Here is a 57,671-nt window from a genome sequence, read left to right as displayed (position 1 = left end):
AAAAAAACCTAACTGCTTTAGTTGAGCATGACCACACAATTTATCAATCCGGGTTCGTAAACAAAAAACTAGCAGAGGCTATGGAGCCTTATTATGACGAACAATATCAGTACAAATTCACAGACATCGAAAGCATTGATTCCATGTTACCCAACGAACATCAGGTGAATATAACGGTAATCGGACAACGCTTGGATATAGCAGAAGAGACAGTTGAAAATGTAAAAATGCTATACGCGATTCGGCCAAACGATCAAGGGAAATGGGTCATTTATATCATTGATTGATGGATTGATTGATTGATTAATTAGCTTATGAAAATCGCCGTCCGATTCCCGACAGGGAATTCGAACGGCGATTTTTTTGTGAAAAAAACCAATTTCTCACCTTGCTAGCTCAGTTACACATTAATCGTTCGGAAGAGCACCGTGAAATGCCTTCCCATTATGCGAAGGATACCCTGCTACTAGCTACAGACAGCAAAAGTAATCTTCATCCTTTGCGAGATGCGGAGAATGGAATCATGTTTGTGGTAACCTTCTAGCTACCTACCCGATCTAATATTTAAGTAACGTTACGAACATCCTAAGACTTCTAGTCAAGAAAGCAGGTAAATCTTTGCATATAGATCCTATTGTCGTCAAAGCCAAAGCTGGGGACCCTGAAGCATTCGTGAAGTTGATGCAGGAGATAGAGTTACCTTTATACAGAACTGCAAGGTCCATCGTCAACAAAGAAGAAGATTGTGCAGATGCCCTGCAGGAGACGATGCTAAAAGCCTTTAAGAACATCCATACACTCAGAGAGCCCGCTTTTTTCAAAACGTGGATCTTCCGGATTCTGATTAATGAATGCAATAAAATGCTCAAAAACAACGCAAGAGCCCTCCCTTATGGAGAGCTTCCCGAAGTCCCTTCCACTTCCAAGGATTATGAGAAAATCGAATTATGGGATGCCGTTCAACATCTTGAGGAGAACCTCCGGATTGTCATTCACCTTCATTACCTACAGGACATGCCGATCCGTCAAATTTCCGACATTCTCGAAATTTCTACGGTTGCCGTGAAGACCCGGCTGCATCGCGCCCGCAAAAAGCTAAAGCATTCATCTCAATTCAATCAAGAAATGGAGTTGCGACATGGTAAACACTAAGTTAGAAGAACAATTAAAAAACTGCCAAAGCCTACTTCCCGATCAGTTATCGGATATTGCCCGCTCCAAGCTGAATGAGACTTACCAAATCATCAGGGAGACCGATAATTCTTTTTCCCCCATTCAGAGAAAGATAGATGTATCAAGAACTTTTAATAAATGGTGGGTTTCCACTGCAGCCGCTGCAATCCTGGGAGTTACACTCCTTGTTTCCGGCTTTGTATCGCCCGCAATAGCTGATGCACTCAAGCAAATTCCGGTTCTGGGACAAATCTATTCATTATGGGGCGAAAAAAACTTAGATCCCGGTGTTCAACAAGCCGAGGATTTCATCACAAACGTAAACCAAAGCGTGACCCATAGCGAGGTGACCATGAATATCCCAACGTTGTTATTTGACGGAACCCGAATTCTTATGAACATAACCACTCCTGGAAACCGTCTGGCTTCGGAGCCCAATTCGCCGCCTTCCGATGCCAATAAAGGGGCGGTGGATAAGTTTGAGGTTCTCTATAAAGGCCAACCTCTGCTCTGGAGTTACGAACACATGGATGGTGAGACTGCTTCCAGCATAATGGTTCAGGTTTTGAACACTTATTATGAGCCGAGCACAACAACACAGACTGTCCAGTTCCCTGATCAGTTTGACTTGACTGTAAATGTAACGTTAAAGGGTTACGATGTCCCGTTCGAATTCGTTCTGCCTGTTACCACATCAACGCCTGTTACCGCCCTAACTTCAGAGGAGACCAAGCATCACGATAACATTAACTTGCAGATCAGTAAGGTAGAAATCACCCCAATCACAACGCAGGTATCCATTGAGTACAAAACCAAACCGGGCCAGAGCGTAGAAGAAATGCTCGCTTCTATCCCTTCGAAATATAAGGGTGCTAACGGGGGCGTCATCGCTCTTCAATTTGACATTGTGGATGAACGTGGCGTTCAACTGAAGCCTGTCGGTGCTCACCCCGTAAGCGAATCTTATAATGTCCATTTTGAACCCTTCAAGACTATACCGAGTACCGTAACCATCAAACCGTACTTAGTCGTTTCCGAAGGTCAAGCCCCAGCTGGGACTAAAGGACTGTGGGAAGACAACAATATGGTCAAGGAATATATCCCTGAGCTGGAGACTGTACTTTCGGTCCAATAGTTCATTTGTAACAGGGACCTTATTTTCTAGGATGAAAAGGGCATGCAAAACTACAAAAGACGAAGCCATAATAGGCTTCGTCTTTTTATTTAAATGACTTCAGGTAGGTTCAATCCAATAAGGTTATTTTGATGAAGCCAGCTTCGATAATTTGTCGGCAATATCTTCAGCTTGTAACAAGGAGGAGTATGAATCTGCTGCAAAATATTTTTCCATATCAATCTCAATAATTCGATTGTTTTTGACCGCATCCAACATCTTCCACGTTTTGTCAAATGATAGGTGGCTTGTCGAACACATTTGAATGGATCAAATCTGATGCCCCCGGAGAGTCTCCAACCAAGTCGATATAGCCAAGCCACCTCAGCTCTTATCTGCGGGATTTATCCCGTACATTTCACCGTCCCAGCCACTTCAGCTCTTTTCTACGGGATTTATACCGTACATTCCAGCATCTCAACCACCTCAACTCATTTGTACGGGATTTATACCGTACATTCCAGCATACTAGCTACTCCAGCTCTTTTCTACGGGATTTATACCGTACATTTCACTATTCCAGCCACCTCAGCTCTTTTCTACGGGATTTATACCGTACATTCCACTATTCCAGCCACCTCAGCTCTTTTCTACGGGATTTATACCGTACATTTCACTATTCCAGCCTCCTCAGCTCTTTTCTACGGGATTTATACCGTACATTTCACCGTCCCAGCCACCTCAACTCATTTGTACGGGATTTATACCGTACATTCCAGCATACTAGCTACTCCAGCTCTTTTCTACGGGATTTATACCGTACATTTCACTATTCCAGCCACCTCAACTCATTTGTACGGGATTTATACCGTACATTTCACTATTCCAGCTACCTCAGCTCTTTTCTACGGGATTTATACCGTACATTCCAGCATCTCAACCACCTCAACTCATTTGTACGGGATTTATACCGTACATTTCACTATTCCAGCTACCTCAGCTCTTTTCTACGGGATTTATACCGTACATTCCAGCATCTCAGCCACCTCAACTCATTTGTAAGGGATTTATCCTGTACATTTCACTATTCCAGCCACCTCAGCTCTTTTCTACGGGATTTATACCGTACATTTCAGCATCTCAGCTACTCATACAAAATAATTGTGAAGCACGCTGGCTACTCCAGTTTTCGTTGCTCTATATAATAAATTCGGCCTCTTGAATGTGAGTCATTCCCATAGATAACCTACGCAATTTATCTATACCGAAAAGATTTAGGGCCATCCTTTTATAGGATGGCCCTCTCATTGATTAAGTTGCAATTTTGCTTACCTTAATACTCTCCTTTAATTACAAAAAACGAACCCCGAATTGTTCCAGCTAGCTTGGACTTCTGCCTAGCAAACTTAAACTTCTCTTCTAGCTCCTTTGGGATCTCCATCCCCTCAGAAAGCTTAAAACCAACAGCACGCTTCTTAGGGTCATCAACCGTATACATAACGTTGACTGCAAGACCATCCTCATAAAAGACATAAGCAAATTTAATATTTTCCACTTCAAAACGCGACGTTTCTAAAGGATTGGCCGCAAACTCAATATCACGTTCTTCTTTTAAAATTCGGTTCACATAATCAAGGGTCTCCTGGCTTTCGCTGGCTTGTACAACCGTAAATTCATGCTTGTATTTGCTCATAAAGTAACGGGCCTCATTAGCACGCAAACCAGCAAGCGCATCTACTACAGGAGAAGACTCTAAACCAACCGTAGACACATTTTTAAAATCAACGATATAGGACATTTCCATCTTTCCTTTTCTCTCATTATTCCCAAAAAAACTTATCGTTACTTAGGATACAGTTCGCGTGCTGTCTGTAACTGCAAGTTTCTGTGTTAACTGCTGTGCTCTTTTTCTATTAAAGTGACCATCTCACGCTTCCACTTTTCTCGTTCCTGTGGCGGTATCGGCTCCCCTTTGTCATACAGAAATCTAATCATATAGAACCCATCCTTCGTAAGCAGGCTGGTAACAAGTTCATGCTCTAATACATTATTGTTCATCAACTGCGTCTCAACTACAGAGCTATTATCAGTCTGATGCAATACTTGAGCGGTCAATAAGGTCTCTTGGGAGATATAATCCGCTGTATGCTTCTCTACAGAAGATGCCTCTATCTTATCAAAATAATTAATCGTGAACGTATGCGAAGGTTCGTACCGATGGCATTCTCCTAGCGGATAATATCCGATAAATTGACTGTTACTGTAGACATGGAATGTTGCAGGTACATAGCTATTAAGCTGAAAATACGGGATGAATCGCGCAATGCCTGAATTGATCTCTTCTCCAGGAGGAATGACCGCATCCACACCACTAAGGAAATCACCCTTCTTATCTACAAAAATCGTGCTATAAGGGCTGTACCTCGTAATCCAAATTGAACCATTCTCCTTCACAGCCTCAACGTAATAACTGATAATTTGATTTCTTTTTTCCTCACGTTCATCGGCGGGGTTGATACAGGTATGAATATGCTTCCGAGTGTATGTAAAGACTGCTTTAGTAGCATCCATTGACAGCAATTCAAATTCGAGAATTTCAGATTTTATATTATAGATTTGAAATGTCATCATTAATTGAAAGTGATTTAAAAAGGACATTCCCCTCTTATCTGGATGAAATCTTTTGCTCAAACCTTCTTCATCCTTATCCATATAAGCCTGCTCCAAGCCTTCAACCAGGGCCTGCAGTTCCTCTTTTGTGATGCCTTTATTTTTCTTAAAGAAAAACATGTCTTCTCTCCCCTCATCATCAGTCTACTTCCAATTACTTACTCCTATTTATTATACGGGCACACCTGTGTACTTTTCTAGGTATTAAAAAAACCATACCTGACAAAGGAATGGTTTCTTTGAGTAGGTATACCTTACAGTCATCCCTACATTTTAAAATGTTCACGAACTAACCTAAATTGTTCTTCTACGCTCATATTTAGTGTTCTTTCTATGGTTTTGATGCCCAGCTTAGTGCAAGCGCTCTTTATTTCATTGGAGAACTTAATCATAGATTTATTACTGTGTTTAATTGTTTCTTCTGGATTTAACGTATAAGCGTTAATGCAGTCCAGAATCATCTTATGGTCTTCTCTAAAGTAATATAATCTCTCTATCTCCGCATCGGACGTATAAAAACATATCATTCTCTTTTCCGGGATAAACGGTATCTCTTCGACCACTTGAAATAACCATTGGCAATGTTCATCTACAGGTTTATTAAACCACTTATTCCAATCTAAACTAGGATTAGGGAATTGAAGGGCAGGATATTCCATAGGGCTAGAGAATGGTCTATATTTTAAGAGATCATCCCCTAATGTTTGAAAACCTAATTCCTCTACAAACTTCTTGGTCATAGTAGTCTTTCCAGCACAAGGTCCACCATTTAGCCAATATACATGTTTTAATTGTTCTTTCAAATAATTATTATTTATCTTCATCCAACACACCCCGTTTATATTTAAAAAGCTTACTCTGACACGTTGGTTGTGAGGGGTTGGCGGATTCTTATCTTTCTAGACAAAAAAAGCCTTCCCCACCCTAAAGGGTGAAGAAAGCTTAAATGTGTATCCCCAAATTATGGGCAGCTATATTAGGTTTTCGTACCCGAGGGTGCCTTAGCCAACTGCTCCTCCAGCCACCTTATCGCCTCAGCCTCTCCGGAGAAAGCACCTCCGGGGCAGCCGTAGGTTCTTTTAGTGGACAACGCTGTAACTGGCTTGTAGACAGCAAGCAACTTAGCATTCTGCATTACGACCGCGATGCCTGAACAATATTGGGCGATTTCCCGCTTGTTCATCTTGCACCAGTTCATATACAGCTGTGTGACCGCACGCTCTGGACGTGTGTTTTTCTCTGCGGAATGCACCATCAGCAGGCCGAAGGCAGATCGGCGCGCGAGCAGCTCTTCCCAATAAGCGATATATTCTTCTACTGTCTCCTGATCAAACGCCTCCCCCAAACTAAGGCTTATGATCGGCCAAGTGGATTCATCCTTTGTTATAGGCATACGTTTCCCTCCTAAAATGTGCTGAGCATTGCCTAAGATGTGATGCGGAATCCAACGGACTGCTGTTGCAGCTTCCAGAGCCGGTCGTACAATCCGCCGCGCAGCAGTAAGGCATCATGTCGTCCCTGCTCTACCAGCTGACCGTCTTCCAGTACGATAATGTTGTCCGCACCGCGTATGGTTTTCAGCCGGTGAGCGATAACAATGACGGTCCTGCCCGTAATCAACGCATCAATTCCTTTCTGGATTTCGGCCTCATTCTGCGGGTCAAGCGATGCAGTAGCTTCATCCAACAGCACAATTGGAGCGTTCTTGAGAATCGCACGGGCAATGGAGATCCGCTGCTTCTCCCCTCCGGAGAGCGTGCTTCCGCCTTCGCCTACCGGCGTATCATAACCAAGCGGTAATTTCATGATGAAACCATGGCAGTGAGCCATTTCCGCTGCCTGCTGAATATCCCGCTGCGACGCCCCCGGCCGCCCAAAAGCAATATTGTTCCCAATGGTATCTTGAAACAGGTACACATCCTGAAACACCACCGATACGGATCCTAGCAGATGTTCTGGATCAATCTCCTTGATGTTGCGCCCACCTAGCAGAACACTCCCTTTTTCAGGATCATAGAAACGTGAGATCAGGCGCAGCACTGTACTCTTGCCGCTGCCTGACGGACCCACAATTGCAGTCAGTGAACCTTGCGGCATTTCCAGACTTAAATTTTTGAGAACAGGCTCTCCTCCATAGCTGAAGGTTACATTGTCAAACCTAATGGTGCTGCTTTTAGGAAGAGGACTCGTAGCACCTGTCATTACCGGCTGGCGCAGCAGGTCTACTATACGTTCACCCGCTTGTTCGTTGTAGCGGAATTCGGCATAATTGGCTAGCGCCGTGGTCAATGGATCATAGATTCGTGTGCCGACAATAAGGAATACTGCCAACTGCAAAATACCGAGCTCCCCGCCTAATAATAGATGAACACCTACGTATATCATTAAGGTCAGCCCCGCACGGAGAAGAGCCATAGCGGTTAGAATAACCGGACCGAACATCCCTTCCAGCTTCACACTTTCCTTCATCAAAGTTTTAAAAGAGTTATCCAGACGGACAAATCGTTCTCCCGTCAGATTATAGGCCTTCATCACCCGTATGCCGTTCAAGTATTCTTGCAATCGGTTCGCAGCGTTCAGCTTGGCCTTCATATGATCCGCTCCGAGTCTCCGCCGCAGCTTGCCCGATATATACATGATCAGAAGAGCAACCGGCAGCGCTACGAACATGGAAATCGCCATCCGCCAGTCCAGAAACAGTAAACCAGCAAGTGCAAATATCGGCAGTACAAAAGCCCCCGCAAGCTGTGGCAGCAGATGTGAAATGCCCGTCTCAACGAGCGTGAAATCGCCCATCATCATATTGGCTAAATCACCTGGGTCCCGGCGAGTCAGGTAACCCAGCGGAAGCTTCCGCAGATGTTCTGCTAATTCCGCACGTCCCTGTGCAGCAACATTGTATGCCCCGCGGTAAGCGGTGCGATAGGCGGGAATCTCACTCAGGAACATCAGCACCATGACGGCGACAAGCCCTGCGCAGATCCACCAAAGGCGTTCTGTCTGAAGTTCTGCGCCCACAGTAATATAAGGAGCAAAAATCAACCGCACCGCCTCAATTACAAGCGCGAACGGAAGCACACTAACTAGATTAGCCAGCAAGGAAAAAAGTACAGGCTTCAGCAACTGCTGCGGTTTGCCGGCAGTAATATTATGCAATACCTTCATAGCTGATCCCCTCCTTTTTCCATATGCCAATCTCCGGCGTCACTGTAGGCATGCCACATTTTGGCGTAAAGCCCGTCCGCCTCAATCAAACCTGCGTGCTCTCCACGTTCCACGATTTCTCCATCCCTCAGCACCAGAATTTGTGCAGCTTCACGTATAGAGGAGAGTCGGTGAGCAATTACAATAACCGTCTTGCCGCGCATAAGCTCCGTAAGTGCTAACTGCATATGAAACTCATTTTCCGGGTCGGCAAAAGCAGTCGCTTCGTCGAGCACGAGCACTGGTGCATTTTTGAGAATAGCCCGAGCTACCGCAATGCGCTGCTCCTCACCACCCGAGAGATAGACACCGCCTTCACCAATTAACGTATCGTATCCCTGCGGCAGCCGAGTAATGAACTCGTCGCATTGTGCCGCTCTGGCTGCAGCCTGGACTTCCTCCAGAGTCGCTCCCGGTTTGCCGACAGCAATATTCTCATACAAAGTGTCATAGAACAGGAAGGTTTCCTGAAATACAAAAGCAACTGTATTCATTAATTCATGGATTGCCATATGGCGAATATCGACTCCACCGATACGGATCGCACCCACTTGCGGGTCCCAGAACCGCGGCACCAAGCTGGCCACCGTCGATTTTCCCGAACCTGACGGCCCTACCAGCGCTGTAACCTTCCCTTGTTCCGCACGGAATGAGACTTCGCTGAGCGCCGCTGCAGTCCCTGCATCTTCACTGTAGGAGAAGGTTACATCCACAAATTCAACGTCAAAAGTATGCGGGGATAGCGGTTCTGCTATTTCTGGTACAGGCTGCTGTGCCAAGAGACGGTCCATCCGCTCCACGCCTTCGCCAATATCCCGAGTGCTTGAAGCCAGCAGAAGTAGCTTGTAGAGCGGAGATGAAACGCCGGGCGCCATAATTAGAAAGAACAGCAGCACAAGCGCAAAAGACATGGAATCCGGTCGACCGCTTAGCATGAAGATGCCCACCGGCAAAATAAAGGTAAACGGTGACGCCAGCAATGTTTTGAATAAGATATAACCTGTTTGATAACGGTCCGTATACTCCAGACAATAATCGCAGTAGCTGGTCATATCACTGTAGAACTTTCTGAAAGAATGCACCGTCTGCCCGAACACCTTAACCGCCGGCATCCCCCGTACATACTGCACCGCCGAAGTATTGATCTGCTCCAACGAATCATGATACTGCTTCACACTGGCCTTGCCTCTGCTGCTCATCATAAGCGCTGACTGCACACCTAATCCTATAATTATCGGCAGCAGGCAAGCTACCGCCAACGGCGGACTAAGCCAAAACATCGCCACGATCATCAGCACCGTAGAAGCCAGCACGCTGACTAAATCGGGAAGCTGATGCGCTACGAAATTTTCCACCTTGTCGACATTCTGCTCTAGCGTTTTCTTGACCACGCCAGTTGATGTCCCATTCAGGAAACCGAGCGGCAATCTGCCCAAATGCTCGGTCATTCGCACACGCAAATTATATTGAATTCGAAAAGCCGCAATATGCGAGCACATAATACCACAATACGAAGTCACCAGCCCTCCGATTAACCCTCCAAGTGCAATCCACCCCCAGTGGATCATATACGCACCGTCGACCTGTCCAGGCGATGAAGCATGGCGCAGCAGCTCTGCCAAAATGAAATAAACAGACAAAAACGGAATCAGCATTAATACAGCGCTGACAGATGACAATATTCCGGACAAGAGCAGCAAACCTCGCTTCTCTCCGGCGATCTCCAGCAGCCTTGGCATGCCGGTTTTGGTTTTACTCACAGCTGTTCCCCCACTCTTGGTAATTACGCACAAAAAAAAGTGCACTGAGAATGATTCTCTGTGCACTAGTGTATAGGAACGTTGTTCACGATTGCTACCGTTTAAGGGATTATAATTAACCAAAACAGGAGCATCTGTGCAGGAGGATACGGACTTACAACTTAATACCGAAGAGACGCTGCCTGCCGCTGATCAGATATTCTCCTGGACGCACACCGAACTTTTTGCGGAAGGCTGCCGAGAAATGACTCACATTACCGTATCCAACCCTGGAGGCTGCTTCACTTACAGTCATACTCCCTTGTTCCAGCAGCTGCTGCGCTCTCTGCATCCGTTGTTCGATAACGTAAGCATGCACGGTATAACCAAACATTTCCTTAAAGCCCTTTTTCAGCTTAAACTCATTGAGGCATATAATGCGAGAAAGGCCTGCAAGCGTTGGCGGGTGCAAATAATCACGCTGCAAAATCTCCTTAGCGAGCCGCAGGCTCTCCATATCCTCTCTGGACAGCTTGACCGAGCACGGAATCCGCTCTGCTTCATATAAAGATTCATTGAGATAGACAGCCATTAGCTCCAGCATTTTGCCCTCCAGATAAAGTTCACGCATGCCATGGCTATAGGAACAATCCGCAATCTGCGACAGAATGAAGCGGATGGATGGTGTGATGTTATTTTTTCCAAAAAACAAACCCGCACCAGCTCCAATGCGAAGCCGTGTATCTTCGGTCAGACCACTGGTCATCCGCTCAAATTGTGCCGGGCTCATATCTATGCTGATGAATCGGTACCCCGCCCCACTCAGGTATGTGCAGTTTTCACTTCTTACCCCGCCATGAAACAGCGCAATTTCTCCCGTATCTATAATAAAATAGTCCGATTTCAGCGAAGTCCCCCACTCAATGCCATGCCCTATGCAGAAAGCCAGCTCCGTACGCGGAGTGCTAAAATTGCCCTTTGCTTCGATATCCCGATTAAACCGGAGATTAAAATCTGTCATCTGGATATACCCATGGCTAAGCAGGCTGCGGCAACTGCCTTCCCCTATTTCGACTGGGGGTTTAATCTCAAAATGAGCCCCATTAAAACGGTAATTATAATCTACCCCTTCACATGTAAGCGTCTTATGGGCATCAATCGTTTCTGCTTCTTTCAGTCCATTGCTTCGCTCCATGCTCATCCCTGCTTCCTCTTACTTTGGGTTAATTATATATGCAATGAGAATGATTATCAATTAAACATTACGATTTCCTCTTCGTTCAAACTGAGCAGTTGGGCAAATAAGCTGGAATATAAACAAAAAACCTTCCCCACCCCGAAGGGTGAAAAAGGCTTACACGCATCACTTCAAAGACATATCTAGCATTCCTAGCTATTCTCGTTTCTTGCCAACTGCACCAAGATAGATAACAAATTCTTCATCGCCGTCTAATTCTAAAATCTCATCTATCAACTTTTGATCATAGATTCCAATTGCGCAAGCACCTGCACCGATGGATTCGCTGGCTAAATAAAGGTTCTGGCAGACATGTCCAACATCGATGAGGATTTTTTTGTGAGCAGAAATATCGTACTTCCATTCGGAGCGGTAGGGTGTGGTACTCCAGGCAAACAATACAGAAGCCTTTTTGGCAAAGTTAGGGACAAAGGGCTGATCCAAAGTAATAGCATCAATCTTTTGTTCAAGTTGATCTAATTCAAACATAAATAAGAGCTTATGTTCCACAGGCAGATATCTGTAGATCCCTTGCCCAATACCCTCTACACGCATAATCATTAAATAGGTTTCAAAGGTGTGCGTCGCCCCGCTGCAGGGTACAGTCCGCAGCGTAAGTCCGTTCTTATTCATACCGCTAATCCCTTGGGTAGCCCATAATAAATAGGATAACTCCTCCAGACTCACAGTATCCTCAGAATAGAACCGTGTACTTCTTCTTTGATCTATACAATCAAAAATATTTTCTTTACTCACAACGTCTTTGCTGACCTTGGGCAAATCAATAATTAGTGCATCTGAATCAAATGGCTTAACAATTGGCGGTTGTGCAATTCCCTTGATCTTATCTGTTTTGATATGTTTGAATTCATGAAAATTGGATTTCAGAAAATTTCTTTGTTGTTCATATCTGGTCATAACAGATCCTCCTGAACTACCTTAATATCTCTAATTTATCATGTCATAAAAATCATACGGTGATCTAACTCACTCTTCAGTTGTTTTGGTGAGTAAACAAAAAACCTCCCTTTGCCCCGAAGGGCAAAAGAAGGCTTAAACGCGTCACTTCCGAAGACATGGCCAGCTATATTTTCAGCTCCCCAAGCTTGATCAGCTCGACAACCGCTTGTGAACGGCCTTTAACGTTTAGTTTTTGCATTACATTGGAAATGTGGTTTCGAACTGTTTTTTCGCTGATAAATAATAAGCCAGCGATATCACGAGTCGTTTTGTCCTGCACGAGAAGCTCAAAAACTTCGCGCTCACGATGAGTCAACAGAAATTTGCTGTGGTGTTCGTTCCCCTTCAATGGTGTCACCCCTCCTTGCCCTGGGTTTGTTTGGTATAACAAGGTAAAGGGATACAGTCAAAACATATTATGTATTGTTGATGTTAATGGTGCTGTAACAATTATAAAATGGGCTTAGTTCATTCAAATGCAAAAGCCTGAAATTTTCATGAATAAGAACATCTTTTTTCAGGGCAAACTACGGTTTGTTGTTCCTTATTAAAGGAGGTGTATGTATGAGCCATTCAAAAAACAATCAACCCACCAAAGCAGAAGTACAAACAACGAAATTAAACAAATTACCACTCGTAGGTAAATTCGAACCTGAATTTTCTGCAGAGGAAGCTGCAGAAGTGTTCGAAAACCAACCCTCTGCCGATCATGAATCCCATAATGAACGATAAAAAGCAGATGACCTTTGATCTTATTCTTAAGCAGATCAAACCTTCAAAGAATGGGACTGTCGCATTAACAGCTTAATTAACTATAAATGAGACGGTTCGCTTCATTTAAACATCGTAAACAATATAGAGCAGCGATTCGCCATTAATGGGAATCGCTGCTTTATGTTGTGGACCGTCGGCTGCCCGCTCCAATAGTGTATTCATCAGCCCCTACTGAGGCTTTCGGACCCAGATGGCGTTATTTGCAAATTTATCGCCTTTTGAGCGAAGTTTCGGACTCCAGTGACGCTATTCCTTAGAAACAGGCCCATATTCGGTACTTTTCAAGTCAATAGTGACTATGCGGTCCGATAGCGACTCAAATATCGAATAATGCTGCATTTAGTGTCATCTGAGTCCTTTAGTTACTGCGTATGCCCAAAGATCAACTTGTCGGTTACTGCTGACTACGCATAAAGGTTCGCTGGGGCCTTTACTGCTGCGTACGCGCAAAGGTTCGCTGGGGCTAGAGCTGAGTTCGTTGTTGCTGAATATGCGAAGAGAATAGTTGGGCCGATTACATAGTACTGTGTACGTTCGCTTGTTCGCTGGGGCGGTTACTATTCTGCTTTTTCAATTGTAATCGGATACATTACCACAAACCATACTCCCAACCCTGGGAGTTTTTTGTCGGGCAATTATTACAATGAGATACATCACATTTTTATATTGACAGTAATTGTATACGGACTTATGATAAGTCCAGCATAATTGATAACGATTATCATTTAGATATAAAAAAGGGGTGTTTTTTTAATGAAATTTACTTATGCGGTGCCTGCAGGTCTGCTTGCAGCCTCCATACTATTTACCGGATGTGCCAATAACAACAATTCTACAAATACTGCTACCAACAGCACTACAGCCACCAACACACCGACGACTGCTGCGGCTACCAACACACCGGAGACTGCCGCCGCTGACTTCACGTCAGCTATAGATCAATATCGCACATACGTCATCCAGCAATGTGGTGAATTTGTTAAGCAAACAGAGAGTTTCACCAACGCTGTAAAAGAGGACAAGATTGATGAGGCTAAGGCGCTCTATGCTCCTGCCCGCATGTATTATGAACGGATTGAGCCTATTGCAGAAGCACTTGGCGACTTGGACCCAAATATCGATGCCCGGGAAAATGATGTAGATGCGGCAGAGTGGCGCGGTTTCCACAAGCTTGAGAAAGCACTCTGGCAGGACAATACAACTAAAGATATGACAGAAGTTGCTGACCAATTGTTGAAGGATGCACAGCTGTTACGTGCGAAAGTTGAGACCGTTGAGATCGACGCGAATCTGCTCGTAACTGGTGCTGTTGAGCTTTTAAATGAAGTCTCCTCCTCCAAAGTAACCGGAGAGGAAGAACGTTACTCGCACACAGACCTGTATGATTTCGTCGCAAACGTTGAGGGCGCGCAAAAGATATACGAGCTGTTAAAACCAGAACTAGCTAAAAAGGATGCCGATCTTGAAAAAACCATTGGTGAACGATTCGCTGCCTTGCAAGCTGAGCTTGCCCCTTTCAAATCCGGAGATGGATATGTTTCCTATGAAGAGCTGAAAGAAGATGAAGTACGTAAACTGAGTCAGAATTTGGACGCCTTGGCTGAGCCATTGTCCAACATGGGAACTATTCTAGGAGTGTGACCCTCATGAATAAACATAACAAGTTCACTGGAGTACCAGGTAATCCTGAAAGTCCCCCTCTTAATGATCAATCGAAGAATCAGCCTATATTTGGTAAAAAATTAAGCCGCCGCGATATGCTGCGGCTTACTGGCGCCACTGGCCTTGGTCTTTTGTTAGGGGGCGGAGGTGTCGGTGGAATTATAGCTGCGCGTAATGCTGTAGCTGAGCCAACGAAAGCCGCAGAAGGTGATTCCAGTTCCATTCCTTTTTATGGGAGCCATCAGGCGGGAATTTTGACACCTGCACAAAACTTTATTTATTTTGCTGCCTTTGATTTCACCACAACCAAACTGGCCGATGTGAAAAAACTAATGCAAGCATGGACCACTGCCGCTGCCGCTCTTACTACTGGCGAGCTTATTGGTGACGTAAATGACAATCCCAATCTTCCGCCCTCAGACACCGGGGAAGCGGACGGGCTAAACCCTGCACGGTGTACGCTGACCTTTGGTGTTGGCCCTTCCTTTTTTGATGAAAGATTCGGCTTAGCTTCGAAACGCCCAGCCCTATTGGCCGATCTTCCGGCATTTGCGGGTGACAATCTTGATCCGAAATGGTGTGGCGGGGATATTTGTGTGCAAGCCTGTGCCGATGATCTGCAGGTTGCATTTCATGCGATCCGCAATCTGGCTCGTATTGCCCGGGGGACTGCTGTACTACGCTGGACACAGGAAGGTTTTCAACGCACTGGAGCAGCGGATCCCAAGGGGGCTACGCCACGCAATCTTTTGGGTTTCAAAGACGGCACGGGCAATCCCGATACAACTGATAACGCTGAAATGAACAAAGTGGTCTGGAACAGCAGCAGTGACGGTCCTTCTTGGATGAGCGGCGGCACTTATATGGCGGTACGCCGGGTGCGTCTGCGTATTGAAGTCTGGGATCGGTCTTCGCTAAGTGATCAGGAGGCTACCTTCGGGCGTTATCGTCACACCGGAGCTCCACTCGGAGCTAAGGATGAATTCGATGAGTTGGATCTTTCAGCGGCGGACGCTTTCGGGAAACCTGTCATTCCGGCGAATTCACACTCCGCATTGGCGCATGGTGACGGTACAGTCAAAATGCTGCGCCGCTCCTACTCTTTTTCCAGCGGTTTGGACGTCACCACGGGACAGCTTGATGCAGGTTTGTTATTCATTAGCTTTCAACGTGATTTAATGAAACAATTCGTTGCCATTCAGCAGCGCCTCTCTAAGACTGATCTCCTGAACGAATATATGACTCACACCGGCAGCGCGGTATTTGCCTGCTTCCCGGGTATCCGCAGTGGCGGCTTTATCGGGGAAACACTACTAAGCTAAATTTATGGCTGTCCATTATTGAAGGGGGATTATCCCGATGTTATCTCTTACGCATCCTAAACGGCAAATGCCAAAGGTTGCTTTGCTGATTCTTTTTGGCTTTTTGTGTATGCTTTTGCTCTCCAGCCCCGCGGGGGCGGAGGGCGATGGCACGGTCGACGAGCTCCTGCCGCCGGTCGGCAGCGCGCTCGTCGAAGCCGGCCAGAGCCGCTGGGACGCGGCCGCCGCCGATGTAGAAGTGTTCGCTGCGCTGTGGCGCACCGCGAACACAGGCACGCCGGACCCGGCACTCGCCGGTCCGGCTGCTGCCGTTGACGCCGCGCTTGCAGACGCGGCGAAAGCCCTTGCGGCGGGCGGCGGCGAGCCCGCCAAAACCGCACTGTCCACGCTCGCGAGAAGCGTGGACGCGTACGTCACCTCCGCCTCCGGCACGGTCGGCGGTGACACTGGAGCCGCCGGCCGCGAGACGGCGGCGAAGCTTTTGCCCGCGGCGGAACTCACGCGGGATGCGGCGCGCAGCGCCGACTGGAGCGCGGCAGCGGCAGCGTACCGCGACATCGTCAGCGGATGGAAGCCGGCGGAGCGCAACATCCGGGCGGACGATTCCGCCGTCTACAGCCTGCTGGAGACGCGAATAAGCCTGCTGCGGATTGCGCTGCAGGCTGAACCGCTCCGTGAGGCGTCGGCGAAATCGGAAGCAGAAGCACTATATCAGCTGCTGGCTGATTACAGTGAAGGCAAAACCATTGACGCTGGGGACACTTCCAGTGAACCAGCTTCTATAGAGGGATTAATCAACTACCTGAACAAAGCATCCTCCGCTGCCAAAGACAATAACAGCACAGAGGCCGCTAACATCATGGAGCAATTCATCGTAGCCTGGCCTTCTGCCGAAGGGCAAGTCCAGATCGCCTCACCAACAGTCTACAACAATATCGAAAACGAGAGTGCGGCTGTCACAGGTTACCTGCTCTCAAATCCACCTAAACTGGATCAAGCTTTAACCATCATGGACAATATGCTTAGTGAACTAACGCCTTTGGCTGGTGAGACCACTTATAATGCTTGGGATGCCGCTTTGATTCTGTTGCGCGAAGGACTTGAGGCTATTCTCGTCTTGTCAGCTCTTCTTGCTTACCTGAAACGTGATGGCAACGCCAAAGCGCAAAAATGGATCTGGTCCGGTGCAGCTGTCGGCCTCACCGCAAGTATCGGATTGGCTGTTGTGCTCACTTATACCATTTCTCGGGCAGCTTCCGGGGGAGCGCGGGAGATGATTGAAGGGATTACTGGTCTTGTCGCGGTAGTTATGATGCTCACCATCGGACGCTGGTTGCATAGCAAATCAAACACTGCGAACTGGAACAACTACGTGGGTAGGCAAGTTGATGGCGCGCTGGCCAAAGGAAACCTTTGGTCACTGTCCTCCGTTGCAGCGCTTGCGATTTTACGTGAAGGTGCAGAGACTACTATTTTTTATGTGGGCATGGCTCCATCCATCAAGCTGTCTCAATTACTGCTTGGGATTGGATGTGCTCTGATTATTCTTGGTATTGTAGGCTATGCAATGATTGCCTTGAGTGCAAAATTACCGATTGCCGCCTTCTTCCGTACAGCTACAATTCTTATTTATTACCTAGTATTCCGCTTTCTTGGGGAGAGCATTCACTCGCTTCAGGTCGCTGGCAAACTTCCTGCGCATGTACAAGAGGGCTTGCCTTCAATTAACTGGCTTGGCATGTATCCAACTTGGGAAACCTTGCTTCCACAGCTGCTTGTCCTGCTGTTTATTGTGTGGGAGCTGCTTCGGAACAGATCGCCAAAAGCTTCACGAACAGCTTAGTTTTATTAATACAATAGATCTACCGGTCCGTCACGCCCTTGTGGTTACGCCGGTTTAGTCCGGTAATCTCTTGCATTTACAGTCTAATTTATGAAATGGATTCCATAGCAAGCTTTTTATTTGGGAGGTTATTTGCGGACAATATGATAAAATAAAATGATTATACACAAGCACCAAAGGGAGGCTGTTGTACTCTAATGGCTAATATTAAAGAAATTGCCCGTATGGCTGGTGTTTCCGTGACAACAGTCTCGCGGGTGCTCAATAATCACCCTTATGTAAGTGAAGTCAAACGAACCGCAGTTCTAACTACAATTGAAAAATTAAACTACACACGTAATATGAACGCTGTGCATCTGATCACTGGGCGGACTCAAGCTATAGCTGTTATTATTCCGTATACCAACTTATTTTATTTCTCAGTCATTATAGCAGGCTTGGCTCAAGAAGCACTGCTGGCTCAATACCGGCTCGTTCTGTGCCAAACCGATTATCGTACTGAAGAAGAAATTAAGGTGCTTGAGATGCTGCGCAATAAAGAAATTGACGGTGTGGTTATGGTCTCTTCAACAATGAGCTCAGAAGCTATTGAAGAATATACAGCTTATGGCCCTATTGTGGTATGTCAGGATAGAGGAGAACGCCAATTTTCTTCTGTATATATTGAGCATTATTCTGCTTTTCGCAGCGGCCTTCAATATTTGAATGATAAAGGTTACCGCCATATTGGCTACTGTGAAGGAAGACCATACGGCAGCAGCAGCTCTATCCGACAAATTGCCTTTAGAGACTTTCTGGCGGCTACAGATCAGCCTTACATTGATGAATGGATGATCTATAACTGTGTGACCGAAGAGGACGGTGCCCGCGTACTACACCAACTGCTGCAGATGAAGAATCGTCCTGATGCCCTGATTATTTCAGCAGGCGATCATATAGCGGCCGGTTTAATCATCGAAGCTTGGAAAAAGGGTATCCGCATTCCTGAGGATCTGGCCGTCATCGGATTTGATGATCAGCCTATCGGCCGAACGTTAGGTCTGACCACTGTAGATAATCAGTTAACTGAAATGGGCATATCCGCTTTTCGGATTATCTATGATCAGATCCAGCGAAATGATGGACAACCCGTTCACCGCAAGCTTGAGTACCGTATTATAGAACGCAATACAGTATAGCATCCCTTTTATCTTATATCTCCGTAATTACATCATTTAACGGTCCACTTTGCAGCCTTCTGCGAGTAGGCCGTTTTTTATTTTTGCATATTCCCCTCAAGTATTCATTTTTATCCCTTGCTTCCGAATGGAATTTGTTTTATCCTAAGTATGAAAATAATTTTCTACATTTAGTTAATAATTATAAAAATAATTTCAATACCCCATTGAAACGAGGTGGATGAATGGATGTCCCCAATACTGCATGCACTCGAGCATGAGAAGGCCAAGCTCTCTCAAATGGAACGAAAGCTGGCTGAACGAATTCTCTCCTCACCAGGCGAAATCGTTCATATGGGCATTACAGAATTAGCAGAACAATGCGGAATAAGCCCGGCAACGATCACACGTTTCTGTAAGGTGCTTCATTTTAAAGGCTTCCCCGACTTCAAGGTGAAGCTGGCAGCAGAAATTGCTCATAGTGATGCCGCGCCGCAGGATGGTGGCTCTTCTTATCAAGATATTGTAGCAGGCAACCCACTCTCCGTGATTGTGGAAGCGATGCAGACGAACCATCTGACCTCCATCAGGGACACTACTTCCCTGTTAGATCTGGAGCGACTGCAGGCAGCAGTTAATTTATTGTGCCAAGCACGCCGCGTTGATCTATACGGGATGGCGACCTCTTCCATTGTTGCTCAGGATTTCTATCAGAAGCTGATCCGCATAGGCGTAAATTGCACTGCTTTTGCTGATTCCCATATGCAGATTACCTCTGCTTCATCACTCTCCGAAGGTGATGTCGTGTTCGCAGTATCCTATTCGGGAGAGACTCCCGAGACCATTGATGCCTTGATGTGTGCGAAGGCTAGCGGAGCAAGCACTATCGCACTAACCTCTTATGGCAGCAGCACCTTGGCTACTCTGGCGGATATCCCCCTATTCTCCTCATCTTTGGAGAAAGGTATGCGCCGGGGAGACATGGCCTCACGCATAGCTCAGCTTCACATCATTGATATTTTGTTCACTGGAATGGTCAGCACCCGTTTTGGGGATTTTATTCCTAGACTGGAGCAATCTTATCTCAATGTCCAACAATACCGAAACAAACGAGGAGGACAATCCTAATGAATATTCTAAAGTTCCATAGTGATGAAGATTTCGTACAAACGGGTGCGAATCTTATCGCCAGCCTACTGCAAAGCAATCCTAAAGCCGTGCTCGGTCTTGCGACCGGAAGCTCCCCAGTTGGTGTTTATGCCAAATTGGTTGAAATGCACCAAAAAGGACTTGTGAGTTTCTCTAAAGCAACTTCCTTTAATCTGGATGAGTATATCGGCTTGCCTGTCGACCATCCACAGAGCTATCGCAGTTTCATGAACGAGCAATTATTTAACCATATAGATATTGATCCAGGACAGACACATATCCCTAACGGAAACGCAGCGGATATGGAAGCAGAATGCCTTGCATACGATAAAATGCTGGAAGAAAACGGACCCGTTGACTTGCAGATTCTCGGTATTGGCAGCAACGGCCACATTGGATTCAACGAACCCGATGCTAACCTCAGCAGCAAAACCCATGTCGTTGACCTGCTTGATGATACCCGGGAAGCGAATGCCAGATTCTTCGACAGTTTGGACGAGGTACCTCGGCAAGCGATCACAATGGGCATTGGAGGCATCCTAAAAGCACGCCAAATCCTCTTATTAGTTCGTGGTGCCGGCAAAGCTGAAGCCATCCGCAATGCTGTTGAAGGCCCGATTACAACCCAATGCCCTGCATCCCTGCTGCAGAGCCATCCAAATGTAATCGTTCTCGTAGATGAAGGAGCAGGCAAATGGCTGAAATAAATAAAGAACTAGAACAGTTGCTGTTCGGTAAGGTACTGACTCCCCAAGGTTTAATTGAGCATGGTGTGATTGCCGTATCTGGAGAGCAGATCCACTATGCTGGCGATGCGGCTTGGCTCCCAGAGCGTTACGCTCATTGGCCTGCCAGTGGTCAAGCAACGGATCTTCTGATCCCCGGATTTGTAGATGTACATGTTCATGGTGGAGCTGGCCACGACTTTATGTACAGTGATACTGAATCGCTGAATGCCATCACTAAGTTCCATAGTTCCCAAGGAACAACAACAATGCTGGCTACAACCATGACCGCTTCCAAGTCTGCTATTGACCAAGTATTCTCCGAAGTCAGCGCTTATCGTGCTGCTGAAATGCCTTACACACAAATTGCAGGCATGCATCTGGAAGGACCCTTCATCAGCCCGAAATGGTCCGGCGCACAAAATCCAGAGCATATTGTTCCTGCCAATATTGAGTGGCTAGCACAATGGGAGAACGATTATCCAGGAATGATCCGGCAAGTCACGCTTGCTCCGGAACGTGAAGGTGCCCTCGAAGCTATTCTCTGGCTGCGCAAGCACGGTATAACTGCAGCGCTCGGGCATACGGATGCTTCCTTTGAAGAGGTTATTGCCGCAGCAGATGCTGGACTTAACCAAGCTGTGCATATGTTCAATGCGATGACACCCCTACATCACCGTAAACCTGGAGCGGCTGGCGCTATTTTGTTCGATAAACGCATTCGCGCAGAGATTATAGCCGACGGGATTCATGTTCATCCCGCAGCCATTTCTATATTGACCCGTCTCAAGAAAGAGAACAATTTATTACTGATTACTGATGCCATGTCTGCAACTGGACTTAGTGATGGTGAATATACAATTGGTGATTTACCTGTACTCGTTCAAGATGGCATCGCCACCCTTAAAGATAATCCTGCTGCTCTAGCTGGAAGCACACTAACGATGATTCGCGGCTTCCGTTATCTGATCCAAGAGGTAGGACTCAGCTTGGAAGAAGCCTCCCGTGCTGCAAGCCTTACGCCAGCGGCGTCCATTGGAATGGAGCGTAGCATTGGTTCCTTGGAGGCTGGAAAACGCGGCGATATCCTGCGCCTTGATGCTGAATTTAATATTTGCGGCGTATGGATCGGCGGACGTCCAATCACCACTTCATAAAATTAGCTCCAAACAAAAAAGCAACAATTCTCTCCAGATGGTGAGATTGTTGCTTTTTTATTTAGATCACAAAAATCATTAATAATTACGTGTTGGGAAAATTCGTTCAACCATGGTACGGAATTCATCCACAAATCCTTTTATCGGATGACCAGCACGAGCCTCTTCAGCATAAACATTAGCGCGTTCCACGAAGTCAGGATTTGCTGATACGTATACATCCTTAATTCTCGCATCATGTTTTTTAACTTCTGCAGCAATTTTATCTTTAATTGCTTTGGTAACTGTTTCTGTTTCTCTTGTATTTATGGTGTTATTTGTGTTATTTGAGTTATTCGTGCTATTGGTGTTGTACATATGCGTCGAATTACTTCTGTAATTCGTATCATGGGTACTAGGAGTGGTACTGCGCATGCCCATGCCCATTCCAGTTCCCATACCTTTTCCCATCCCCATATCTACATCATGTTTCGAGCCATCGCTGTTCAGCAGAGGACCATTATTATAAGTATGGTTTCTTGTCGTACCTGTTCCCATAGTACCTGTACCTGTACCCAACATACCCGCTCCCAAATTACCCATACCATTGATTCCATTTCTGGTTGCCGGTCCAGTACTTGTTGTACCAGGAACTGTATTTACAGTACCTCTTAAGGCTCCGTTCATACCATTTGTTACGGCTCCAGTATCATTCATTCCATCACGGCCAATTTTCACTCTTCCTGTACCAGACATTACGCCAGTCGGTCCATAATTGTGAGGAGTGGTTGAAGATTTTGCCCGATACGATGGAGTCCCTTTGGCACGCAGGCCAGCAGTTGCATCATTTAAAGTTACTGCTACATACGCGCTTTTACCTGCAAGCATTACATTCGCTGAACGGACTTCAGGCATAGCAGCAATCCGGTCTGCAAGCTCCTGACTAACTTCCATCTTAGTGATGTTATGCGTGCCACCGCGTACGGAATTTACACCAATACGCCCATCATTTACTCCCCGGACACTATTGGTTTGCACATTAGATTTTTCTGCCGTATTGGTTCCACACCCTGTAATACTCACCAAGCCGAGAAGCAATGCAGCTGAGACTGACATACTGATCTTGGATCGCAACATGAATTCATCCTCCATCTCTAATGTTGTATGTGTGCAGTGTACGATCGTTAGGATGACCTTCTGAAGAACAAGCTATCCTGAAAGGATTTGGAACTATGCCACTTTGACCGTCACCCGCGAGTGCAGATCGGCGTATCTTATAAACAGTAAGCCATATCTCAACAAGTCGGTATTGCTCCGCAAAAGTCAGGAGGCTTGTGCATGAAAGTTCTATTTACGTTTTATGTACCGAGTGGCGGGGTGGAGACATTAAATAAGCTGCGATGTGAAAGTCTCCAGCGAAGTGGGATCGAATGCCATGTTTTATATCTAATGCCGGGTTCAGGCCAGAATACGACCAATTTTCCGGTATTTGTCTCATCTTCAGATGAAGAAATTAAAAATTTGCTGGATACCCATAATTACGATGCTATTATTGTTACATCAGATTATTTATTACTGAAACGTCTGCGTGAACTCGGTTACCGCGGTATTATGATATACGAATCTCAAGGCCTTGGAAAACGCAGTCATGCGGAAACTCTGATCAGAGATGCTGTCCCTTATTTACGTTCTTATTGTAATGCGGTACTAATCCCGCCAACCGATCATTTGTTGGAGCTGTTTATTGAAATCTGTCCCTGGCTGCATCGTTATGTAATTCCGAATATTGTTGATGTCCAGTCCTTTCAGCATATCCCTGCTGAACCTCCGGCTAATCCGGTTATCGCTTGGGTAGGCCGGCTAGAGAGCAATAAAAATTGGCGGGAATACTTGAGAATCGCCCATGAAATTCGCCTTTATAAACCAGATCTTCATTTGTGGATGTTCCATGATCCTAATTTAGCCGCAGAGGATCAAAAACAATCCTTTCAGGAGGAGCTACACGCCTTAGGGCTGAATGATCGTCTAAGTACTTTTACCAATATTCCTAATCATGTAATGCCGATTTATTATTCCTCGATAGCCAATTCTGGTGGATTCCTGTTAGCCACCTCCATTACAGAAGGATTTGGATATGCTGTTGCCGAAGCGATTTGCTGCACTTGTCCAGTACTTAGTACAGATTCCGATGGTGTTAGATCCTTTATTGTTCATAATGTCACGGGTAAATTTTACCCGCTTGGCAATATTCCAACTGCCGTCAACGAAGGACTGGAGCTTATGAACAATATTCCTCTGCGAGAGGGTCTCCGCCAGCAAGGAAGAGGATATATGGTCTCACGCTTCGGAACCGAGAAGTATGCGCAGTCTTTTCGTGAAATGATGAATTCATATGCCATCTTCTAACCGAAATCAAGCAAAAAAACCTTCAAGCCACTTCTCAAGTGGTACTGAAGGTTTTTTATATTTTAAGGACATATTACTAAGAGTTCCTCGCTACGATCTCAAACAGTGCATTCTGAAACAATTGTGTGCTTTTTTCCCAAGTGAAATGCTGTGAATCCTGCTCCCCCTTACGAGCCAGCCGCTGGCGTAAATCCGGGTCTTTAATTAAGGTTATGATATCATCCGCGAGCCGATTCTCAAACCGGTAGGACATTAAGCAGTTGTGGCCATGCCTGCCATATTCCATATTCCCACCGGAGTAAACAGTAACGAGTGCTGCTCCACAACGCATAGCCTCGATGCCTGGTAGCGATCCCGTATCATACGTACTTGAGCTTACAAAAATATCACTCTCACTATAATGGTAACAAAGTTCAGTATCATTTGCAGGAGTCCTTATATGATATCTTTCATCCATTAATAAAGTTTGCAGTGTAGTCGACTCAGCAAATTCACCAGGAGGAATAATCAAATAAAGTTCAACTTCTGGATGAAGTCTTCTGACCCGATTTAACTGTTCAAGCAAATAATCTTGTTCACGATGACCTGAGAATCCTCCCTCCGGCTTTCGCATAACCGCGGAAACTACAAGCTTATTTTCAGGTTCACGAATGTTCAGGTTTCTAAAAACAGGATTCACACCAATGGGCACGATTGTCCCCTTAATGCCATGATTCATCTGGACGATTTCTTGCTGCCAGCGGGAAAGTACGAGCAGATTGCTGGTTAAACTATAAGATGCAAAAGAACGGCTATTGTCAGGTAAAAAAGTGGGCTCGTAGCAAAGTGCTAAGCGAATATGAATCCCTTTCCCCTCATTACTTGCCTGCTGCGATACCTCGACTGTGGTATAAAAGTTGGAGACAATCACGTCCCCCACTGGAAAATCGCTGGCCGACAAATCATCATCTGCCGCATAACGCAATTCACAATTTATCTCGTATTCAACGACACCATCGCTGGGCAAGAGGATCGTAATTTCATGACCGATCTCTGACAGACGATTAGCCAGTTCTGCCAGCATCCGTTGTGCTCCGCCCCTAGATAGAGTTAGAACAGGAAATATTAATTTCATTCCCCTCTCTCCTTTAGCAGCAGATGCGATAGAACCCCGTGATGTTTTGCTTGTACCAGTTCTATCTCTCTTTTCTGCGCCTCACTATGAATCACTGAGCCCATCTCTTGATGCACTCGATAATCAAGCTGCGGATGCTCAATATAAGACCAGCTAAAATGCGGTAAAATACGCAGCCATAAATCATAATCTTGAGTATATAACAACATTTCATCGAACGTTCCTACAGCACGAAATATATCCATATGAAGAAGAACTGTACTCCCATTCACCGGACAACCCAACATCATAGTCTCAATAAAATGGGCCCTGCTGCTAAAAAGCATACTTACCGTATCTGAGATCCGTTCTCCCTGCTCATTTATATAATAATAGGCTGTATAGTTAAACAAAGTGCCCGTACTTTTGAGCTTTTCTATTTGGTTTTTGATTTTATCCGGGTGAAATTGATCATCTGCACTGAGCCAGGCAAAATACGTTCCGGTAGCCACTTCTATCCCTTTGTTCAAAGCAGAGGCCGTCCCGCCATTATCCTTTTGTATATAAATGATCCTGTCACGGAAGGGAGTCAACTTCTCCAGCCATAGGGTAGAACCGTCGTCGACTACAATGAGTTCTATATTCGGATAGCTTTGATTCAAGACACTTTGGATGGCGAGATCCACATACGAACAGTTATAAAATGGGATGATCACCGATACTTTAGGTTCTTCACTCATACGCGCTCACCTCCTTCACCCGGAGCTCAACTTTTTATACTGTTTTACAAGCAAGCAAGGCATCTACTGGTGCATGGTCTTCACCGAACGCTTCTCGAAACGATGGGTTTTGGGCATGATGGAAGCCTTTCAGTACCGTTACCTCATACCCCAGTGCAATAAAATCCTCCGGCTCCCATCCGCTCCGGTGCTTTTGATAATGCTCCCCCTGCAAATGATAATGATCCATACCCTCCTGTGGAAAAAAGCCCCGAGGGGTAAATACAACTACTCGGTTATTGGCGATTCTTTCGGCCATCCCGAGCAGTGTCTTCGCTTCATTTTTATTAAAGTGCTCTATTGAATCAATAAAGGTAACCGCTGAAAATGTTTTGGGGAGGAACAATTTATCCATATGACTGGCATCTGCATGTACCGGAATAATATGAGGTGACTTATATTGACGATGCAGCAGGTACGGCCTGTGAATTTCTAATCCAAGCACTACTGCGGCTTCATATCGTTCAAGCAGGGTACCGGTGCCGCTGCCGATATCCAGAATACTCTCGCAGAATTTCAACTGTTCCAGTAAGACTGGCAGAAAGTCATTCACTTCAATTTCCCGGTACATTACCTTCAGCCCCCCATAGAAGAAATCAAGTGCTGCAGCGAATTCTTGTAGCGGGCATTGGTCGCAGCTGCCTCTGCCATAATTACATCAAAATATTTGATCGTTCCCATGCCATCATGAGTCCGGTAAGCTGTAAGTGATTGATTCAACATCACAGGTGGATATCCGTTCAGAATGGCGCGGAACCATAAGTCATAATCATGTGTGTAAGGAAGTGATTCATCAAAAAGCCCTATGGCTCCAAACACCTCTCGTTTAAACATCACCGTACAGCCATTAATAGGATTACCGTGTAAAAAACAACGTAAGTAATCCAGGTGACTAGGAAACAATGGCGCAGCATTCAGCTGAACCAGCTGCGATTGAGCGTTAATATAATTAAAGTTGGTATAGGAGATTAACAAGTGGTTCTGCTCCATGAACAGAACCTGATTGTTGATCTTATCCCGATAAAATAAATCGTCTGAACTAAGCCAGACCACATAGTCCCCTGTTGCATTCAAAATGCCGTGATTCAGTGCGGAGGCGGTTCCCCCGTTGCCTTTGCCCAAATAATGAATTCGGGAGAGATACGGTGTAATTAGATTGCTATGAGCGTGCGAGCCGTCATCGACAATAATGATCTCGTAAGGTTCCCAAGACTGGGAGAGCGCACTTTGCAGGGCGTGTTCAATATAAGGACAATTATAAAAAGGAATCACTACCGAAACCTTCGGTCTCATAACAACCTCCCCTCCCCGTTAACTCGGTAATAATTCAAAATATCCATTAACGATTGGCTAAGCCCAATCTCCGGACGCCAGCCCAGTGAAGACACATCAGCCTCAGGGGTTGATGCTTCTGAATGAACCTTCTTATCGGCTGTGGCTGCGATCTCTGAAATAGCCCGTTCAGCATCTGCAGGTCCCCAGTCCATTGGCACTGGTCCTACAGAATGACTGAGCAGCTGCTCCGCGATCTCCCCGAGTTCCCGCTGCTTCCCCGAATCGATGCGATAGATGGTTCCATTTGTACCTTTACGCAAAATGTAGTCATAAGCTCTAACGGCATCTCTAACATCTAAAAAATCACGCAGCGCATAACGAGAAGAGAGCTTAAATGGAGGTATTTCCTCATCTGGCTGGACTTCACTTCGAACAATGTGCTGTGCTAATAAAGAGCAGAAACCGGTGGAAGGACCGGGACCAATCAGATTACACGGCTCAGCCAGCAGAACCGGCTGTTTAAATAAGGTGCCCCAAGCGAGGGACACCAGCTCTTCTATTGTTTTGCTAAGGCTATACGGGTGTGGTGGCCCAGCCACCACACCCGGTTTGAACTTAAGTCTGGAGCCTGCCACTAGAATCCGACTGCTCGGCAAGCTTCGCATTGCCTCTAGTAAATATAAGGTGGCCATCACATTGGTCTCCATATAAAGCAAGGGATTAAGCCATGACTCGGGTACGGAGTTCTTCCCAGCCAAATGAAGGACAGCGTCCGGCGCAGTTTGCTTGATCATCTCAGCTACTGCTTTCCGGTCACTTAAATCACAAACATATATCTTTACTCCTTCTGGAAAAAGAGTGGAGGCAGCTGTCGATTGCGGCCGCAATACAGCGATAACCTCAGCCCCTCCTGCCGAAAATAATCGAACCGCATGTTGCCCGGTGAATCCACCGGCTCCGGTAATCAGAAGTCTTTGCCCTGTCATAAATACATCTCTGACTGTTTCATCCAGTCAGCCAGTTCCTGCAGCATTAAAGGATATGAAGGCAGCGGCAAGAGGAAATCCGCTCTTGTATTCACTAGTGTACGATCCTGAATATGTTCATCCTCAGGGATGATCTCCACATTTTCTTTATGAAAAGCCGCCTGAATATGCTGAAGCAGCTCATATTTACTTACTGGCTCTGGATGCGCTAAATGGATCAGCCCCGATACGGAGGAATCCAGCATTACATCCACTGCTTTGGCTAATTGGAGCGTTGTGACCCCGTTCCACATCACCCGCCGGTATCCTGAAACTTTACCACTCTGCGCCAGGAACCAATCCATCAGACCAATACCGCCTGAGCGGATTTCGGGGCCAATAATGGAAGTGCGAATCGTAAGATGCCCGGGTTTTTGCACCTCACCGAGGCTTTTCGAAATTGCATATACAGAGGTTCCATCAGGAGCATCCTCTTCGGTGTACCCTCCGCGTGTTCCTTCGAACACGCAGTCGGTACTGATATGGATGAGCCTTGCCTGAACATCCTCCGCCTTTCGCCACAAGTGATGAGGGAGAAAGCCATTCACGTGGTAAGCCCCAATTTTGTCACGCTCCGCGAATTGATTGAGAACCCCCATTGCATTGATAATGCAATGAGGGGAAACGATATCGACCAGCTTCTCAACTCCGGCTATATCGTTCGCATCTACATACAGCCCGCCAAGATCGCTCTTATCCCGGGTTGTATGGAAGACGTGATGCTTGCCCTGGCGGCGAAAATAATCCGCCAGCATATGCCCCGCCATACCGTTTCCACCTAGGATAAGCAGCTTCATTGCAGGAACCCTCCCCGGATCAAGATGCTTTTGATCTCTTCCCGATCCATCAGATTCGTCTCTGAACTGAAGCTATTGAAAGAGACATGAGGATAAGCGCTATAATGTGCCTTTAATTCCGGCATGTTCAGCGTAGGGAGAATTACTAGATACTGTTCATCGTAGACAACGGTAGTTAAGCTTTCGAAATCGCTCATCAGAATCTCGTGGATTTTCTCCCCCGGACGAATCCCGGTCTCGACAATACTCACATTGGACTCTCCGGAAGCTTCAATCAGCACCTCAGCAAGATCTATAATTCGGCAGGTAGGCATAGTCATGACGAAGATTTCTCCACCCAAGCTAACCTCAGAAGCTTTAAATAATAATGTAATAGCATCGCGTAGGGTAAAAAAGAAGCGGGTCATTTTCATATCCGTAATGCGTACCTGACCCTTATCCTTAATCTGCTTCATGAACAAATGCACGACGCTGCCGTTCGTTCCGAGCACATTACCTCCGCGTACAGTAACGAACCGGGTGTTTGAGCCAATCAGATTGGCATAAACGAACAATTTTTCCCCGATCGCTTTGGTCATTCCATAGAAGTTGGATGGGTTCGCAGCCTTATCGGTAGAGATGTAAATTGCTTTTTCAACGCCATTTACAATGGCAGCTTCGATCACATTTTGAGTTCCCACTACATTGGTTTTGAGTGCTTCATAAGGCTGATCTTCACAGACTGGAACATGTTTGAGCGCCGCCAGATGAAAGATGTAATCAACGCCACGGCAGGCTGCAATCAGCGCATCCTTGTCACGGATATCGCCAATGATAAAGCTGAGACGTTGATCTTCAAACTCCCGGCTCATCGCCACTTGAGCGGATTCACTGCGGGAGAATACGATGATTTCCTTAGGATTTTGTGGCAGAAGTTGCCTAATCAGTTCATGCCCCCAGGAACCAGTTCCGCCTGTGACCACAATCCTTTTATTATTGAACATGCAGGTTCCCTCCAAGCAAGAATTTAACTACCTTGACCGAAACATCCGGAGTCATGTATCCTTCCGGTGCCTCCCAATCCCGATTGAGCGCCGTCATCAGCTTGACGCTGCGCAGAATACTTTTCTGATCTACACCTGAGACTACATTGCTGCCACAATCCACTGTTTCTGGACGTTCCGTCGTTCTGCGAATCGTAACTGTTGGCACTTTCATCAAGCAGCATTCCTCCTGTACAGTCCCGCTGTCGGTGATGGCACATAAGGCGTGCTGTTCCAAATAGACAAAATCAAAAAATCCGAAAGGTTCATGAAATTCAACTAGTGGGTTCATTGGAAGGGAAAATTGCTCGGTAAGTTTGGAGCGAGTGCGAGGATGAATGCTGCATATTAAACGAATTCCAAAATGCTCAGCCACTGCGTTAAGACCCGACATAATTTGTACAAGGGACTCTGGATCGTCTACATTCTCAGCACGGTGGGCCGTGACTAGAAAATACTGTCCTGAGGTAAGCTTCAGCTGCTCCAGAATGTCGCTAGTTTGGATTTTGTGCTCAAAATGGGTCATGACCTCATGGATCGGATTTCCCGTTAACACGATACGCCTGCTGGGGAAACCTTCGCTGATTAGATGTCTTTTGCTCTGCTGCGTATAAGGCATATTAATGGTCGAAACGGCGTCGATGACACGGCGGTTTTTCTCTTCTGGTACTTGGAGGTCATAGCAACGGTTGCCCGCTTCCATATGCACCACCGGAATTCCCATACGTTCAGCCAAAATCGCGCATAACGCGCTGTTCGTATCGCCCAGAAGCAAGACACGATCTGGCTGTTCTTTTAGTAAAATGCTTTCTAACCCTCCGAACATGGCGGCAAGCTGACCGCCTAGTCCTGCTTGTTTATCCTGCAGCACATAATCCGGTGCCCGCAGTCCCAGCTCAGTAAAGAAAATGCCGCTGAGACTGGCGGTGAAGTTCTGGCCTGTATGCACCAGGATGTGCCGCTCAGCATGTTCGTCGAGAAGCGGAATGATTACACTGAGGCGAATGATTTCAGGCCTCGTGCCTAAAATCGTCATGATCTTCATGAGTTCACTCCCCTGCCTGTTTAATTATGGTCTGACTTGGCTCAGTCAGCGGACTGTGCTCTGTGGTTGCTGGATTGAGCTCTTTTTGCGGGAAATGTACCGTTCATTTGGCTCAGATTGCTGGATTGAGCTCATTTTGCGGGAAATGTACCGTTCATTTAGCTCAAGTTGCTGGATTGAGCTCATTTTGCGGGATTTTTACCGTTCATTTGGCTCAGGTTGCTGGATTGTGCTCATTTTGCGGGATTTTTACCGCTCATTGCACTCAGGTTGCTGGATTGTGCTCATTTTGCGGGATTTTTACCGTACATTTGGCTCAGGTTGCTGGATTGAGCTCTTTTTGCGGGACTTATACCGTTCATTGCGCTCAAGTTGCTGGATTGAGCTCATTTTGCGGGATTTATACCGCTCATTGCATTCAGATTGCTGGATTGAGCTCATTTTGCGGGATTTTTACCGTTCATTTGGCTCAGGTTGCTGGATTGAGCTCATTTAGCGGGAATTATACCGTTCATTGCGCTCTGGTTGCTGGATTGAGCTCATTTAGCGGGAATTATACCGTTCATTTGGCTCAGGTTGCTGGATTGAGCTCTTTTTGCGGGATTTTTACCGTTCATTTTGCTCTGGTTGCTGGATTGAGCTCATTTTGCGGGATTTTTACCGCTCATTGCGCTCAAGTTGCTGGATTGAGCTCATTTTGCGGGACTTATACCGTTCATTGCGCTCTGGTTGCTGGATTGAGCTCTTTTAGCGGGAAATGTACCGTTCATTTGGCTCAAGTTGCTGGATTGAGCTCAATGAAGAGCATTTTTATCTCTCTTTGTACTCAGCTTGCCACTTCGCTGCAATCGAGGCATTTACGCCGCGCGCCGCCGTCCACCGCGGCGGGCCCGGCGGCGCTTGCCCCCGGCGGTGCTGCGCCGCCGGGCAGAACCTTTACGCCGCTTGCGAGCAACGCGGCGCAAAACCAACGGGCGCCCGCTTCGCCGGCGCGTCCGGGCTTTGCCGCGCCGCTTGCGGGCGACGCGGCTCGGCAGGCCCTTGCTTCGCGGCGGCAAAGCCGGCGACGCTGCGGGTAAGTCAGGCTGGACAGCGGGTGGTTCCACCACCACCACGCTGTCAGCCTCGCGCACCGCGGGTGCGCTGCAATAGCGGAGGTTCCACATCTCCGCAAGACCCTGCAGGCGGCTCCGATAAGCCGCCGGACCATAGACGGCGTCGACGCGCTCCCGCGCTTGACTGCCTATAGTTAACGCCATTCCTGGCTGCGCCAGCATGACGTTGACTCTTTCTGCCAGCGCGGAAATGTCCGATGCTGGCACGAGATTTTCGCCACAGCCCGCTGCGTGCAGAATTTCTCGCAAGCCCCCAGAGTCGTAAGCGACCACGGGCTTTCCAAAAGCCATTCCTTCCAGAGCAGTCATGCCGAAGCCTTCGCGGATCAGACTAGGAACCACTAGCACATCCATGGCGCAATAGGCAGATGGAAGACATTCAGCATAACCAACAAATTTAAACCGGGTGTACAGTCCCTCAAGCTTCACCTTGCGGACACAGCGCTCATAATAGCTTTTATCGCCAGCTGACCCAATGACAACAAATTTCGAGGTTGGATGAACCGCGTGCACAAGCACAGCCATTTTCACAAAATGTTCTAGACCTTTTTCCTTGTTGATAAAAGAAGAAATATAGCCGATCAGCTGTTCATGCGGTTTAACCCGCAATTCCCGCCGCCGTTCGCTCCGAAGCTTACTCCAAGCCTCAATCATCATCTCTTTATCATTCCAAGAGGGAGGCAGCTGGATCACTTTTTCCGCTCTCACGTCCTCTGGAAAGCAAGCTGCAGCTGTTTGTGAAATAGCTAGTATCTCATCACTATTCCGATGAATCAGCCCTACACTAATAGGTGTATATTCATTGTCTGTTATCGTCTCTGATATTTTCCATATCACCGGAATGCCCAGTGACTTTGCAGCCATTGCTGGCAGAGCATGCACACAGGTACTTGTAATAACAAACGCCGGGCGCAGGGAATTCAGCCAGTCTGTTAATTCGTGATACTCCCTGCTTTCCTGGAATTTCCGAGCATCTGCCTCCAACCCTGCATAAGGAGTGTACATTCCATATAAAAGAGGAATCGAAAGCAACTGTACACTTATTCCACAGCTTCGAGCCTGAGAAGTCAGCTTGCCGTCCTGAGGCGCAACGAGAATACAATTAAAGTACGGAGAAAGCTCCTGAGCGAAAAACAACAATAGCTTCTCCGCTCCCGTAATACTGCGTGTATTGGATACATGTGAAAAGAGGACGATTGTAGCTTTGTCAGCCATGGCGTTTCGGCGCTCCCTAACGAGGGGCCTGGAGCAGCCATTCACCTCCTTAAAAAATTTACAAACTTTGCGCTAAGTTCTATCCTTCGCAGTAAAACTCTCTTTGAAAATGGTCGCTCCTGTGACTCGCAACATCGCTTCCGCTTAGCTCTAGAATCTCGTCAGTCAATTTCACTTCGCTCCCGAGCTTCGCCCCTTCACTTCCACTCTGCTCTCGAATCTAGCCAGTCGCTTCCGCTCCGCTATACAAGCCCGCTCCAGACGTTGCTTCTTTTCATCAGGCCACAGGCATAAGCTGAGGTTCGGTTCTACAGTATATCGAGGAAAAACAGATGCCGGCACGACACCTGTCCCCTGGTAAGCGCACATTTCCGTTCCATTTCCGGGCATATGACCTAGCCATAAATTACTGTTAACAGCTGGTGTATACGTTTGGTGTAGGTGTGATCTTTAAGCGTCCGTTCAAAAGCGCGCAGGGCAATCGCACGGCGTTCTTCCTCATGAGTCAGGTAAAAACGGATTTTATCCATCATTTCTTGAGGGCTTGCAAAAGTCTCAATTTCTTCGCCAGGTTTGTAGAAAGATCCCATATCATCTCTGGCATCTACTAATTGCAGCGTACCCGTAGCCGCGATTTCAAAAGTACGCGGATTAGGAGATACCGCCGGAATCGAAAGCGTATTGTTGTTCACTACTTCATCAATGTGCGAGCGGTGGAGGTTAATGACGATTTTGGATCCGCTGTAAGCTACCGCTGTTTCCTGTGGTGACATCCACTTACCAATCTCAATTCGATCTCCATAGAGTGCCGCCTCAGGCAGACGGTCCCACCAGATGCCGTTAATCACCGTGTTATAGTTCATCAAATCCGGAAGAATCTCACGGAAGAAATTAACCCGGTTCCAATAGGCAGAGCCAATAAAACTAACTTCGCGATTCAATGGTGAACGTGTTGTAGTTGGACGGTAATGCTCGCGGTGAGCGGCAAAAGGAAGATAATGAACTTCAGGGCAGCCAAGTCCCTTATAAAAATCAATACAATTACGCTCAAGCGTGAACACAAAATCGTAATGCGCCACAATTTTAACTGTAAAATCAGTGTAATAAGGATCATCTGTAAGCCAAATGGCTGTCTTAATCCCGCTAGCCCGAAGAACGGAGATCTGCTCAAGCGGTAAATCCATACCATCCAGCACAAGTACCAGATCCGGTCTTTGAGCGGCGGCTAACTCCACTAAGTTTTGACGCACATCTGTTATCGTGACTTGTGTGGTTAATTTTTGCAGCGCGTAGAGGACTGCATCGTCTAATGGAGAGTAGGGATATCCTTTACCAGAAGCCACATACATTACATGAATATTCCGTACAGGAAATACTTCTTCTGGCCGACCATCTAAAATCGCAAGCCGTCCCCGTAAATATCCCTCATCATATCCGCCCTTAAAACCACTCAGACGACCACGAAGCTTTTCTTCCTCTGGAGGTGTCAGTGGTAGCGGTGGTGCAGGCATAATAAATTCATTGTTGTTTATCATCATCCTCGCTCCTTTATCCCGTTATAGATTTCATACACTTGAAGCAATCACATTCAGCAAATGAGGCAAACGCGCAGTGAATGTATGGTTCCGCATGGTTGTCTGTAGTCCCCGTAAAGCGTAAATTCGGCGCTCTTTTTCATGCTTCAGATAGTACTCAATCTTCTCCTGCAATTCCTTAGCAGAGCCAAAAGTATCCAAGTCATAACCTGGCCGATAATAATTGCCCAGATCCTCACGAACATCCGTAAGCTGCATAGTACCGCAGGCACTGATCTCATAAGTACGTGGGTTGATAGAGCGTGATGGTAAACGGAAGCTATTCCGGTTATCCTGCCCCTCCTCCCACGGACGGTGAATATTAATGACTAGCTTTGCACCACTGTAATAGTTCGCAGTTTCCTCAGGTGGGATAAAGCCATTGCTAATAAAAGGGGCAAGCTGGTCATAAGTCGCAAGCCGTTCCCAGAAGCCGCCAGCGATCAGCACCTTCTTATCCTTTAAATAGGGGGCAAGTTCATCAAACAGCGCTGTCCGATTATGAAATGCATTGCCAATAAACACAATGTCGTACTTATACTGCGGTGCCGTACGGCGCGGATAGAACATCTTTGGATTGACGCAAAGCGGTAAATAATGAACGGATGGAACTCCAAAGGATTGATAAAACTCCACACAACCGAGCTCATGCGTAAAGACGTGATCATAATGCCGGCAAATCACTGAAGTATCCTCTGTAAAATAAGGATCATCCACAAACCAGATCGCAGTCCGAATGCCCAGCTTTCTGATTTCTGTAATCTGTTCTAAATGATTTTCCGGAAAAACATGCAGTCCATTCATAACCAGCACTGCCCCGGGCATCTCCCGAGCTGCGGTCTCCAGCATAGTTTCTGGAGTGCTTATCACAAGCTCACTTACAAGCTGCTGAAGCGCCTCAATTACCCCAGTATCGATTGCATGGAACCCTTGAGGAACATACATTAGCTTAAATGGCCGACAGGCTTCGACCTCTACAGTACTCCGACGCTGCACAGCCTCACACATGCCAAGACGATATCCTTCGTGATAACCGTCGCGATAATCTCGCGGACGCTTGTGTTTTCTCCTTTTCGCTTTCACGGCCTTCACCCTGCCCCGTTGTATTCTCAAGACAGTATAACTATATGCGGAGTCAGCACTCGCCTCATGGACATCTGTCATTACTAGAACTAAATTGGCAGATGTACCCTGTCTTTTGCCCGGCTTGCCCGAACCCCGTCAGATTTCATCCACTCGCTGGATGCTGTTATACTATAAAGGTCTAGCTAGAGGCACTAAACTTGTCATCTCTGTCCAATCTGTCCGAAGATGATTACTTTTTGAAATTCACAAGGGGGGAACTATGAATAACACCACGTTGTATTTGCGACACGCGGAGCTGCTGCGTGATCTGGTGCCATCCTTTCAAACCTATCCTTTTCATCTGCCTGCTGTTCGAACGCTGGATCGCCTGACTTTTCAAAAACCAGTGACCTTTCTTGTTGGAGAGAACGGCACGGGCAAATCAACCTTGTTAGAGGGAATTGCTGCTGCTTGGGGCTTTAACCCTGAGGGTGGAACGCTAAACTTTTCTTTTAACACTCGTTCCTCGCATTCGAATCTTTATGAGTATTTTAGAATTGCTAGAGGGGTTAGACGGCCGAAGGATGGCTTTTTTCTACGTGCGGAGAGTTACTATAATGTGGCTTCTTATATTGATGAGTTGGATGAACAACCCGGTGGCCCACCGATCAAAGACTCCTACGGAGGCAAATCTCTGCATGAGCAATCCCACGGAGAGTCTTTTTTAGCTACATTCGTTCACCGTTTCGGCGGCCGCGGTCTTTATATCCTCGACGAGCCTGAAGCAGCGCTTTCCCCCTTACGTCAAATGTCTCTGCTGGTGCGTATGCATGAGCTGGTCGGGCAGGATTCACAGTTCATTATCGCAACGCATTCCCCCATTCTGATGTCCTATCCCGGTGCTGAAATTTTTCTCTTGGAGGGAGAGGGAATACGATCCGTTGCCTTAGAGGAAACTGAACATTATACCGTGACCAAAGCGTTTATGAACGATCGTCAAGGGATGCTGCGTGAGTTATTTGAAGATGAACAAGCATAACCGCCTTCGACGTCCCTATAAGGACGGTAAGCGTTTAAGCGAGAAATATAAGGATATTTACAACATGGAACATATAAATTCTTATATTTTTGGCTATGTTTGATATTTGACCATAAGAAAACCGCCTTCGTTGAAAAGGCGGTTTATTGCTAGCTATCGTGTCCCGTTAGCGCAACGACTTACTCTGTTGAATTTCGTGTTCCTCAACATAAAGCGGCATCAGAGAAGGCGGATCGTACCTTATCGCGGCCTTTAAACGACAAAATGGTGCCGATAGCCATAGCCCCATAGCCGCAACGAAATAATAAGCCTAATCCGACAGTGCCCGCATGATGTTGGATTTCGCCTCTGCCGCAATTGCTTCATTCCCGTCATCGACCGCTTGCATTAAGATCAGTATGGGGATGTATACCGCGATTAGCCGCGCCAGCAGCTTCGTTTCCTCGTCCGCTCCTCCGTACGTTTCGAAAAACACGCCGCGAGCGTAAGGTGGTAAAAAGCTATAAGCAACGCTCAAATCGCAAGCCGGATGGCCTACGCTCAGATCGCCCCAATCAATGATGCCGGAAACGATCCCGTTCTCATTCACAAGCATATTTTTGAAATGAAGATCGCCATGTAGCAGTGCATTCACCGCCTCGACACGGTCCTTTTGCAGCCCGCTAATATACGCTTCGATCACACCGGACTCCTCCGGCGACAAGTGTTCAACCACCTTCGATAGAAAGCCCGCCAATTTCACTTTGCGCGATGCTATGTCCGTCAAGTTTCGATGATCTTGCTGAACTCCGCACTTCAGCGCCGCCTGCACCGGAAACTCATGCAATCTCCGCAAAAATTTCGCCAGCGTCTCTGCCGATAAAGCCCGGCGTTCTTCCGTCAAACCGATTGGGAAATCTCCTAGCACGTAGGCATAGCCAAGAAATGGTGCCGGGTATTCGTCACTTGCTTCGCCATAAAACAACGGTTTCGGATAGGGGATGGTTATATATGCCTCCAGCTTTGGCAGCAGCTTCCCTTCCATACGAATCGAGCCAACTGCAATCGTTCTTCTTGGAAACCGGAACACGTACTCGTCACCGATGAGAAAAACCGTATTGTCCCAGCCCCAGCCCAATCGCTTCACTTGCTTCGATGACAGCTGAGGGAATTGTCTGCCGATCAGCGTCCGCGCCTGCTCTTCGTTAACCTCCCACTCCGCATCCCATACATTCGTTCCTCCCATGAATTGTCTGCCTCCTCGTTCCTTACGTTATTTAGATGTTTACATTCCCTAAAAGTTACGCATAACTGCCCGTTAGCTTAACAAGAATAAGCAGAAAGCCGAAGTTTGGTGTTCGTGTCGGTCACAGTAAACAGGCACGATTTGACCAACATATTTTTCTTATTCGATGCGGTATTTTCATATTCCTTGCTGTCTAAGTAACGAAACCACGCCAAGTAATTCTGCAAATACTTTGTTGCAACACCATTGAAGCGATCCATCCATTTCTTCAAGCGGCTGTGGTAGCTGTTTACGTTTTGGATATGGTACACGCCTTTCACACGTTGTTTTCCGTCGGTCTTGAATCGGTAATGAGTCATGCCTTTTGAATTCGCATAGGAGCTAAATGCCCTCCATGAATCAGTGCATAACACGTTTGAGTCAGATAGATGACCACCAATCGCTTCGTCTAATTTTGTAATCCGAATACGTCCACGCCCAAGTACGCCAGAGTAAGTCATTTTCTGACGGTCACGGGCAACCAGCACGCACACTTGATCGTGGCTTATACCACGATATTTCGCTTTGCCGCCACGTTTACGTGGCTTGCGTTCGGTAATATTCCGCTTGCCCTTTTCCGAGTAAAGAAAGTAGGTCTCGTCCATTTCAACAATATCTTGAAATGCTTCGGTTGGAATCTGCTTCAGAGCGGAAAGAATCTTATGCCGCCAGTAAAACAAGGTGACATGCGTGACTTCATCGTTTAACTGCTCTGCACATTTTCTCAGAGAAAAGCCCTCAATCATGCATTCGATAAACCGAACCCACATATGAGGTCGCCTCATTCGTTGCAGAGGGGTGTTCGTAAGGTCATTGAATGTTTGGCGACAGGACTTACAACGGTAACGTTGACGTTTAACCTCTCCAGTGCGTGTTCTTACAGCCTACTTTCCAAATCGAACAACAGAATGGTTTTTGCAATGCGGGCAAACAAGTCCATCTTTATGCTTCTGCTCTTGAATTTCATCAATCGCTCGAACTGGAAGTGCCACTCCCTTGGTTCGGGACTGCAAAAAGTAGATAAGTTCTCGCTTACCATTATCGTCCAACGTATCAGCAAGCTTTTTCAGTTCCTTTAAATCCATAGGCAAATCATCTCCGAACAGTTATATCGCCCTTATTATAGAACACTTGTTCGTAATTATGAAATATCAACAACAAAGTTTAACATAGCCATATTTTAAAAAAAACAGCAGGTCTCCAAATCGGAAACTTGCTGTTTGCTTTGTGTTATTTTGTGTTTGATAGGTTCTTGAAATTAGCGTCTCGCAATCCCCGTCAGCTTGTGAACAATCCATCCAAACATGACTACAACCATCATATCGAAGCACACATTAAACAAGAATAAATGCTTACCGATGTCAGCCCTTCCGTCCCCAAGAATCGGAACCAAGAAGGAGAAAATCCCTATTAGCCCTAGCAGCATCAGCAGCTCGCCGGCAACTTTGCCACGAATATCCCTGCTGCGGAAATACTGGAACAAAGCTCCCGCAAAATACACCAGATAGAATATGGAGAGAAATCCGAGCGTGTGCGGAATATGTTTGTTTTTGAATTGGCTCCATGCACTGTAAGTATAGGATAATGCACCTGCTGGTTTATTCTCGCTTTTCTCATAGTTTCCTAGATAATACGGGCGAATCGCCATGCTGTTACTCGCAGCATATTTCATATTATCTATCAACCGGTCCGGATGCTTCAGATAGAAGAACAATACATCTTTATGAGATACACGGTCATAGAAGTCCGGAACCAGCGAAGGATCATCCTGCTTAATCACTGTATCGGTCTGAAAATAATTTGTACCCGCCAGTACCTCCAGCCGCTCCGGCAATCCGAGATCCTGCAAGTCTCCCTTCACATCCGGCGATTCGTTTAAAATCCCAAAAAACACCGTTTGATACAGATTAATATGCTTCAGATCTTTTGGCGCTGCCACATACAAAACGATGGATACAAGAAAGATGGCAATCGAAAAACGTAAAGCCAGCTTCCTCCATTTGCCCTCTCCGTCAAGCATCATAAACCGCAAGAAAATCAGAGCAAAGGCAATCCCAATCGGTGCATTCTGGATTTTGGAGGTGACCAGAAACAGAATCGCGATAAAAAACAAAGTTAAGCCTTTAGTGGTTGGCTTCTCTTGGCTAGTTAATCTTAATCCTAATGCAAATGTCAGCAACATAAACACCATCGACACCGGTTCTCCAAACAAGGAGTTGAAATAGGCCACATACCCGATATCATAAAATACAAATAAGATAGCTGCACCCAGCAGCAGTCCTGTAACATAAGAGCCACGAGCATTATACTTCACCAGCAGCCAAGTTGCCGCCAGTAAAAGAAGCCCATAAACTGCACCCAGCAAACGGACATCAAAAAAGCTGCCATGGATGAGCCCGCCGATCAACCTCGGCACAAGCACTATAAAAATCTGTGAGGAAGGATAAAAGCCCCTAAACAAATCCTCATACGCAAAACGAGAATGGCTAAAGCTGAAAAACTGATCGGCATACGATGCAGCAGTATCGTAGTAGTTCAGACCGATGGTATTCATCATACGCAGAAAATCTCCATTATCGGCAACACCAATAAATGGCCCTACGAATAGCAAATAAATAATGATACCGCAGCCGGCAAGGCCTACGAGATACTCCGGTTTCCAGAACTTTTTCATGATTCCCCCTATCTCTGTGGTAACAGCTTCACATATTCGTCGGACAAATTCATTAGCTTCAAAATATAATCATAATCAGTCTGATATTTTGTAAAATCCGATACTGGCTTAAGCGTATCCAGCGACACAGCTTCACCATCAGCAAAATCTTTACCAGGCACATAGAGAATATCATCATTAAAAAAAGAACCGGAAGGTAAATAATACCGCATCCCTAACACATTACGATCAATGTTCAAGAGATCATGGCCAAATGCTGTATAACCTTCTTCCTTTAAAGAAACCCCCAATAGGTTAGCTATTGTAGGAAGAATATCCAACTGTCCACCTGTTCGCTCTACTACCTTCCCTTGCTCCATTCCTGGTACATGTACAATCAATGGAATATTAAAGCGACTGATCCGGGAATCGTATGGAATCCCCAGTGCACTTTCCACTTGCTCCGGTGGAACATCCTGCGGCTGCAAGCCAAAATGATCGCCATACATCACCAGCACAGTGTTATCCCACATTCCGTTTTTCTTCAAACCCTCTATTAAAGTTCCAATGGCATAATCAGTATAGTTAATAGCAGTCAAATAATCGCCAAGCATCGTGTTTTTTAACTCATCAGGCACTGAGATCTTCTTAAAAGAGTCCGGAATTTGGAAGGGATGATGGCTGGACGCCGTCACCATTTGTGCGTAGAAAGGAGTTCCTTTCTTCTGCAATTCTGCCATTTTCTCGACACCCGTAATATAAAGCTGTTCATCGGAAGCACCAAACGCATTAAAATGATCATTAGTAAAATAATCTTTGTCATAATAACCGTTAAAGCCAAGCGCTGGATATAGCTCGTTCCGATTCCAAAAGCCTACTTGATTCACGTGAAAGGTGTACGCCTCATATCCTTTATCTCTCAGCAGACGTGGTAGGCTCGGCAGTTCTCTGTCCCCGAATCCAGTGGACATTGCCAACGTCCCGATTGGATAAATCGACGTGTTGCTCATAAATTCAGCGTCAGAAGTATTGCCCGGACCAATCTGCTGGTAGACATGGGGGAAGTAAAATCCCTCATCTGCCAACTTGTTCAACACTGGAGTCAGCTCTTGACCCTTCAGGGATTGATGCAACGGGAAGTTTTGAAAAGCTTCCATTTGAATGACAATTACATTTTTGCCCTTTTGCGAGCCGAAATACTCAGGTGCTGTGCCCGCGGCTTTACTACTATAAGGATAGGAAGCTTGCAGCTCATCAATCTTTGCGATTGTATCCTTAATATCTCCGGTTCCAATGAGATTGTTATCTTCCTTGACCTTGATTGCGGCAACGACCTCATAATTCAGGAATCCGGCACTTTCTGCCTGCACAAGTTCATTTGTAATTCCCCGCGCAGAATTGACAGAATTGGCCGAAAAAGCAAAACCTCCAAGAATAGCCACCAGAATCACCATCATATGTGCCAATCGTGTGTTCCGGGAGCTGAATCGCTCACGCTCATGCGGATAGGCTTTTCCATGCTTCCATCTGCGGATCAAGACATAGATCACCATGATCACAAGATCAGCGAAAAATAAATAATCAATAGTCTGTATCGTTGATTCTACGCTTGCCTTCACTTGAAATACCTGATTCAGTTCATATAAAGCCAGATACGTCGGAACAGAACCAAAGTGATTGAAATATACACTGGCTGCGAACAGCAGCAGCGATAATATCCCGTTAAATGTCCAATAGACGGCTGTTCTCACCCGCGAAGGAGTAATGACCGTCAGAATCCCCATGATGAAGAGGACTGGAGCAACATCTGCTGCAATCCACTCCCAAGCAATTCTATCAAAGAACAGCACTCTCAGCAGGAGCAGCTTCAACCATAGCAGCAGGACAACAATATAGAACTGAGCTCGATTCGGCCCGTGCTTTTTCACGTTTTAATCCCCTCTTACCTTTTCATTTGTTCTGATTATGAAATCTATTCATCTTTTCTGTAAAATATCAGATTGTTCTAGTATAACAATACTTACTTTTTTTATCAAAAATGTGCACCGTTCGCTCCCACTACAAATAGGGAAACCCCACGCCTTTTCGGCTGTGGAGCCTCCCTATTTAAGCCTATTATGTTATGCCCTTCAATCTAAGACTGGCTTGCTGGCGAATCCTCTTTCACCTTCCAGATCGTTAAATCACTATCATAATATACAGTGATCTCAGGACTGCCAAGCTTATGAAAGGTGAGATTCCCGGGCTCCTGATCTCTTTTAAGCAAGCTATATTCGCCCACATCAGCAACGCTAAATATCTTAGTCAGCAGAGGCGCGGCCTTCTCACGTAGACGATCCCCATCAATTAGAGACAGCTCACGGTCTAATACCGTTAGTTGTTTGGGATCTGTTTTATCACTAGCACGAGGATTTGTATCACTAATCTGCCCAATCCTTCTAGTAACAGTATCGAGCGTAACCGAAACCTTTGATCCGTATTGCAGCGTAAGTCTATCCTGATCCTTGTCCATAGCCCGAAATACTAAACTAAGCTCTTCATCACCTCCGTTACCTCTCAACACCTTCAATGCCTCTTCCCCAGCTTGACGCGTCTCTTCTGATACCGCCGAGGCCTCAAGCGTGGCTGATGCGTAATCGAATTCACCATTTACAAATCCGATACGCCATTTCTCCGCCCTAAAGTTATTTTCAATTTTCACGCTAGAATGTTGTGTAGCATCATATTCAACATATCTGAGCACATCATAAGCTGAATCATTCGCATAACCCAGTTTGCCCTTGATCTCTTCCGCACGGGTTTTCATTTCAGCGTCGATCTCTGCAGTTGTCAGCATCGCGCTCATCTTCGTTTGCACCAGTTCTCCTGTCTCATAATCGATCCAGATATATGCGGAGTCCTCATCTTTCTGGTAAGAGTAAAATATCTGCTGTTGCTCCTTAAGCCATTCCCGGTGATCTAGCGGATAAGTCTTTCCAAGTAAACTCTGCATCACCTGATCTGCGTTCCGCTGTAGCTCAGCCTCCGTGAAATGCGACGAAACCTCAGTTTGCGCAGGGTTGCTTGATTCATTACCAAGGAACCTTCCGTTCAGAAAGAATATGCCTAAGCCCAACAGTACAATAAAACTTGCCACAGCCCACATTTGCACAGATAGTCTTTTTCCTGAAAAAGATTTCGTTCCTTGTTGATCTTCTTGAATTCGGCGAATGACGTTGTCTGCATGCCTCATAGTAAACTTTTCATTTCCAAAAGGTCCTTTTCGGGCCTGAGCATACCATTCCGGTTGATGATCCTCCATCATTCTACCCCCTTTAATTTGTTCTGAATTTTTTGCCGCGCTCGGTGCAATCTTGATTTTACCGTTCCATGACTCAAGTTCATCAGTTCAGCTATTTCTTTTATAGAGAGCTCATATTTCAAATCCAGGACCAATACTTCGCGCAGCTTGGGAGACAATGCCATAATTAAATCCCATATCTCACCAATGGACTGATTACCCAAATACTCCATCTCCGCAGATCGGGCTATACCAAGAGGTTCAATAGTTTTTTCCCGCTGCTCCACATCAACCGTGGACAATGGCTGTACACCACCCCATAAGCCCGAACGAAAAAAGCGCGATTTCCGGTGCGAAAAAACAGTATTCCTGGCAATCGTAAGCAACCATGCTTTAAATGAAGAATTCCCCCGGTACGTGCCAATCCGGTAATAACATTTAATGAATACTTCTTGGGCCAGATCATCGGCCTGTTCAGAATTTTTGGTAAGATAATAGATATAATTCCATATATCCTCTCCGTAACGGCTCATGATTTCTCTTAATTGCTGTTCATTCATCGTCTCGCTATGCTGAAGACCTTCCAGTTCCAATTAGCTTCACCTCACTTAATACGACCTCATAAAAGGCACTTTAGTTCCCTTATGTTCATATTTTCTCATAAAAAAACAGGGGGTCCAGTGATCCCCTGCAAATAAAGATATCCGAATCGCCCTCTCTCCTCAAACGATCGAGGTATGCGTAAGTAATCTTTTAATAGAACGGTTAGCTTCATTTAGTACAATTTCTTTATCCACAGTCTTTAGCAAACCTCTTTCCATCACGATCTCCCCGTCGATTATCGTTGTCTCCACATCTGCCCGCGTAGCGGAATATACAATTCTAGAGATGGGATCTACGTCGTAAGAGGGGAAGGTATGAAAATTGTAGAGATTCAGGAGCACTAGATCTGCTTTTTTGCCTACCTCGATACTCCCGATCTTATCCTCCATCCCTACGGCCTTCGCCCCACCAATAGTAGCCATACGGAATACACTGCGGGCATCCATGGTTGTGGGTCCGTGATGAGGCTTTTGAATAATCGCCGCCAATCGCATCTCATTAAACATATCCAGATTGTTATTGCATGGAGCGCCATCCGCTCCCAGACTAAGAGAAACATGCTCATGAAGCATCCCTGGTGTGTCCGCAATTCCGGAGGCCAATTTCAGATTGGAACCCGGGCAATGACTTACATGCACCCCTCGATCCCGCAAAATCCGCCGCTCCTCAGCATCCAGCCACACGCAATGCGCCAGTATAAGCCGTTCATTGGCTAATCCTAGATGATCCAGATAGACGATGTTACGCATGCCAGTCATGGCCTGCACAATCTCAATTTCCCCTAAATTCTCAGACGCATGAGTATGCACCTTCACATCGTATCTTGCGGACAGATCCCGCACCTCGGTTAATAAAGGCTCTGTACAGGAAATCACAAAACGTGGAGAAAATGCATACTGAATCCGGCCGTTTCCATAACCATTCCATTTTTCCAGTAAATCGACACTTTCCTGCAAAGAAGATGCGGTATCCTCCTGCAGCGCCTCAGGCACATCTCCCCCTTTTTGATCCATCATCACCTTGCCGGACAAGGCCCGGATTCCACTTTTAGCTATAGCCTGAAACGCAAAATCCGTATGATGGACAGTCTCCATATCCACAATCGTCGTCGTGCCGCTGGTGATCAGTTCGCCGATGCCAAGCATAGCCGAATAATATAGGGATTCTTCATCATGCGCGGCCTCTAATGGCCAGATTCGTTTGCGCAGCCAATCCATCAGCTCCAGATCGTCCCCTTTACCACGGAATAACGTCTGGCATAGATGAATATGAGTTTGGATAAAACCCGGAATTAATGTACGGTTCGTAGCATCAATGATCTTCTCGTCACCCTGCGGGATCAGGCCAGTGCCGATTTCAACGATGAGATCATCCTTAATCCGGACATCCCCGTGTAAAATTTCCTCTTGCTTGTTCATCGTAATGATTTCGGCATTTTTGATCAAAATATTTCCCATAGCCCTTCTCCCCCTCATTGAGTTAATTCCAGCACAACTTCACGCCTGTAAAGCAAAAAGGCCACAAAAATATGCCTGAGCATATTTTCGTAGCCAGAAATTTACGGTTCCCGGTAGAGACCCTTAAACCAATTATTAAGGATATACGAAAAAAGATCTATTCATTTGTAATTTGAATAGTCCAATAATAATCTAAAGACAGGTTACATGTCAATATACATGACACACAATATCGATTATGTATTTTAAATAGTGATTTATAAAAGGAATTCAGCGTTTTGCGTTATGAAAAATAACATTAATTCGTTTTATGATCACGAATTCTTACGTTAAAATATTTTCGATTATGCTACGCTGTGCATCGTGTCAGACTTACTGTCAGGAAAACATGGAAAATAAGCTATCCGAGAGCTATTTCATGGCTTAAGAGACAGTCGTTTCGGACGATTAGGTCGGCCATTTCGAATGATTAGATCAGCCATTTCGGACAATCTCTGCTTACTCTAACGCCTTGTGGTAAACCGCTGTGCGCATATAGCGCGGTATGGTGGACTGGTTAGAGCCCGAAAGTGTACGTCTAGCTCTATTCATCTTTTGAACCTATGCCTTCCCTACTGCTACTCAACTGCTACTTCAGCACTGCTACGGCTACTACACTACGGCTACTACACTACGGCTACTACACTACTCCTACTTCCGCACTTCTGCGTTCCCCTTGTGCCTATTCCACTGCTACGTCTGGAGCTTCTGCTTCTGCTTCTGCTTCTGCTTCTGCTTCTGCTTCTGCTTCTGCTTCTGCTTCTGCTTCTGCTTCTTCTTCTGCTTCTGCTTCTGCTTCTGCTTCTGCTTCTGCTTCTGCTTCTGCTTCTGCTTCTGCTTCTGCTTCTGCTTCTGCTTCTGCTTCTACTGCTCTCGCTACGTCCACACCACAGGCGAGTCATAATCCTCCCAAGTACTTTCGGACCCAGATGACGCTATTTGCACATTTATCGCCTTTTGAGCAAGATTTCGGACTCCAGTGGCGCTATTTCCTCGTTACAGGTCCAAATGCAGTGTGTTTTATACCAATAGCTGCTCTGGAGTCCGATAGCATTCCAAATGTGGTGAAATGCCACGTTTAAGGTCATCTGGGTCCGTTACTGTCGAGTCACACTCAGCCACTGATGCTTTCGGACCCAGATGACGCTATTTGCACATTTATCGCCTTTTGAGCAAGATTTCGGACTCCAGTGGCGCTATTCCCTCGTTACAGGCCCATATGCAGTGTGTTTTATACCAATAGCTGCTCTAGAGTCCGATAGCATTCCAAATGTGGGGAAATTCCGCATTTAAGGTCTGCTGGGTCCGTTACTGTCGAGTCACAATCAGTCACTGATGCTTTCGGACCCAGATGACGCTATTTGCACATTTATCGCCTTTTGAGCAAGATTTCGGACTCCAGTGGCGCTATTCCCTCGTTACAGGCCCATATGCAGTGTGTTTTATACCAATAGCTGCTCTGGAGTCCGATAGCATTCCAAGTGTGGGGAAATTCCGCATTTAAGGTCTGCTGGGTCGTTACTGTCGAGTCACACTCAGCCACTGATGCTTTCGGACTCCAATGACGCTATTTGCACACTTATCGCCTTTTGAGCAGGGTTTCCGTAAGCGCAAATTGCTACCTAATCAAACAAAGTTTTTGTTTAGAAAACGGTGTTATTTCCACAAAAAGAGGATATCTCAGTAGCCATTAGATGGCTCATGAGATATCCTCTGGTTCTCTCGCTATGTTAAGCTTCCGAATTCCCGTGTTTTTCTAGAACCTTCTCGAACACCGGAAAATTAGCGGTACGCCCTGGAAAAGTTACCTCACCCCTGAGGTCATAACCCAGCTTGGGATATAGGGCGAGTGCCCCAGTGTTCTTAGCATATGTGTCCAGACGGATACTTGAATAACCATTCTGGCGAGCATATTCTTCTGCATAAGTGCTAAGACGGCGTGCAATTCCCTTTCCTTGAACTTCAGGATGCACAGCCAATCTATGCATAATTAAATGAGGCCCTTGCGTTTCTGTCCAGTCAATCTTCCCATACTGCTCGGATTGGTGCTCGTCCAACACTAGAATGCCGGCCACCGCATTGTTCTCCTCACATACCCATAGATTGCCACGTTCAATATCAAGGGAGATGATCTCCCGGTTCGGATAATGCTCGTCCCACTGATCGCTGCCACCTGCTTGCATCACCTGTACGCATTTGGCAATCAACTCCATAATTTCATCAATCTCATCTTTGCGTGCTCTGCGAATCTCAGTATCCATGAATCATCCCTGCCTTCATCTTAACCTCATATTATTTTCACTTTCATTATGAAGTTTATCACATCGGCAGCGCAGCAAACCAGTCCGCACGAAAACCCCAAGACCCGCTCACGGGCGGAGCGGATCTTGTCATCTGTGTCCCCTAGCTGAATTCCAGCTTATGCCCGTCCTCGAAGCCCTTGGCGAAACCGGCGTCGAACCCCACGTTGTATGCTTCGGTGTAGCCCTGTTGAAAGGCATCTGCCGGGGGCGTTTCCGGCGAAACGCCCAGCTCCGGGGGGAGCGGAATTACCTGTGGAGCAGGCGGAGCCTCGCTCACGGGTACCACAAGCACCGGTGGCTGTGAAACCCTTACTTTACGAACAAGCTTACGACGAAGTCTTCTTTTCTTGCGTAGCAATAGGCCTTTTTTCGACTTCCCATAACGAACAGTTTTCCGGGCAAGAACTCTGCGGGTTTTACGGGCTAGCCCTTTACGAACTTTTGCTTTCCGCGAGAGCAGCAATGTGCGTCTACGGGTTCTGCCTGAACGTAGCGTTCTGCGGCTTTTCTTCTTCATGCTTCTACTCCTCCTGTGCTCCATGTTCTCTGGAGGTTCCTACGGCGTATGCCTTACTCAGCCATGGCGCAGCAGGAATTCCCCGTTTAGGACGATGTAGTGAAATCCCGGACATCATCCGGCACATCGCACTCTGATACCCACTTAAAATCCTGATATTGTCGCTCAATTTGCGGGCCGTCAACTCAGATTGCTCCGTCAATTCGGCGATGCTCTCCAAGATGGCCGCCAAAGCAGCCTGACTGCGCGAAATGGAGCGAATCATCTCCAGCTTGACGGCATGTTCAGAGAGACGGTCCCCGCTCATTTGCTGTCTTCTCCAAAACTAAAGCCATCACCTGACATGTCTCCAAAACCTTCCCCGCCACCATCGTCTTCACCACTGCCCAGCACTGCTTTTAAATTGCTGTAGAGTCCGTTCTCCAGTTTGGTCAGCCCTTCGACCATCTCCACGATGACCTCGTGAATAGAGAGGGACTCCTTCAGTTGCTCACTGTGGGAATCAAAGGCTCTAGCGTGGATATGATGCTGTGCCCACTGCTTTACCTTTTCAGCTTCAACCGCCTTAGCTTCCAGAATCAACGCAACGTTCCACTGGATGGCGGCGGTGGACTCCAGCATTTGCAGATAAGCCTTTTCTCTGCTCATCTTCCGCCTCCCGCTCCTATAGCGTTACTCTTCTTCTTGACCGTTCAATTCCTTAATCACTCTGCCTACCCCATCAGCCATCGCTTCTTCCAGATCTGCAAGTGCATTCAAGTAAGCAATAATATTCTTGTTTACCTGAGTTGAGCTTTCGATCATCCCGCTGATCCCATCAAAATCAGGCTCCGCATCTGGCAGATCGTGGACAATTTGCGACATACGGACAGCCACATGGCGCTCAGCGTCTAGAATCCGCGCCATCTGTTCATGCGTATGGGCCATGTGCTGCAGGACTTTAGTTATTTTACTCTGCACCTTCATGTCTCCTTTGCTCAAACGCCCTGCTACAGCATATGCGGCAGGAGCCGTTACGGTGCCGGGGATCCTCGACAAGTTAAGGCTCTATAAGTGACTGGATGACATAAAGATTACGTTATTGCTAAGTACATTTAAAAGGATTAAAATGTGAAATGCGCAATCCTGAGTTTACCAATGATTGGTGGGGAATATATGAAGCTTGAAAGCCAGCGGATCGATCTAATACCTTTAACTGCCCCAGAACTCTCACTAGCAATAGATAACTATTCGGAGCTACAGCAACAATTAGGCTTAGCTGCCATCAGTGCGGCGCTTGATGATGAAATGCAATATGCTATGCAGATCAGGCTAAAAAAGGTGCAGCAGGACCCCGACCATTACCTATGGTTAACGAACTGGGCCATCGTCCATCGGGAAGATCAATGTATTATAGGATTCATTATCCTTAAAGGTTACCCGAATGAGAAAGGCGAGGTTATTATAGGATATGGGATTGATGAGAAATATAGAAGAAAAGGGTATGCAACAGAGGCACTACGCACAATTACTGCATGGATTTTCTCCCATCCCCAAGCTGTCTATGTAATCGCTGACACTGAAAAAGATAATACAGCCTCCCACAAAGTATTGGAGCGTCTAGGCTCTGAGAGATACAAAGAAACTGAGGATTTAATCTGGTGGAGAATTTCCAACCCCCGAGCCCTCTGAGTAACGCGTGATTTCAAAGCCCTTGCGGCTATCTATAGCAAGATTACATCAAAAAAAGCACTGCCTTATGGCAGTGCATCCTTTAACTTTTCCCCCGCCTCGTGCAAAGACTGGAACGTCCCCGCATCACTCCACCAATCCTTAAGCACATCATAACTAAGTCTGCGATCAGCGGCGTATATATTATTTACATCAGTAATCTCCAGCTCCCCCCTTTTGGAAGGTAATACCCGCCGGATGATATCAAATACAGCTTCATCGTACATATAAATACCAGTTACACAATAATTGGTCTTCGGATGCTCCGGCTTTTCTTCGATATAAGCAATCCATGCCGCATCTTGACTATCAAACACAGGTACACCGTATCTGCGCGCGTCCTCCACCGGCTTCAGCAACACCTTTGCTGTGCCCGCTGGCTGACGGAGATAACTCTCCACATAAGGCTTCAGATCATCCATAAAAAGATTATCCCCGAGCAATACAACAAATCGTTCCCCCGGGAAAATGAACCCTTCTGCTAAATCAAGCGCCTCGGCAATGCCTCCGGCAGCTTCCTGAATTTTATAGGTCAGAGATACACCAAATGCAGCACCGCTACCTAAAAAATCTGTGTACAGGCCAGCAGACTGCTTGCTAATAACCAGAAGAATGTCGGTAATTCCTGCCCGGCGAAGCCGGTCTATGCCGTAACAGACCATAGGATATTTGCCGACCGGAAGCAAATGTTTGTTCATAAGCCGGGTCAGCGGTTGAAGTCTAGATCCTGTTCCGCCCGCCAGTATGACTCCTTTCACTTACTTTCCTCCTCTTTATCTACGTCCTTTGCCTTCGGATCTGCACTTCATATGAAATTTATAGGGTCTACATTCCATTTATCTATAAAAATCTTGCGATTTCGTTCCACCAGTTCTTGCAGTCCGGTATTGTAAACTTGCTTGAAACTTGCACTTCCTTCATGGTGCACCAAGCAATCCCCGGCGATAAGCAACCGATATCCCTTTATCCTGGTACGGTAACAATAATCATCATCTTCGTAATGTCCAGGTGAGAATCTCTCATCCAGTAGACCTACGGAAGTAAGCAGCTCTCTTTTGAATAAAAAACATAATCCTACCAGCCGTCTCGTCTCCAACCATTTCTGGGGATTTGGAAGGTTCGCCCTCTCAGCAGCCTGATGAAAATCTATCAGACCTTCATAATCAGTCTTCACCTGTTGACGTCCACTAGCATAGTTTGTGACTGGCCCAACAATACCAACATCAGGAGCACTATATAGAGCTCTCTTCAGATTAGTTAACCATCCTTGAGATACCACTACATCGTTATTCAGCAGCAGTAATTCATCACCTGAAGCTAGCTGTAGCCCCATATTGCATGCAGCTGGAAAGCCGCGATTGTCAGGCAATGAAATAAACGTTATATGATTCGCACGGCAATAAGTGTCTGTTCCGTCCGTTGAAGCATTGTCCACTACGATAATCTCATAAGGCGGCGGAGTGTAGGCAAGAATAGATTCCACACAGGCCCGCAGCAAGGGCAGCGCATTGTAGGTTGGAATAATAATACTCGTCAGCGTCATATGCGATTCCTCCAAGCGGCTACCTGTCTGCGGTACTCGCGCTGAGTCTCACTACTTAGCAGACCGCCAGCTTTTCGCCGCGAAAGAACCTCATGTAGGGCCTCAGCATGATCTCCTATGATCAGTTTTTCCACAGCATTTCCAACCCCTGTATTTGCCTTGCGCAGCCGATTATGTTTAATAACATTTACCGTCCCAGCCTTCTCCACCCGTAACTTTTCTAATACAGAACGAGCTTGGGCTTTAGGTGGAACCATTAATTCACGGTAGCCTATGGTCTCAAGCGCATGCCGCGAAAGCGCATGAGGAACAGCTGTCATAGAGCTAACCCCGAGATCGTACCTATCCAGAGCATAATTCAGAAACAGTTTGCTGCGGGTGACATCATCACATAATCCAAAAGAAGGCATCAGTGAGTCTAAATCATTAAGAGCTACATCAATCCCACGATCTACAGCCGCCGTGAATGAAACGAGCTGAGAGGCCGGAATGACCATATCTCCATCCAGAAAAAGCAATATATCCCCGCGACTCAGCTTCGCACCGATAGCCCGACCCACATCATGTCCGACAGACTCTGGGCAGTGTACTACAATGGCTTGACGATGTTGTCTAGAAATAGGAAAAGAGTTATCACTGCAGCCATTAAGTACGACGATAATTTCTGCAGGTTCAAGCCGTGCAACCTGATGCAGCAGACGTGACAAGGTCTGCTCCTCATTACGCGCGGAGATAATGACTGACAAAGTCCCGCGTAACTTCGGTAACTTCAGAGTCTCCTTGCCTGCCTTCGATTGCCGAGACAGAAGCGGGCGAGTAGCAGCGTTGCCTTTTACAGAGCGATTGGCTGACCTGTGACGGATTGGGCGTTTCTTTGCCGTTCGAGCTGCTGTGCCTCGTAAAGTTGCAACCATCATCTCACCATCTCTCTGCGCCGGGCTCCGTCGCCAAAGCCCGCTCTGATCCCCCGATGTTCCAGCAACAGGGATACAGCCTCCATATGATCCGCTGTAATCAACTGCTGCAATGGATCTTTGCCGTCTTCCTTGCGCCTTACCGCATTCAATTTCCCTACAGGTACTTTGTGAGCGGCTACCACATGCAGTCCACTAAGAATTGCCTGGGCATGCGCCAGTGGAGGACGTGATAATGAATCGCTCCCTAAAATATCAAGTGCTCTGCGGCTGATTGCGTGCGGAACTGCCGTCATCGAACATCCCTTCAGATCTGGACGGCCAAGCAGAATATTCAGTGCATGTTTAGACAGCACCACCGGATGGGGGGACAGCTTCCGGACCGGACCGGAATAATCATTAAGCGCTATGTCCACTCCACCACTAACAGCAGTGACGTAAGGACGCAGCCCCGAAGCAGGTATCACCAAATCTCCATCTGTAAACAATAGGATTTCTCCCTTGGCTGCCTCAGCTCCCACACTACGGCCAGCGTCGTGTCCAAGCGGCAACTCATAGGAAATAACACGCGCACCTAGCGATTGTGCAATCCCTGCCGTTTGATCAGTGGATCCATTCACGACCACAATTACCTCGCAGCGCGGATGGACCCCTCTGGCTCCAGATATCACTCCCGCAATGGTCTGAGCTTCATTCATGGCTGGAATAATAACCGAAACATAGGGATTAGGATGGTTAACTATAGGGACTACAGCGACTTGCCGCACTGGGCGTGAAGTCCGCCGCTTCATCCGAGAGACCCGCCGTCCTGTGCGGCGGGCAGAAGTTCGTTTGGGCTTCATGCTCATCCACCTTCCTTACAGAGCCAATTCTTCAGGCTGAGGGTTACATCACAGTTTATGTACTACAACGCACAGGGTAACGGCAATTGTCTCCTGTCGTTCTGAAAACAGGACAAATGTACTCCCCACCAAACTTCAGCTTAGATACATTGCGCATAGCCAGCTGCCGCGGACACAATCTGTGGCGGTAACGAACGCAGATTGTGTCCGCGGCAGGGCGATTAGGTTAGGACAGTATCGGACAAAACCGAATCTGCAGCGGATGTTTAGACATTAGCGCTATCGGACACAGTTGCTCCTATTCGCCGCATTATCACACTTTTAGATTATTAACGGACTCCGTAGCAGCTATTGGCATGAAAAGAACTCAATAATGCTCTATTTCTATACAATTGCTTCACTAGAGTCCTAAACCAGCCTTAAAAAACGACAAACCTGCAAATAACGCCATCTGGGTCCGTAAGTAGCAGCGGATGTTTAGACTACCAGGCTATCGGACTGAGCCGCAGCCACAGCGAATGATTAGAACCCGGCGATGCTGACATGTACCGTTCCCCCCCAAAAAAACAGAGCAGCGATCTCCAATAAGGAGATTCGCTACTCTGCTATTTTTAAGAGGAACTGCTTAAGGTTCAATCAAATACGCGATCATCTGCTGCCGGCTTAGCTAAGGGAGCGCCTATAGCAATCCAAGAGATAACCCCATAGAAATGCGGAGTCTCGCGCAACCGCACTACTTGAATCACTGCTTCTCCATTGGCTCTGCTCTTTAAGGAAGCGTAGAAGTAAGGCTGATTGGTCATGGCAACAAGCACATAACCCGTATGCCCAAAGCTCTCATCAAACGATACGGTCACCTCTACACTCTCTGCATCCCCATTGAACATAAATGCTTTCATTCCAAACTGCTGTAGTGCTTCTCGCTTCCCAGCTGTTTGAATCGGACTGAAGGACAGATGATCTGTATTTACAGAGTTCGGTGCCAGATGAGTCCCGTTTACTGCACCTGGGGAAATATGATATTCCTGAACACTCTCTTCTTCCAGATGGCGGGCTTGAATCGCAAACGAAGAGATTTTGGATGCTACTACCGCTTCATCCTGAAGCTCTGTTGTCCCTACTGCACCTTCTGTCAGATGAGCGGACTCGATACTGCCTTCCTTCAGCTTAGCTCCGTTGATACTGCCATCCGGGAGCAGTGCTGAGCTGCGTGTTTCATCCGCAAGATGCTCTAATTTGATGATGCCAGGCTGCAAATGCCGATCTGCCACGCTCTTGTCAGCAAGATGCTCTCCGTAAACACTCCATGGTTGTAAATGTGAAGAACTCACGGAGCCTTCGGCGAGTTTTTCTTCAGTAATACTGCCATCCGGCAACAAATCCGCACTGCGTACCTCTTCTGCCAAATGCTTCAGGGTGATGCTGTCCGATCGAATATGGCGGCCATCCACCGCATCCCCGGCCAAATGACCTCCAGAGACGCTGCCTTGGGCTAAATGGAAAGACTGAATCGTCGCGACTTCAATCTTCTCGCCTGTAATACTGCCTTCCGGCAACAAATCAGCGCTGCGCACTTCTTCTGCCAAATGATTCAGAGTAATGCTTCCAGCACGGATATGGCGGCTATCTACCGCATTCCCCCCTAAGTGTCCCCCATAAACACTGCCAGGAGCCAAGTGGTAGGCAGTAATAGATCCACCCTCCAACTTTTTACCGGTAATGCTGCCATCCGGCAGTAACTCGGAGCTGCGTACCTCATCCGCTAGATGTGCTAGCTTGATCTCACCTTTTCCAATATGGAGACCTTCTACTGCAGACGGACTCAGATGAGTTCTATCCACACTGCCAGGCACTAGATGAATTGCTTCTACGGAGGCTTCCGCCAGCTTCTCCCCAGTAATGCTTCCGTCCGGCAGCAGCTCGGAGCTGCGTACCTCATCCGCCAAATGCGCTAGCTTGATCTCACCTTTTCCAATATGGCGTCCTTCTATTGCAGACGGACTCAGATGAGTTCCCTCCACGCTTTCAGGTACAAGGTGATTTGAATTTATGGATGCTTCCGCCAGTTTCTCCCCAGTAATGCTACCGTCTGGCAGCAAATTGGAGCTGCGTGTTTCTTCGGCCAAATGAGCCAGCGTGATCTCACCGTATCGGATATGACGTCCTTCTATTGTGTCCGGACTCAAATGACTGCCATCTACGCTTCCAGGCACCAGATGATTAGAATTTACGGATTCTTCCGCCAACTTCTCCCGAGTGATGCTACCGTCTGGCAGCAAGTCAGCGCTACGTGTTTCTTCGGCCAGATGAGCTAACGTAATCTCACCTTTTCCAATATGGCGCCCTTCGACAGAACCTGAACTTAGATGAACGCCTTCCACACTTCCAGGTACTAGATGATTTGAATTTACGGAAGCATGTGCCAGCTTTACTCCAGAAATACTACCGTCTGGCAGCAATTTAGAGCTGCGTGTTTCTTTTGCCAAATGAGCCAGCGTGATCTCACCGTATCGGATATGACGGCCTTCTACTGTGTCTGGGCCTAAATGGCTGCCATCCACACTGCCAGGCACTAGGTGAATAGAACTTACGGATTCCTCCGCCAGCTTCTCTCTAGTAATACTACCGTCTGGCAGCAGATCAGCGCTTCGGGTTTCATCGGCGAGATGAGCCAGAGTAATCTCACCATTTCCAATATGACGTCCTTCGACGGAACCTGAACTCAGATGTCCGCCTTCCACACTTCCAAACACTAAATGAATAGAATCCACGGATGCTCCCGCCAGCTTCTTCCCGGTAATACTGCCTTCAGGCAGCAAGTCGGAGGTATATGCATCTGCAGCCAGATGAGCAAGCGTGACCTCACCCGGTAGGATATGTCGACCTTCTACAGAACCCGAATTCAAATGGCTTCCGTTCACACTTCCAGGCAGGAGATGGTTGGAATCTACCGATCCTTCTGCCAGCTTCTCCCCAGTTATGCAGCCGTCTGGCAGCAACTCAGAGCTACGTACCTCTTCCGCCAGATGAGCCAGCGTGATCTCACCCGGTAGGATATGACGACCTTCAATGGTATCGATACACAGATGGCTGCCGTCTACACTACCAGGTGAAAGATGCTGAGAATCCACGGCACCTTTTACCAGCTTAGAGCTATTAATACTGCCCTCTTGGATTTGAACCGCAGAAATAGAATTCGGAAGGATATGACCATTCCCTATAGACAACGGC

55 protein-coding genes, 1 pseudogene and 1 riboswitch (2 of these 57 only partly in view) are annotated in these 57,671 nt (G+C 46.7%); of the genes and pseudogenes, 15 read left to right on the top strand and 41 right to left on the bottom strand.

Annotated features, from left to right (window positions below):
* The 3 genes from MKY63_RS15815 to MKY63_RS15805 all read left to right on the top strand — a co-directional run.
* On the top strand, positions 1-287 hold the 3' portion of the coding sequence (locus tag MKY63_RS15815; protein ID WP_076138079.1) for a hypothetical protein. 262 nt of this gene lie to the left of the window's left edge; the window shows 287 of its 549 coding nt (coding positions 263-549); its start codon lies off the left edge, out of view; the stop codon is at positions 285-287.
* Positions 288-618: 331 nt separating this feature from the next.
* Positions 619-1,152: a sigma-70 family RNA polymerase sigma factor gene (locus MKY63_RS15810; protein ID WP_076212876.1), complete on the top strand. Its 534-nt coding sequence runs from the start codon at positions 619-621 to the stop codon at positions 1,150-1,152.
* A complete protein-coding gene (locus tag MKY63_RS15805) occupies positions 1,139-2,308 on the top strand; it encodes a DUF4179 domain-containing protein (RefSeq protein WP_076099491.1) in 1,170 nt (389 codons plus the stop codon). Before MKY63_RS15810 ends, MKY63_RS15805 begins: the two co-directional genes overlap by 14 nt.
* Positions 2,309-2,431: 123 nt before the next feature.
* Here MKY63_RS15805 and MKY63_RS15800 read toward each other — a convergent pair whose 3' ends face one another.
* A complete protein-coding gene (locus MKY63_RS15800) occupies positions 2,432-2,566 on the bottom strand; it encodes a hypothetical protein (protein WP_256717374.1) in 135 nt (44 codons plus the stop codon).
* A 42-nt stretch (positions 2,567-2,608) separates the two neighbouring features.
* On the opposite strand from MKY63_RS15800, the gene MKY63_RS15795 reads away from it, so the two are divergent.
* The gene (locus tag MKY63_RS15795; RefSeq protein ID WP_339809279.1) at positions 2,609-3,349 is read left to right on the top strand and encodes a hypothetical protein; all 741 of its coding nucleotides are present in this window, start codon (positions 2,609-2,611) and stop codon (positions 3,347-3,349) included.
* 271 nt (positions 3,350-3,620) lie between these two features.
* Here the strand turns inward: MKY63_RS15795 and MKY63_RS15790 are convergent, their stop codons facing one another.
* From MKY63_RS15790 to MKY63_RS15750, 9 genes are all read right to left on the bottom strand, one after another.
* The gene (locus tag MKY63_RS15790) at positions 3,621-4,085 is read right to left on the bottom strand and encodes a phage tail protein (protein ID WP_076098588.1); all 465 of its coding nucleotides are present in this window, start codon (positions 4,083-4,085) and stop codon (positions 3,621-3,623) included.
* Positions 4,086-4,177: 92 nt separating this feature from the next.
* Positions 4,178-5,077: a hypothetical protein gene (locus tag MKY63_RS15785; RefSeq protein WP_076098587.1), complete on the bottom strand. Its 900-nt coding sequence runs from the start codon at positions 5,075-5,077 to the stop codon at positions 4,178-4,180.
* Between the two features lie 146 nt (positions 5,078-5,223).
* A complete protein-coding gene (locus MKY63_RS15780; protein ID WP_038573121.1) occupies positions 5,224-5,781 on the bottom strand; it encodes a hypothetical protein in 558 nt (185 codons plus the stop codon).
* 152 nt (positions 5,782-5,933) lie between these two features.
* Entirely contained in the window at positions 5,934-6,350 is a 417-nt protein-coding gene (locus MKY63_RS15775) for a hypothetical protein (protein WP_036679675.1), read from the bottom strand.
* A gap of 32 nt (positions 6,351-6,382) precedes the next feature.
* Complete coding sequence (locus MKY63_RS15770) at positions 6,383-8,122, bottom strand: ABC transporter ATP-binding protein (protein WP_038573122.1); 1,740 nt, start codon at positions 8,120-8,122, stop codon at positions 6,383-6,385.
* On the bottom strand, positions 8,119-9,900 hold the full coding sequence (locus MKY63_RS15765; protein ID WP_076098596.1) for an ABC transporter ATP-binding protein: 1,782 nt from the start codon (positions 9,898-9,900) through the stop codon (positions 8,119-8,121). Before MKY63_RS15765 ends, MKY63_RS15770 begins: the two co-directional genes overlap by 4 nt.
* A 175-nt stretch (positions 9,901-10,075) precedes the next feature.
* Positions 10,076-11,101, bottom strand: a complete 1,026-nt coding sequence (locus tag MKY63_RS15760) for an AraC family transcriptional regulator (RefSeq protein ID WP_051491081.1) — start codon at positions 11,099-11,101, stop codon at positions 10,076-10,078.
* Positions 11,102-11,293: 192 nt separating this feature from the next.
* Entirely contained in the window at positions 11,294-12,055 is a 762-nt protein-coding gene (locus MKY63_RS15755) for a SagB/ThcOx family dehydrogenase (protein ID WP_036679680.1), read from the bottom strand.
* A gap of 166 nt (positions 12,056-12,221) precedes the next feature.
* Positions 12,222-12,446, bottom strand: coding sequence for a LuxR C-terminal-related transcriptional regulator (locus MKY63_RS15750; RefSeq protein ID WP_019908812.1), 225 nt, complete (start codon positions 12,444-12,446; stop codon positions 12,222-12,224).
* Positions 12,447-12,661: 215 nt separating this feature from the next.
* On the opposite strand from MKY63_RS15750, the gene MKY63_RS15745 reads away from it, so the two are divergent.
* From MKY63_RS15745 to nagA, 8 genes are all read left to right on the top strand, one after another.
* Positions 12,662-12,829 carry a hypothetical protein gene (locus MKY63_RS15745; RefSeq protein WP_169744806.1) on the top strand — a complete coding sequence of 56 codons (168 nt, stop codon included), beginning with the start codon at positions 12,662-12,664 and terminating at the stop codon, positions 12,827-12,829.
* Between the two features lie 795 nt (positions 12,830-13,624).
* On the top strand, positions 13,625-14,512 hold the full coding sequence (gene efeO, locus MKY63_RS15740) for an iron uptake system protein EfeO (RefSeq protein WP_339809276.1): 888 nt from the start codon (positions 13,625-13,627) through the stop codon (positions 14,510-14,512).
* A gap of 5 nt (positions 14,513-14,517) precedes the next feature.
* Positions 14,518-15,855 (top strand): iron uptake transporter deferrochelatase/peroxidase subunit, encoded by a 1,338-nt coding sequence (gene efeB, locus MKY63_RS15735; protein WP_036679684.1) that lies wholly within the window; start codon positions 14,518-14,520, stop codon positions 15,853-15,855.
* 400 nt (positions 15,856-16,255) lie between these two features.
* A complete protein-coding gene (locus MKY63_RS15730; protein ID WP_235219431.1) occupies positions 16,256-17,698 on the top strand; it encodes an FTR1 family protein in 1,443 nt (480 codons plus the stop codon).
* Positions 17,699-17,895: 197 nt separating this feature from the next.
* Positions 17,896-18,876: a LacI family DNA-binding transcriptional regulator gene (locus tag MKY63_RS15725; protein ID WP_036679686.1), complete on the top strand. Its 981-nt coding sequence runs from the start codon at positions 17,896-17,898 to the stop codon at positions 18,874-18,876.
* A gap of 228 nt (positions 18,877-19,104) precedes the next feature.
* Positions 19,105-19,983: a MurR/RpiR family transcriptional regulator gene (locus MKY63_RS15720; protein ID WP_036679688.1), complete on the top strand. Its 879-nt coding sequence runs from the start codon at positions 19,105-19,107 to the stop codon at positions 19,981-19,983.
* Positions 19,983-20,711: a glucosamine-6-phosphate deaminase gene (gene nagB / locus MKY63_RS15715; protein ID WP_036679689.1), complete on the top strand. Its 729-nt coding sequence runs from the start codon at positions 19,983-19,985 to the stop codon at positions 20,709-20,711. The genes MKY63_RS15720 and nagB overlap by 1 nt, the downstream gene beginning before the upstream one ends.
* A complete protein-coding gene (gene nagA, locus MKY63_RS15710; protein WP_036679691.1) occupies positions 20,699-21,886 on the top strand; it encodes an N-acetylglucosamine-6-phosphate deacetylase in 1,188 nt (395 codons plus the stop codon). The genes nagB and nagA overlap by 13 nt, the downstream gene beginning before the upstream one ends.
* Positions 21,887-21,964: 78 nt before the next feature.
* Here the strand turns inward: nagA and MKY63_RS15705 are convergent, their stop codons facing one another.
* Entirely contained in the window at positions 21,965-23,002 is a 1,038-nt protein-coding gene (locus MKY63_RS15705) for a YhcN/YlaJ family sporulation lipoprotein (RefSeq protein WP_051491082.1), read from the bottom strand.
* 201 nt (positions 23,003-23,203) lie between these two features.
* Here MKY63_RS15705 and MKY63_RS15700 point away from each other — a divergent pair, with 201 nt between their 5' ends.
* A complete protein-coding gene (locus MKY63_RS15700) occupies positions 23,204-24,271 on the top strand; it encodes a glycosyltransferase family 4 protein (RefSeq protein WP_036679693.1) in 1,068 nt (355 codons plus the stop codon).
* Between the two features lie 76 nt (positions 24,272-24,347).
* Here the strand turns inward: MKY63_RS15700 and MKY63_RS15695 are convergent, their stop codons facing one another.
* From MKY63_RS15695 to MKY63_RS15640, 12 genes are all read right to left on the bottom strand, one after another.
* Complete coding sequence (locus MKY63_RS15695) at positions 24,348-25,385, bottom strand: glycosyltransferase family 4 protein (protein WP_036679694.1); 1,038 nt, start codon at positions 25,383-25,385, stop codon at positions 24,348-24,350.
* A complete protein-coding gene (locus tag MKY63_RS15690; RefSeq protein ID WP_036679696.1) occupies positions 25,382-26,104 on the bottom strand; it encodes a glycosyltransferase in 723 nt (240 codons plus the stop codon). The genes MKY63_RS15695 and MKY63_RS15690 overlap by 4 nt, the downstream gene beginning before the upstream one ends.
* A 34-nt stretch (positions 26,105-26,138) precedes the next feature.
* Entirely contained in the window at positions 26,139-26,714 is a 576-nt protein-coding gene (locus MKY63_RS15685; RefSeq protein ID WP_036679697.1) for a class I SAM-dependent methyltransferase, read from the bottom strand.
* A 5-nt stretch (positions 26,715-26,719) separates the two neighbouring features.
* Complete coding sequence (locus MKY63_RS15680) at positions 26,720-27,436, bottom strand: glycosyltransferase (RefSeq protein ID WP_036679699.1); 717 nt, start codon at positions 27,434-27,436, stop codon at positions 26,720-26,722.
* Entirely contained in the window at positions 27,433-28,404 is a 972-nt protein-coding gene (locus tag MKY63_RS15675) for an NAD-dependent epimerase/dehydratase family protein (RefSeq protein WP_036679701.1), read from the bottom strand. Before MKY63_RS15675 ends, MKY63_RS15680 begins: the two co-directional genes overlap by 4 nt.
* Positions 28,401-29,240 carry an SDR family oxidoreductase gene (locus tag MKY63_RS15670; RefSeq protein WP_036679702.1) on the bottom strand — a complete coding sequence of 280 codons (840 nt, stop codon included), beginning with the start codon at positions 29,238-29,240 and terminating at the stop codon, positions 28,401-28,403. Before MKY63_RS15670 ends, MKY63_RS15675 begins: the two co-directional genes overlap by 4 nt.
* Positions 29,237-30,223 (bottom strand): polysaccharide biosynthesis protein, encoded by a 987-nt coding sequence (locus MKY63_RS15665; protein WP_036679704.1) that lies wholly within the window; start codon positions 30,221-30,223, stop codon positions 29,237-29,239. Before MKY63_RS15665 ends, MKY63_RS15670 begins: the two co-directional genes overlap by 4 nt.
* Positions 30,213-31,307 (bottom strand): UDP-N-acetylglucosamine 2-epimerase (non-hydrolyzing), encoded by a 1,095-nt coding sequence (gene wecB, locus MKY63_RS15660; RefSeq protein ID WP_036679706.1) that lies wholly within the window; start codon positions 31,305-31,307, stop codon positions 30,213-30,215. The genes MKY63_RS15665 and wecB overlap by 11 nt, the downstream gene beginning before the upstream one ends.
* Positions 31,308-32,164: 857 nt before the next feature.
* Positions 32,165-33,637: a glycosyltransferase gene (locus tag MKY63_RS15655; protein WP_076098585.1), complete on the bottom strand. Its 1,473-nt coding sequence runs from the start codon at positions 33,635-33,637 to the stop codon at positions 32,165-32,167.
* 171 nt (positions 33,638-33,808) lie between these two features.
* Complete coding sequence (locus MKY63_RS15650; protein ID WP_178420205.1) at positions 33,809-33,979, bottom strand: hypothetical protein; 171 nt, start codon at positions 33,977-33,979, stop codon at positions 33,809-33,811.
* 53 nt (positions 33,980-34,032) lie between these two features.
* Positions 34,033-35,148 carry a glycosyltransferase gene (locus MKY63_RS15645; RefSeq protein ID WP_076187192.1) on the bottom strand — a complete coding sequence of 372 codons (1,116 nt, stop codon included), beginning with the start codon at positions 35,146-35,148 and terminating at the stop codon, positions 34,033-34,035.
* 54 nt (positions 35,149-35,202) lie between these two features.
* A complete protein-coding gene (locus tag MKY63_RS15640; protein ID WP_076098583.1) occupies positions 35,203-36,303 on the bottom strand; it encodes a DUF3880 domain-containing protein in 1,101 nt (366 codons plus the stop codon).
* 253 nt (positions 36,304-36,556) lie between these two features.
* On the opposite strand from MKY63_RS15640, the gene MKY63_RS15635 reads away from it, so the two are divergent.
* Positions 36,557-37,315, top strand: coding sequence for an AAA family ATPase (locus tag MKY63_RS15635; RefSeq protein ID WP_038573143.1), 759 nt, complete (start codon positions 36,557-36,559; stop codon positions 37,313-37,315).
* 310 nt (positions 37,316-37,625) lie between these two features.
* Here MKY63_RS15635 and MKY63_RS15630 read toward each other — a convergent pair whose 3' ends face one another.
* The 13 genes and pseudogenes from MKY63_RS15630 to MKY63_RS15570 all read right to left on the bottom strand — a co-directional run bounded on the left by MKY63_RS15630 (position 37,626) and on the right by MKY63_RS15570 (position 50,391).
* Complete coding sequence (locus tag MKY63_RS15630; RefSeq protein ID WP_339809270.1) at positions 37,626-38,540, bottom strand: phosphotransferase; 915 nt, start codon at positions 38,538-38,540, stop codon at positions 37,626-37,628.
* Between the two features lie 77 nt (positions 38,541-38,617).
* Positions 38,618-39,550, bottom strand: a pseudogene (locus tag MKY63_RS15625) (IS1595 family transposase); the annotation flags it as partial.
* Positions 39,551-39,837: 287 nt separating this feature from the next.
* The gene (locus MKY63_RS15620) at positions 39,838-41,253 is read right to left on the bottom strand and encodes a hypothetical protein (protein ID WP_076100930.1); all 1,416 of its coding nucleotides are present in this window, start codon (positions 41,251-41,253) and stop codon (positions 39,838-39,840) included.
* An 8-nt stretch (positions 41,254-41,261) separates the two neighbouring features.
* Positions 41,262-43,160: an LTA synthase family protein gene (locus MKY63_RS15615; protein WP_076100932.1), complete on the bottom strand. Its 1,899-nt coding sequence runs from the start codon at positions 43,158-43,160 to the stop codon at positions 41,262-41,264.
* A 206-nt stretch (positions 43,161-43,366) separates the two neighbouring features.
* On the bottom strand, positions 43,367-44,536 hold the full coding sequence (locus tag MKY63_RS15610; RefSeq protein ID WP_143758685.1) for a hypothetical protein: 1,170 nt from the start codon (positions 44,534-44,536) through the stop codon (positions 43,367-43,369).
* Positions 44,533-45,105, bottom strand: coding sequence for an RNA polymerase sigma factor (locus MKY63_RS15605; RefSeq protein WP_076100935.1), 573 nt, complete (start codon positions 45,103-45,105; stop codon positions 44,533-44,535). Before MKY63_RS15605 ends, MKY63_RS15610 begins: the two co-directional genes overlap by 4 nt.
* Before the next feature lie 129 nt (positions 45,106-45,234).
* A complete protein-coding gene (locus MKY63_RS15600; protein ID WP_036679719.1) occupies positions 45,235-46,572 on the bottom strand; it encodes a 5'-deoxyadenosine deaminase in 1,338 nt (445 codons plus the stop codon).
* Between the two features lie 70 nt (positions 46,573-46,642).
* A riboswitch (purine riboswitch) is annotated at positions 46,643-46,741 on the bottom strand.
* Between the two features lie 552 nt (positions 46,742-47,293).
* Entirely contained in the window at positions 47,294-47,497 is a 204-nt protein-coding gene (locus MKY63_RS15595) for a hypothetical protein (protein ID WP_339809267.1), read from the bottom strand.
* 844 nt (positions 47,498-48,341) lie between these two features.
* Positions 48,342-48,872: a GNAT family N-acetyltransferase gene (locus MKY63_RS15590; RefSeq protein WP_094903703.1), complete on the bottom strand. Its 531-nt coding sequence runs from the start codon at positions 48,870-48,872 to the stop codon at positions 48,342-48,344.
* A 142-nt stretch (positions 48,873-49,014) separates the two neighbouring features.
* The gene (locus tag MKY63_RS15585) at positions 49,015-49,431 is read right to left on the bottom strand and encodes a hypothetical protein (RefSeq protein ID WP_339809266.1); all 417 of its coding nucleotides are present in this window, start codon (positions 49,429-49,431) and stop codon (positions 49,015-49,017) included.
* Positions 49,432-49,435: 4 nt separating this feature from the next.
* Complete coding sequence (locus MKY63_RS15580) at positions 49,436-49,738, bottom strand: hypothetical protein (protein WP_051491084.1); 303 nt, start codon at positions 49,736-49,738, stop codon at positions 49,436-49,438.
* Complete coding sequence (locus MKY63_RS15575; RefSeq protein WP_036679724.1) at positions 49,735-50,079, bottom strand: hypothetical protein; 345 nt, start codon at positions 50,077-50,079, stop codon at positions 49,735-49,737. Before MKY63_RS15575 ends, MKY63_RS15580 begins: the two co-directional genes overlap by 4 nt.
* A gap of 24 nt (positions 50,080-50,103) precedes the next feature.
* On the bottom strand, positions 50,104-50,391 hold the full coding sequence (locus tag MKY63_RS15570; RefSeq protein WP_036679726.1) for a hypothetical protein: 288 nt from the start codon (positions 50,389-50,391) through the stop codon (positions 50,104-50,106).
* A 195-nt stretch (positions 50,392-50,586) separates the two neighbouring features.
* Between MKY63_RS15570 and MKY63_RS15565 the strand changes: the two genes are divergently transcribed.
* Positions 50,587-51,102, top strand: a complete 516-nt coding sequence (locus MKY63_RS15565) for a GNAT family N-acetyltransferase (RefSeq protein ID WP_036679727.1) — start codon at positions 50,587-50,589, stop codon at positions 51,100-51,102.
* A 65-nt stretch (positions 51,103-51,167) separates the two neighbouring features.
* Here MKY63_RS15565 and MKY63_RS15560 read toward each other — a convergent pair whose 3' ends face one another.
* From MKY63_RS15560 to MKY63_RS15540, 5 genes are all read right to left on the bottom strand, one after another.
* Positions 51,168-51,899, bottom strand: coding sequence for a sugar phosphate nucleotidyltransferase (locus MKY63_RS15560; protein WP_036679730.1), 732 nt, complete (start codon positions 51,897-51,899; stop codon positions 51,168-51,170).
* 47 nt (positions 51,900-51,946) lie between these two features.
* A complete protein-coding gene (locus tag MKY63_RS15555) occupies positions 51,947-52,684 on the bottom strand; it encodes a glycosyltransferase family 2 protein (protein ID WP_036679731.1) in 738 nt (245 codons plus the stop codon).
* Positions 52,681-53,601: a glycosyltransferase gene (locus MKY63_RS15550; protein WP_094903705.1), complete on the bottom strand. Its 921-nt coding sequence runs from the start codon at positions 53,599-53,601 to the stop codon at positions 52,681-52,683. The genes MKY63_RS15555 and MKY63_RS15550 overlap by 4 nt, the downstream gene beginning before the upstream one ends.
* The gene (locus tag MKY63_RS15545) at positions 53,598-54,440 is read right to left on the bottom strand and encodes a glycosyltransferase (RefSeq protein ID WP_305953534.1); all 843 of its coding nucleotides are present in this window, start codon (positions 54,438-54,440) and stop codon (positions 53,598-53,600) included. Before MKY63_RS15545 ends, MKY63_RS15550 begins: the two co-directional genes overlap by 4 nt.
* A gap of 632 nt (positions 54,441-55,072) precedes the next feature.
* Positions 55,073-57,671 carry the 3' portion of a WIAG-tail domain gene (locus MKY63_RS15540; RefSeq protein ID WP_339809263.1) on the bottom strand. It continues 2,090 nt past the right edge of the window, so only the last 2,599 of its 4,689 coding nucleotides appear in the window; the start codon falls outside the window, past its right edge; its stop codon occupies positions 55,073-55,075.

Source organism: Paenibacillus sp. FSL R7-0189 (assembly GCF_037969925.1).
GTDB classification, from domain to species: Bacteria; Bacillota; Bacilli; order Paenibacillales; family Paenibacillaceae; genus Paenibacillus_AQ; species Paenibacillus_AQ odorifer.
The sequence above is the reverse complement of the archived record's forward strand: the minus strand, read 5'-3'. Positions and strand labels throughout refer to the sequence as shown.

Excerpts from the sequence above, each read along its gene's own strand:
- MKY63_RS15720 (WP_036679688.1), top strand. The coding sequence starts at position 19,105 with ATGTCCCCAATACTGCATGCACTCGAGCATGAGAAGGCCAAGCTCTCT.
- MKY63_RS15545 (WP_305953534.1), bottom strand. The coding sequence starts at position 54,440 with ATGAAGCCCAAACGAACTTCTGCCCGCCGCACAGGACGGCGGGTCTCT.
- MKY63_RS15585 (WP_339809266.1), bottom strand. The coding sequence starts at position 49,431 with ATGAAGAAGAAAAGCCGCAGAACGCTACGTTCAGGCAGAACCCGTAGA.
- MKY63_RS15805 (WP_076099491.1), top strand. The coding sequence starts at position 1,139 with ATGGTAAACACTAAGTTAGAAGAACAATTAAAAAACTGCCAAAGCCTA.
- MKY63_RS15675 (WP_036679701.1), bottom strand. The coding sequence starts at position 28,404 with ATGACAGGGCAAAGACTTCTGATTACCGGAGCCGGTGGATTCACCGGG.
- MKY63_RS15635 (WP_038573143.1), top strand. The coding sequence starts at position 36,557 with ATGAATAACACCACGTTGTATTTGCGACACGCGGAGCTGCTGCGTGAT.
- MKY63_RS15665 (WP_036679704.1), bottom strand. The coding sequence starts at position 30,223 with ATGTTCAATAATAAAAGGATTGTGGTCACAGGCGGAACTGGTTCCTGG.
- MKY63_RS15575 (WP_036679724.1), bottom strand. The coding sequence starts at position 50,079 with ATGAGCAGAGAAAAGGCTTATCTGCAAATGCTGGAGTCCACCGCCGCC.
- MKY63_RS15620 (WP_076100930.1), bottom strand. The coding sequence starts at position 41,253 with ATGAAAAAGTTCTGGAAACCGGAGTATCTCGTAGGCCTTGCCGGCTGC.
- MKY63_RS15790 (WP_076098588.1), bottom strand. The coding sequence starts at position 4,085 with ATGTCCTATATCGTTGATTTTAAAAATGTGTCTACGGTTGGTTTAGAG.
- MKY63_RS15745 (WP_169744806.1), top strand. The coding sequence starts at position 12,662 with ATGAGCCATTCAAAAAACAATCAACCCACCAAAGCAGAAGTACAAACA.
- MKY63_RS15725 (WP_036679686.1), top strand. The coding sequence starts at position 17,896 with ATGGCTAATATTAAAGAAATTGCCCGTATGGCTGGTGTTTCCGTGACA.
- MKY63_RS15700 (WP_036679693.1), top strand. The coding sequence starts at position 23,204 with ATGAAAGTTCTATTTACGTTTTATGTACCGAGTGGCGGGGTGGAGACA.
- MKY63_RS15755 (WP_036679680.1), bottom strand. The coding sequence starts at position 12,055 with ATGACCAGATATGAACAACAAAGAAATTTTCTGAAATCCAATTTTCAT.
- MKY63_RS15800 (WP_256717374.1), bottom strand. The coding sequence starts at position 2,566 with ATGTTGGATGCGGTCAAAAACAATCGAATTATTGAGATTGATATGGAA.
- MKY63_RS15690 (WP_036679696.1), bottom strand. The coding sequence starts at position 26,104 with ATGAGTGAAGAACCTAAAGTATCGGTGATCATCCCATTTTATAACTGT.
- MKY63_RS15705 (WP_051491082.1), bottom strand. The coding sequence starts at position 23,002 with ATGTTGCGATCCAAGATCAGTATGTCAGTCTCAGCTGCATTGCTTCTC.
- MKY63_RS15580 (WP_051491084.1), bottom strand. The coding sequence starts at position 49,738 with ATGAGCGGGGACCGTCTCTCTGAACATGCCGTCAAGCTGGAGATGATT.
- MKY63_RS15565 (WP_036679727.1), top strand. The coding sequence starts at position 50,587 with ATGAAGCTTGAAAGCCAGCGGATCGATCTAATACCTTTAACTGCCCCA.
- MKY63_RS15775 (WP_036679675.1), bottom strand. The coding sequence starts at position 6,350 with ATGCCTATAACAAAGGATGAATCCACTTGGCCGATCATAAGCCTTAGT.
- MKY63_RS15550 (WP_094903705.1), bottom strand. The coding sequence starts at position 53,601 with ATGATGGTTGCAACTTTACGAGGCACAGCAGCTCGAACGGCAAAGAAA.
- MKY63_RS15670 (WP_036679702.1), bottom strand. The coding sequence starts at position 29,240 with ATGAAGCTGCTTATCCTAGGTGGAAACGGTATGGCGGGGCATATGCTG.
- MKY63_RS15600 (WP_036679719.1), bottom strand. The coding sequence starts at position 46,572 with ATGGGAAATATTTTGATCAAAAATGCCGAAATCATTACGATGAACAAG.
- MKY63_RS15645 (WP_076187192.1), bottom strand. The coding sequence starts at position 35,148 with ATGCCTGCACCACCGCTACCACTGACACCTCCAGAGGAAGAAAAGCTT.
- MKY63_RS15765 (WP_076098596.1), bottom strand. The coding sequence starts at position 9,900 with ATGCCAAGGCTGCTGGAGATCGCCGGAGAGAAGCGAGGTTTGCTGCTC.
- MKY63_RS15630 (WP_339809270.1), bottom strand. The coding sequence starts at position 38,540 with ATGGGAGGAACGAATGTATGGGATGCGGAGTGGGAGGTTAACGAAGAG.
- MKY63_RS15655 (WP_076098585.1), bottom strand. The coding sequence starts at position 33,637 with ATGGCTGACAAAGCTACAATCGTCCTCTTTTCACATGTATCCAATACA.
- efeB (WP_036679684.1), top strand. The coding sequence starts at position 14,518 with ATGAATAAACATAACAAGTTCACTGGAGTACCAGGTAATCCTGAAAGT.
- wecB (WP_036679706.1), bottom strand. The coding sequence starts at position 31,307 with ATGAAGATCATGACGATTTTAGGCACGAGGCCTGAAATCATTCGCCTC.
- nagA (WP_036679691.1), top strand. The coding sequence starts at position 20,699 with ATGGCTGAAATAAATAAAGAACTAGAACAGTTGCTGTTCGGTAAGGTA.
- MKY63_RS15680 (WP_036679699.1), bottom strand. The coding sequence starts at position 27,436 with ATGAGACCGAAGGTTTCGGTAGTGATTCCTTTTTATAATTGTCCTTAT.
- efeO (WP_339809276.1), top strand. The coding sequence starts at position 13,625 with ATGAAATTTACTTATGCGGTGCCTGCAGGTCTGCTTGCAGCCTCCATA.
- MKY63_RS15780 (WP_038573121.1), bottom strand. The coding sequence starts at position 5,781 with ATGAAGATAAATAATAATTATTTGAAAGAACAATTAAAACATGTATAT.
- MKY63_RS15770 (WP_038573122.1), bottom strand. The coding sequence starts at position 8,122 with ATGAAGGTATTGCATAATATTACTGCCGGCAAACCGCAGCAGTTGCTG.
- MKY63_RS15785 (WP_076098587.1), bottom strand. The coding sequence starts at position 5,077 with ATGTTTTTCTTTAAGAAAAATAAAGGCATCACAAAAGAGGAACTGCAG.
- MKY63_RS15695 (WP_036679694.1), bottom strand. The coding sequence starts at position 25,385 with ATGAAATTAATATTTCCTGTTCTAACTCTATCTAGGGGCGGAGCACAA.
- nagB (WP_036679689.1), top strand. The coding sequence starts at position 19,983 with ATGAATATTCTAAAGTTCCATAGTGATGAAGATTTCGTACAAACGGGT.
- MKY63_RS15610 (WP_143758685.1), bottom strand. The coding sequence starts at position 44,536 with ATGATGGAGGATCATCAACCGGAATGGTATGCTCAGGCCCGAAAAGGA.
- MKY63_RS15555 (WP_036679731.1), bottom strand. The coding sequence starts at position 52,684 with ATGACGCTGACGAGTATTATTATTCCAACCTACAATGCGCTGCCCTTG.
- MKY63_RS15685 (WP_036679697.1), bottom strand. The coding sequence starts at position 26,714 with ATGTACCGGGAAATTGAAGTGAATGACTTTCTGCCAGTCTTACTGGAA.
- MKY63_RS15590 (WP_094903703.1), bottom strand. The coding sequence starts at position 48,872 with ATGGATACTGAGATTCGCAGAGCACGCAAAGATGAGATTGATGAAATT.
- MKY63_RS15760 (WP_051491081.1), bottom strand. The coding sequence starts at position 11,101 with ATGAGCATGGAGCGAAGCAATGGACTGAAAGAAGCAGAAACGATTGAT.